At 72.5% G+C, this 55,741-nt stretch carries 52 protein-coding genes and 3 pseudogenes (2 of these 55 cut by a window edge); 26 read left to right on the top strand and 29 right to left on the bottom strand.

Annotated elements, in window-relative coordinates:
• The 3 genes from V2W30_RS38245 to V2W30_RS38235 all read right to left on the bottom strand — a co-directional run.
• Positions 1-471, bottom strand: the 5' portion of a protein-coding gene (locus V2W30_RS38245) for a hypothetical protein (protein ID WP_338703190.1). Its footprint begins 429 nt before the window's first position; the window shows 471 of its 900 coding nt (coding positions 1-471); it begins with the start codon at positions 469-471; the stop codon falls past the left edge of the window.
• Positions 468-1,478 (bottom strand): SPFH domain-containing protein, encoded by a 1,011-nt coding sequence (locus V2W30_RS38240; protein ID WP_338703189.1) that lies wholly within the window; start codon positions 1,476-1,478, stop codon positions 468-470. Before V2W30_RS38240 ends, V2W30_RS38245 begins: the two co-directional genes overlap by 4 nt.
• Before the next feature lie 106 nt (positions 1,479-1,584).
• A complete protein-coding gene (locus tag V2W30_RS38235) occupies positions 1,585-2,352 on the bottom strand; it encodes an NPP1 family protein (protein WP_338703188.1) in 768 nt (255 codons plus the stop codon).
• Between the two features lie 114 nt (positions 2,353-2,466).
• On the opposite strand from V2W30_RS38235, the gene V2W30_RS38230 reads away from it, so the two are divergent.
• A complete protein-coding gene (locus V2W30_RS38230; protein WP_338703187.1) occupies positions 2,467-3,396 on the top strand; it encodes a PhzF family phenazine biosynthesis isomerase in 930 nt (309 codons plus the stop codon).
• On the opposite strand, the gene V2W30_RS38225 is transcribed toward V2W30_RS38230, so the two are convergent.
• Together V2W30_RS38225 and V2W30_RS38220 are read right to left on the bottom strand one after the other, a co-directional pair.
• A complete protein-coding gene (locus tag V2W30_RS38225; RefSeq protein ID WP_338703921.1) occupies positions 3,369-4,511 on the bottom strand; it encodes a S1 family peptidase in 1,143 nt (380 codons plus the stop codon). The two genes, V2W30_RS38230 and V2W30_RS38225, sit on opposite strands and share 28 nt — an antisense overlap.
• Before the next feature lie 190 nt (positions 4,512-4,701).
• The gene (locus V2W30_RS38220; protein WP_338703186.1) at positions 4,702-5,163 is read right to left on the bottom strand and encodes an HIT family protein; all 462 of its coding nucleotides are present in this window, start codon (positions 5,161-5,163) and stop codon (positions 4,702-4,704) included.
• 80 nt (positions 5,164-5,243) lie between these two features.
• Here V2W30_RS38220 and V2W30_RS38215 point away from each other — a divergent pair, with 80 nt between their 5' ends.
• Positions 5,244-5,765, top strand: coding sequence for a hypothetical protein (locus tag V2W30_RS38215; protein ID WP_338703185.1), 522 nt, complete (start codon positions 5,244-5,246; stop codon positions 5,763-5,765).
• A 68-nt stretch (positions 5,766-5,833) separates the two neighbouring features.
• Here V2W30_RS38215 and V2W30_RS38210 read toward each other — a convergent pair whose 3' ends face one another.
• Together V2W30_RS38210 and V2W30_RS38205 are read right to left on the bottom strand one after the other, a co-directional pair.
• On the bottom strand, positions 5,834-6,733 hold the full coding sequence (locus tag V2W30_RS38210; protein WP_425244644.1) for a Cof-type HAD-IIB family hydrolase: 900 nt from the start codon (positions 6,731-6,733) through the stop codon (positions 5,834-5,836).
• Positions 6,730-8,088, bottom strand: coding sequence for an ROK family transcriptional regulator (locus tag V2W30_RS38205; RefSeq protein WP_338703184.1), 1,359 nt, complete (start codon positions 8,086-8,088; stop codon positions 6,730-6,732). Before V2W30_RS38205 ends, V2W30_RS38210 begins: the two co-directional genes overlap by 4 nt.
• 160 nt (positions 8,089-8,248) lie before the next feature.
• On the opposite strand from V2W30_RS38205, the pseudogene V2W30_RS38200 reads away from it, so the two are divergent.
• The 5 genes and pseudogenes from V2W30_RS38200 (at position 8,249) to V2W30_RS38180 (ending at position 12,046) form a co-directional block, all read left to right on the top strand.
• Positions 8,249-9,048: pseudogene (locus tag V2W30_RS38200) on the top strand (alpha/beta fold hydrolase).
• A gap of 8 nt (positions 9,049-9,056) precedes the next feature.
• Entirely contained in the window at positions 9,057-9,824 is a 768-nt protein-coding gene (locus tag V2W30_RS38195) for an IclR family transcriptional regulator (protein ID WP_338703183.1), read from the top strand.
• 94 nt (positions 9,825-9,918) lie between these two features.
• A complete protein-coding gene (locus V2W30_RS38190) occupies positions 9,919-10,947 on the top strand; it encodes an aromatic ring-hydroxylating dioxygenase subunit alpha (protein ID WP_338703182.1) in 1,029 nt (342 codons plus the stop codon).
• On the top strand, positions 10,944-11,135 hold the full coding sequence (locus V2W30_RS38185; protein WP_338703181.1) for a hypothetical protein: 192 nt from the start codon (positions 10,944-10,946) through the stop codon (positions 11,133-11,135). Before V2W30_RS38190 ends, V2W30_RS38185 begins: the two co-directional genes overlap by 4 nt.
• On the top strand, positions 11,132-12,046 hold the full coding sequence (locus tag V2W30_RS38180; protein WP_338703180.1) for a PDR/VanB family oxidoreductase: 915 nt from the start codon (positions 11,132-11,134) through the stop codon (positions 12,044-12,046). The genes V2W30_RS38185 and V2W30_RS38180 overlap by 4 nt, the downstream gene beginning before the upstream one ends.
• Here the strand turns inward: V2W30_RS38180 and V2W30_RS38175 are convergent.
• Positions 12,030-13,565 (bottom strand): MFS transporter, encoded by a 1,536-nt coding sequence (locus V2W30_RS38175; protein WP_338703179.1) that lies wholly within the window; start codon positions 13,563-13,565, stop codon positions 12,030-12,032. The two genes, V2W30_RS38180 and V2W30_RS38175, sit on opposite strands and share 17 nt — an antisense overlap.
• 104 nt (positions 13,566-13,669) lie before the next feature.
• On the bottom strand, positions 13,670-13,879 hold the full coding sequence (locus V2W30_RS38170; RefSeq protein WP_338703178.1) for a hypothetical protein: 210 nt from the start codon (positions 13,877-13,879) through the stop codon (positions 13,670-13,672).
• Between the two features lie 201 nt (positions 13,880-14,080).
• Here V2W30_RS38170 and V2W30_RS38165 point away from each other — a divergent pair, with 201 nt between their 5' ends.
• The gene (locus V2W30_RS38165; protein WP_338703177.1) at positions 14,081-14,557 is read left to right on the top strand and encodes a MarR family winged helix-turn-helix transcriptional regulator; all 477 of its coding nucleotides are present in this window, start codon (positions 14,081-14,083) and stop codon (positions 14,555-14,557) included.
• A gap of 80 nt (positions 14,558-14,637) precedes the next feature.
• A complete protein-coding gene (locus V2W30_RS38160; RefSeq protein WP_338703176.1) occupies positions 14,638-16,227 on the top strand; it encodes an MFS transporter in 1,590 nt (529 codons plus the stop codon).
• A gap of 29 nt (positions 16,228-16,256) precedes the next feature.
• Here V2W30_RS38160 and V2W30_RS38155 read toward each other — a convergent pair whose 3' ends face one another.
• Positions 16,257-16,649, bottom strand: coding sequence for a tautomerase family protein (locus V2W30_RS38155; RefSeq protein ID WP_338703175.1), 393 nt, complete (start codon positions 16,647-16,649; stop codon positions 16,257-16,259).
• Positions 16,650-16,821: 172 nt separating this feature from the next.
• Between V2W30_RS38155 and V2W30_RS38150 the strand changes: the two genes are divergently transcribed.
• Positions 16,822-16,983 carry a hypothetical protein gene (locus V2W30_RS38150; RefSeq protein ID WP_338703174.1) on the top strand — a complete coding sequence of 54 codons (162 nt, stop codon included), beginning with the start codon at positions 16,822-16,824 and terminating at the stop codon, positions 16,981-16,983.
• 22 nt (positions 16,984-17,005) lie between these two features.
• Here the strand turns inward: V2W30_RS38150 and V2W30_RS38145 are convergent, their stop codons facing one another.
• On the bottom strand, positions 17,006-18,301 hold the full coding sequence (locus tag V2W30_RS38145; protein ID WP_338703173.1) for a M48 family metallopeptidase: 1,296 nt from the start codon (positions 18,299-18,301) through the stop codon (positions 17,006-17,008).
• 253 nt (positions 18,302-18,554) lie between these two features.
• On the opposite strand from V2W30_RS38145, the gene V2W30_RS38140 reads away from it, so the two are divergent.
• On the top strand, positions 18,555-19,430 hold the full coding sequence (locus tag V2W30_RS38140) for an SGNH/GDSL hydrolase family protein (RefSeq protein WP_338703172.1): 876 nt from the start codon (positions 18,555-18,557) through the stop codon (positions 19,428-19,430).
• A 13-nt stretch (positions 19,431-19,443) separates the two neighbouring features.
• Here V2W30_RS38140 and V2W30_RS38135 read toward each other — a convergent pair whose 3' ends face one another.
• Positions 19,444-20,016, bottom strand: a complete 573-nt coding sequence (locus V2W30_RS38135) for a transcriptional regulator (RefSeq protein WP_338703171.1) — start codon at positions 20,014-20,016, stop codon at positions 19,444-19,446.
• 382 nt (positions 20,017-20,398) lie between these two features.
• Between V2W30_RS38135 and V2W30_RS38130 the strand changes: the two genes are divergently transcribed.
• On the top strand, positions 20,399-21,535 hold the full coding sequence (locus V2W30_RS38130; protein WP_338703170.1) for a molybdopterin-dependent oxidoreductase: 1,137 nt from the start codon (positions 20,399-20,401) through the stop codon (positions 21,533-21,535).
• Between the two features lie 498 nt (positions 21,536-22,033).
• Positions 22,034-23,677, top strand: coding sequence for a penicillin-binding transpeptidase domain-containing protein (locus V2W30_RS38125; RefSeq protein ID WP_338703169.1), 1,644 nt, complete (start codon positions 22,034-22,036; stop codon positions 23,675-23,677).
• Between the two features lie 45 nt (positions 23,678-23,722).
• Here the strand turns inward: V2W30_RS38125 and V2W30_RS38120 are convergent, their stop codons facing one another.
• Positions 23,723-23,923 carry a hypothetical protein gene (locus tag V2W30_RS38120; RefSeq protein ID WP_338703168.1) on the bottom strand — a complete coding sequence of 67 codons (201 nt, stop codon included), beginning with the start codon at positions 23,921-23,923 and terminating at the stop codon, positions 23,723-23,725.
• A gap of 293 nt (positions 23,924-24,216) precedes the next feature.
• On the opposite strand from V2W30_RS38120, the gene V2W30_RS38115 reads away from it, so the two are divergent.
• The 3 genes from V2W30_RS38115 to V2W30_RS38105 all read left to right on the top strand — a co-directional run bounded on the left by V2W30_RS38115 (position 24,217) and on the right by V2W30_RS38105 (position 27,870).
• Complete coding sequence (locus V2W30_RS38115) at positions 24,217-26,394, top strand: FUSC family protein (protein WP_338703917.1); 2,178 nt, start codon at positions 24,217-24,219, stop codon at positions 26,392-26,394.
• A 107-nt stretch (positions 26,395-26,501) separates the two neighbouring features.
• On the top strand, positions 26,502-27,113 hold the full coding sequence (locus V2W30_RS38110) for a sulfite oxidase-like oxidoreductase (protein ID WP_338703167.1): 612 nt from the start codon (positions 26,502-26,504) through the stop codon (positions 27,111-27,113).
• A gap of 13 nt (positions 27,114-27,126) precedes the next feature.
• Positions 27,127-27,870 (top strand): ferredoxin reductase, encoded by a 744-nt coding sequence (locus V2W30_RS38105; RefSeq protein ID WP_338703916.1) that lies wholly within the window; start codon positions 27,127-27,129, stop codon positions 27,868-27,870.
• 21 nt (positions 27,871-27,891) lie between these two features.
• Here V2W30_RS38105 and V2W30_RS38100 read toward each other — a convergent pair whose 3' ends face one another.
• The 3 genes and pseudogenes from V2W30_RS38100 to V2W30_RS38090 all read right to left on the bottom strand — a co-directional run.
• Complete coding sequence (locus V2W30_RS38100; RefSeq protein WP_338703166.1) at positions 27,892-29,220, bottom strand: S28 family serine protease; 1,329 nt, start codon at positions 29,218-29,220, stop codon at positions 27,892-27,894.
• Between the two features lie 173 nt (positions 29,221-29,393).
• Entirely contained in the window at positions 29,394-29,885 is a 492-nt protein-coding gene (locus V2W30_RS38095) for a peptidylprolyl isomerase (RefSeq protein ID WP_338703165.1), read from the bottom strand.
• 101 nt (positions 29,886-29,986) lie between these two features.
• A pseudogene (locus V2W30_RS38090) lies at positions 29,987-30,247 on the bottom strand (monooxygenase family protein); the annotation flags it as partial.
• A 211-nt stretch (positions 30,248-30,458) separates the two neighbouring features.
• On the opposite strand from V2W30_RS38090, the gene V2W30_RS38080 reads away from it, so the two are divergent.
• On the top strand, positions 30,459-30,737 hold the full coding sequence (locus tag V2W30_RS38080) for a zinc-ribbon domain-containing protein (protein ID WP_338703915.1): 279 nt from the start codon (positions 30,459-30,461) through the stop codon (positions 30,735-30,737).
• Here V2W30_RS38080 and V2W30_RS38075 read toward each other — a convergent pair.
• Positions 30,734-31,936, bottom strand: coding sequence for a Gfo/Idh/MocA family oxidoreductase (locus V2W30_RS38075; RefSeq protein ID WP_338703164.1), 1,203 nt, complete (start codon positions 31,934-31,936; stop codon positions 30,734-30,736). The two genes, V2W30_RS38080 and V2W30_RS38075, sit on opposite strands and share 4 nt — an antisense overlap.
• A gap of 159 nt (positions 31,937-32,095) precedes the next feature.
• Between V2W30_RS38075 and V2W30_RS38070 the strand changes: the two genes are divergently transcribed.
• The 6 genes from V2W30_RS38070 to V2W30_RS38045 all read left to right on the top strand — a co-directional run bounded on the left by V2W30_RS38070 (position 32,096) and on the right by V2W30_RS38045 (position 38,178).
• Positions 32,096-33,241, top strand: coding sequence for an ROK family transcriptional regulator (locus V2W30_RS38070; RefSeq protein WP_338703163.1), 1,146 nt, complete (start codon positions 32,096-32,098; stop codon positions 33,239-33,241).
• 727 nt (positions 33,242-33,968) lie between these two features.
• On the top strand, positions 33,969-35,510 hold the full coding sequence (locus tag V2W30_RS38065) for a sensor histidine kinase (RefSeq protein ID WP_338703162.1): 1,542 nt from the start codon (positions 33,969-33,971) through the stop codon (positions 35,508-35,510).
• 59 nt (positions 35,511-35,569) lie between these two features.
• Positions 35,570-35,989 carry a roadblock/LC7 domain-containing protein gene (locus V2W30_RS38060; protein WP_338703161.1) on the top strand — a complete coding sequence of 140 codons (420 nt, stop codon included), beginning with the start codon at positions 35,570-35,572 and terminating at the stop codon, positions 35,987-35,989.
• The gene (locus V2W30_RS38055) at positions 35,986-36,345 is read left to right on the top strand and encodes a DUF742 domain-containing protein (protein WP_338703160.1); all 360 of its coding nucleotides are present in this window, start codon (positions 35,986-35,988) and stop codon (positions 36,343-36,345) included. Before V2W30_RS38060 ends, V2W30_RS38055 begins: the two co-directional genes overlap by 4 nt.
• Positions 36,326-36,943 carry an ATP/GTP-binding protein gene (locus V2W30_RS38050; protein ID WP_338703159.1) on the top strand — a complete coding sequence of 206 codons (618 nt, stop codon included), beginning with the start codon at positions 36,326-36,328 and terminating at the stop codon, positions 36,941-36,943. The genes V2W30_RS38055 and V2W30_RS38050 overlap by 20 nt, the downstream gene beginning before the upstream one ends.
• Positions 36,940-38,178: a cytochrome P450 gene (locus V2W30_RS38045; protein WP_338703158.1), complete on the top strand. Its 1,239-nt coding sequence runs from the start codon at positions 36,940-36,942 to the stop codon at positions 38,176-38,178. Before V2W30_RS38050 ends, V2W30_RS38045 begins: the two co-directional genes overlap by 4 nt.
• Before the next feature lie 36 nt (positions 38,179-38,214).
• On the opposite strand, the gene trpS is transcribed toward V2W30_RS38045, so the two are convergent.
• The 10 genes and pseudogenes from trpS to V2W30_RS37995 form a co-directional block, all read right to left on the bottom strand.
• The gene (gene trpS, locus V2W30_RS38040; RefSeq protein ID WP_338703157.1) at positions 38,215-39,282 is read right to left on the bottom strand and encodes a tryptophan--tRNA ligase; all 1,068 of its coding nucleotides are present in this window, start codon (positions 39,280-39,282) and stop codon (positions 38,215-38,217) included.
• A gap of 190 nt (positions 39,283-39,472) precedes the next feature.
• On the bottom strand, positions 39,473-40,696 hold the full coding sequence (locus V2W30_RS38035) for a cytochrome P450 (protein WP_338703156.1): 1,224 nt from the start codon (positions 40,694-40,696) through the stop codon (positions 39,473-39,475).
• Positions 40,697-40,825: 129 nt separating this feature from the next.
• Complete coding sequence (locus V2W30_RS38030; protein ID WP_338703155.1) at positions 40,826-41,866, bottom strand: NAD(P)-dependent alcohol dehydrogenase; 1,041 nt, start codon at positions 41,864-41,866, stop codon at positions 40,826-40,828.
• A gap of 95 nt (positions 41,867-41,961) precedes the next feature.
• Positions 41,962-43,635, bottom strand: coding sequence for a helix-turn-helix domain-containing protein (locus V2W30_RS38025; protein ID WP_338703154.1), 1,674 nt, complete (start codon positions 43,633-43,635; stop codon positions 41,962-41,964).
• A gap of 118 nt (positions 43,636-43,753) precedes the next feature.
• Complete coding sequence (locus V2W30_RS38020) at positions 43,754-44,470, bottom strand: ABC transporter ATP-binding protein (RefSeq protein WP_338703153.1); 717 nt, start codon at positions 44,468-44,470, stop codon at positions 43,754-43,756.
• Positions 44,467-45,300, bottom strand: coding sequence for an ABC transporter ATP-binding protein (locus tag V2W30_RS38015; RefSeq protein WP_338703152.1), 834 nt, complete (start codon positions 45,298-45,300; stop codon positions 44,467-44,469). Before V2W30_RS38015 ends, V2W30_RS38020 begins: the two co-directional genes overlap by 4 nt.
• Positions 45,297-46,981: pseudogene (locus V2W30_RS38010) on the bottom strand (branched-chain amino acid ABC transporter permease). Before V2W30_RS38010 ends, V2W30_RS38015 begins: the two are co-directional and overlap by 4 nt.
• 5 nt (positions 46,982-46,986) lie before the next feature.
• Positions 46,987-47,892 (bottom strand): branched-chain amino acid ABC transporter permease, encoded by a 906-nt coding sequence (locus V2W30_RS38005; RefSeq protein WP_425244725.1) that lies wholly within the window; start codon positions 47,890-47,892, stop codon positions 46,987-46,989.
• Between the two features lie 50 nt (positions 47,893-47,942).
• Positions 47,943-49,223 (bottom strand): branched-chain amino acid ABC transporter substrate-binding protein, encoded by a 1,281-nt coding sequence (locus V2W30_RS38000; RefSeq protein ID WP_338703150.1) that lies wholly within the window; start codon positions 49,221-49,223, stop codon positions 47,943-47,945.
• A gap of 198 nt (positions 49,224-49,421) precedes the next feature.
• Complete coding sequence (locus V2W30_RS37995) at positions 49,422-50,870, bottom strand: PucR family transcriptional regulator (RefSeq protein ID WP_338703149.1); 1,449 nt, start codon at positions 50,868-50,870, stop codon at positions 49,422-49,424.
• Positions 50,871-51,388: 518 nt separating this feature from the next.
• Here V2W30_RS37995 and V2W30_RS37990 point away from each other — a divergent pair.
• Together V2W30_RS37990 and V2W30_RS37985 are read left to right on the top strand one after the other, a co-directional pair.
• On the top strand, positions 51,389-52,390 hold the full coding sequence (locus tag V2W30_RS37990; RefSeq protein ID WP_338703148.1) for a Dyp-type peroxidase: 1,002 nt from the start codon (positions 51,389-51,391) through the stop codon (positions 52,388-52,390).
• Positions 52,387-53,211, top strand: a complete 825-nt coding sequence (locus V2W30_RS37985) for a family 1 encapsulin nanocompartment shell protein (protein ID WP_338703147.1) — start codon at positions 52,387-52,389, stop codon at positions 53,209-53,211. The genes V2W30_RS37990 and V2W30_RS37985 overlap by 4 nt, the downstream gene beginning before the upstream one ends.
• Before the next feature lie 15 nt (positions 53,212-53,226).
• On the opposite strand, the gene V2W30_RS37980 is transcribed toward V2W30_RS37985, so the two are convergent.
• Together V2W30_RS37980 and V2W30_RS37975 are read right to left on the bottom strand one after the other, a co-directional pair.
• On the bottom strand, positions 53,227-54,099 hold the full coding sequence (locus V2W30_RS37980) for a universal stress protein (RefSeq protein ID WP_338703146.1): 873 nt from the start codon (positions 54,097-54,099) through the stop codon (positions 53,227-53,229).
• Between the two features lie 49 nt (positions 54,100-54,148).
• Complete coding sequence (locus tag V2W30_RS37975; RefSeq protein ID WP_338703145.1) at positions 54,149-55,432, bottom strand: hypothetical protein; 1,284 nt, start codon at positions 55,430-55,432, stop codon at positions 54,149-54,151.
• Between the two features lie 254 nt (positions 55,433-55,686).
• Here V2W30_RS37975 and V2W30_RS37970 point away from each other — a divergent pair, with 254 nt between their 5' ends.
• Positions 55,687-55,741, top strand: the 5' portion of a protein-coding gene (locus V2W30_RS37970) for a glycoside hydrolase domain-containing protein (RefSeq protein ID WP_338703144.1). Its footprint extends 281 nt past the window's final position; only the first 55 of its 336 coding nucleotides appear in the window; its start codon is at positions 55,687-55,689; its stop codon lies beyond the right edge, outside the window.

Here is a 55,741-nt window from a genome sequence, read left to right as displayed (position 1 = left end):
CTGGGCGTCGTCCGTGACCGCCTCGACCATGGTCAGTTCGTCGACGGCGGTGCCCGGCGCGAGCGCGGCGGGCAGCAGTCGGGGCAGATCACCGGTGCGATGCCGGACCAGGACGCCCGGGTTGCGGCCGGGGTCCGCGTCGACGCCCACGACCGGCTGGTCGCCGACGTACTTCGCGGCGTTGGCCACGAGTCCGTCCTGCCCGACCACGACGACGACGTCCTGCGCGGCGAAGAGGAAGCGGTCCAGATCCGCGCGTTCCACGTGCGCCTGCCGCCAGTTCAGCGGGATCGCGGCGGCCGCCGCGGCGAGCGCCCTGCGGGTGCGGTGGTGGCGTTCGGCGACCTCGTCGACGGAGCGGCCCCGCTCGGCGAGGAAGAAGGCGGCCTGACCGTGGGTGCCGTGCCGGGCCAGCAACTCCTCGTACTCCGTGGTGCGGTGGACGAGGACCGCGCGCGGCGCGAGGCTCATTCCGCACCGCCCCGGTCGGCGCCGAGCCGTGCGAGCAGCCCGGTCAGCACGTCCGGGGAGACGGTCACGCTCTCGATGCGCGGCAGGTTCTCGGCGAGCCGGGAGCCGGTCAGCGCGTGCAGCGTCGCCGTGTCGGTGTCGCCGTGGACGCGCAGCCAGGCCGCCTGCGCCTGGGCGCGCGCCTCGCCGACCTCGCGCGCGGCCTCCGCCTCGGCCCGCGCGATGCGAACGGTGCGCTCGGCCTCGGCGCGGGCCCTGATGGCGTCGGCGGCGGCCTGTTCGTCCGCCTCGCGGCGGGCGTTGGCGCCGCGCTGCTCGACCAACTGCTCCTCCCTGCGGGCGAGTTCGATACGGCTGGCGAGTTCGTTCTCGGCGATGGTGCGCTCGCGTTCCACGGCGACGGCCCGGCGTTCGTACGTGGCACGGTCGGCCTCCTGCTGGATGCGCTCGCGCGCCGGGGTGCGCAGGGCCCGTTCGACCTCGGGCTCGGGGCGCAGCGCCATGACCCGTACGGCGACCACGTCCAGGCCGGTGGCGGGCAGCCGGGGGTCCTCGCCGAGCCCCGCCGCGATCCGTTCCCGTACCGCGGGCACGCCGTCGGTCAGCGCCGCCGCCAGCGGGGTGTGGGCGAGGACGTCGAGGGCGTGCTGCTGGGCGGACTCGGTGAGCAGGGAGGCGAGTTGCTCCAACGGCGCGCCGCGCCACGCTCCGGTGTCGGGGTCGATCGAGAAGTCGAGGTGCGCGGCGGCGGCCGCCGGGTCGCCGATCCGGTACGTGACGGTCGCCTGCACGGCGACGTCCTGGAAGTCGGCGGTGCGGGCGTGGAACGTCATGGCCAACTCCCGGTCGTCGACCGGGACTTCGGAGATCGCGGCGGCGAGCGGCCGGAACCAGAAGCTCACCCCGGCGCCGTCGTGCGCGAGTCGCCCGGAGCGGTGGTGGCGCACGTGCGACGTCGGCGCGGAGCGCAGGTGACGCAGACCGAGACGCCTGATGATGTCGGCCATGACGGTTCCCCTCGTGAGGCACGGCTCAGCTTTCAAGTCATACTGACTCTAAGTCCGCGCCCGCATTGTCGTCAAGGAGACGACAATGCGGAAGGGGCGGGTGCGCTCAGGCCCGGGGATCGAACGGGACGCCGGAGGGCAGCGCCGCGGCGAGATGGCTCGCGAAGCTCGCGTCCTTCAGTCCGAAGGTGGCGCTGCCGAAGTCGTAGCCGCTCAACTTGTCCCGCACGCCTGCCGGATAGCCCTCCCATCCGACGAGTGCCGGGAACTGCCAGGTGCCCCGGTGGTTCTCGGGCGGCTCGTCGCCCGAGGTCGCGGGGCGGAAGCAGTGCGTGCTGATGCCGTCCTTGTGATAGACGACCTTGGGGTGGGTGCCGTCCCAGCGGATCTGGTCGCGCGGATAGACATGGAAGGCGCCGTGCGCGGAGGTGGCGACGTACCGCGCCTGGCCGTCCTTCACCCAGACCACCACGTGTTCCCAGTCGTGGCGGTGGCCGCCGAGCCCGCTGCCGGCCACGGCCTGGTCCTTCTCGAAGTAGAGGCCGTACAGCACACCGCACCAGCCGTTGTTGCACTTGGCGCGCGCGTAGCCGTTGGTGTTGGCGAGGTCCGTGGCGTCGCGGCACTGCCCGTTGAGCGCGCCGCTGGGCGCGAGACCTCCGTTGACCGTGCCGTCCGGGCCGATGGCCGGGGTCGGGTAGCAGCCGTCGGTGTCGTAGTCGTACGCGGGCTGGAACGTCCGCTCCGTCGCGTCGGCGGCGGCCGGCAGGGCCGTCGGCGGGGCCGCGACGGCGGCGCCCGCGAACGCGATCACCAGGGCGAGGGCGCCGCCCAGGGGAAGGGTCGCCCTGCGGATGAGTCTTCTCGACGTCACGATGGTCTCCTGCGTCACTGTGGGGGGTACTGCGGGGGGCCTGACATTCTTGTCATGCCCACACCTTTCATGGGTGACGCGCGAGGGCAATGCGCATGAAGGGAAGGGGAACTGATGACTCGTCAACGAACGCATCCGGTCTCGGTCGTCCACGCCTGCCTGCGGGACGGACGCGGTGGAAGCCCCACGGCCGTACTCGACGACGACCCGCGCTTCAGCGACGCCGAGCGGCAGCGGATCCCCGCACTCCTCGGCACCTCGCACGCGGTGTTCCTGGGCGTCGCACCGGGCGGAACCGGTGCGGACCTGCGCTTCTTCACCGCCACGGGCGAGCTGCCCGCGTGCGGCCACGGCACCGTCGCCGCTCTGGCGGTCCTCACACGGCGTACGGGCGGCGGCGCCTTCACCCTGCGCACGCCGGTCCAGAGCTTCGCCGGGCGGGCGACCCCGAAGCCGGACGGCGACGAGGTCGACGCGACCTTCGAGACGGGGCCGGTACGGCTGCGCGAAGCCACGGACCCGGAGCGCCACCTCACCTACCAGGCACTGCGGTTCACGCCGGACACGCGGACTCCGGAGGTCCGGGTGGCCGCGCTCGGCCGGGAGCGGATGCTCGTCCCGGTCTCCGGCCGCGCCGCGCTCGCCGCGCTGCAACCGGACCTCGACCGTCTCCGCCGGGTGTGCGACCGGTTCGGCCTCCTGGGCGTGTACGTCCATACGCCGCCGGACTCGGACGGCCGGGCGGCGGCCCGGATGTTCGCTCCGTCGATCGGGGTCCCGGAGGACGTCGCGAACGCCAACAGCACCGCCTGCCTGGCCGCCCACCTCGGCGAGCGGGGCGTCCCCCGGATCGCCGTGGACATGGGTGACCGCCTCGGGCGGCCCGCGACCGTCACCGGCGCGTCCCGGACGACCGCCTCGGGGACGGTCGTCCAGGTCGGTGGCGCGGCGCGCGTGGACCGGGTCGTCACGCTGGATCCGGCCCAGGACGCGCCGCACCGAGGCGGCCGGTCCGGTCAGGCGGTGTGCAGGGTCAATCCGTAGCGGCTCAGGATCTCGTTGATGGGCTGGTACCAGGTCTCACCGCCACCGGAGCAATTGCCCCAGCCGCCCGAGGTGACGCCCTGGGCCTGGTCACCGCTGATGAACGAGCCGCCGGAGTCGCCCGGTTCGGCGCACACGCTGGTCTTCGTCATCTGATGGACGGCGCCCTGGCTGTAGTTGACGGTCTCGTTCTTGGCGAGGACGGTGCCGCAGTGCCAGTGCGAGGTCGAGCCCGAGCGGCAGATGGACGCGCCGACCGGGGCCTCCGCCGAGCCGCGCACCAGCTGGTCCGAGACGGTGCCCCAGCCGAGCACGACCGGCACGGTCCACCAGCCGCTGCCGACGTTGACCCACGCGTAGTCGTTGTCCGGGAACGACGAGCCCTGGAAGTTCCCGATGTACGAGCCGTCCCAGCCGTTGACGCCCTGACCCGCGCCGCCGCAGTGACCGGCCGTGACGAAGCCGCCGTGGACCGAGAAGCCTATGGAGCAGCGGACGTTGCCCGTGTAGTACGGGTCGCCGCCGACCGTACCGGCGGCGCGGGTCGCGGGTGTGTGGTCCGTCGTCTCGACGGTGACCGGGGCGGCCTCGCGGGCCTGGGCGACAAACGTCTTGACATCGTTGTCGCGGAGCTCGTCGGCGAGGACCTCGACGACGACCCGGTTGCTCTTCCAGTCGACGCGCCAACTGGTCACGCCCTGGGGTGCCTTGAGGGCGTCGACCCGTCGCTTCGCGGCGTCGAGGCTCTTCGCGCTGCGGGCGACCACCTCGACCCGCGCGCCGGTGACCCGGACGGCGTCGGCCTTGCCGGGGTCGGCCACGGCGACCGTCAGCCGGTCGCGGCTCGGGGTGTACCAGGAGCCGGCGTAGGCGGTCCCGGCGGCGGCGCGCGCCTTCTTCTCCGTGACGGTGGCCTTCTCCTCGGCGGCGAGCCGGGCCTCCGCCTGCCCTCGGGTGAGTCCGAAGTCCCGCTGCATCGCGGCGAGTACGCCCTCGGAGGCGGGGGCCTCGGCGGCGGTGTCGGCCGCGGCGGTGGGCGACGGCCCGGCTGTGGCGCAGGCCGCGCCGAGCACCAGGGCGGTCAGCGTGGCGCGCAGCGTGGTGGCGCGCGACATGGTTCTCGTACGTCTCATGGTCGGCCCTTCGTTGTTCCCGTGCGTGGGGGTGGAACAGGACGTTGGGAGCGCTCCCGGCAGCTGCCGATCGGGAGCCTAGCGAGGGATCATGGACAGGTCCATGCCAATGGAGCGTCGTGTTCCGGACATGCTCGTACGGTGTCGCGCGCACCGCGCAGCGAGCGGTGGTTCAGAGTCGGGCGCGCAGGGCGTGGGCGAGGAGGTCCGCGTGCTCGGCGCTCACCTGCTCCGTCTCGGGGCGGCGCAGAAACGCGAAGACGCCCACGCCCCGTCGGGCCTCGGGCAGGTCGGCGGCGCGCGGCACGATGTGGAAGTGGACGTGCCGGAACCCGTCGGCCTCCGCGAACTGCACGACGTACGTCTTGGCGCAGCCGGTCACCTCGCGCAGGGCACGGGAGAGCGCGACCTGCCAGATGCCGAGCGCGGCCGCCTCGGCATCGGTGAGATCGTGCACGGCGGTGACATGACGGCGCGGCACCAGCACCAGCCAGCCGGGCAGCGCGGTGCCGTAGGCGTGCGCGACGCGCCAGTCGGCGTCATGGACGATGCGCTCGCGGGGCGGCAGGTCGGCGAAGCGGGACTCGGCGGCGCAGGTGCGGCAGAACTCGTCCGTGCGGTCGGGAGGCGTCATGGGTCCACGATGCGGTGCGACGGCCGAACGGCCCAGAGTGCCTGTCGCCCCGAGCGGCCGGTCCGCTCTACTGTGCGGCCATGACGGAGGGCATGTCACCGCAGGCCGTGGTCCAGGAACACGCCGACCTGTTGCGCGAGCGGCTCAAGGAACGCATCTACGCCTCGATCACCCTGCTCGCGGTCCTGGTGGGCCTCGCGCAGAGCGGGCACCCCACGCACCTGGTCGCCGCGCTGTCGGTCGCCGTGACCGCGCTGGGCCTGTGGCTGGCCACGCTGGTCGCCGACCTCCAGGCCCACCCGGTGGCCCACGGGCGGCTGCCGCGGCTGCCGGAGATCCGGCACACGCTGTTCGTCAGCAGCCCGCTGCTGACCTCGGCGGTCGGCCCGTTGCTGCTGACCGGTGTGTCGGCGCTCGGGGCGCTGCACCTCACCACGGCGCTGTGGATCTCGGTGGCCAGCGAGGTCGCGGCGCTCGCGGGCTGGGGCTTCATGGGCGGGCGGCGCGTCGGCGCGGGCCTGTTCGGCTGCCTGGTCGCCGCCGCGCTCAACGCCGTGATCGGAGCGGGTGTCGTCGCCGTGAAGCTCGTCGCCGGCCACTGAGGGCGCTGACGGTCACGTGATGCGCAGATGGTCGGCAGATGGTCACGTGACGCGCCGACAGACGGTGATCACTCCACGGGCGGCAGCCCCAGGACCTGCCGGATCGTGCGCACGACCCCGTCCTCGGTGTGCGCCGGCGCGGTGTGACGGGCGCGCCGCAGGACGTCCGGGTGGGCCCCCGCCATCGCGTACGACCACTCGGCCTCGTCCAGCATCTGGAGGTCGTTGAGGTAGTCGCCGAAGACCATCGTCTGGGCGGCGGTGACCCCGAGCGCCCGCTGGAGGCCGCGCACGGCGACGCCCTTGTTCGCGGTGGGGCTCATGATGTCGATCCAGTGCTCACTGGAGACGACCACCTGCTGCGTGTCCCTGAGCGGGGCGAGCGCGGGGGCGGTGGTGCGCTCCGCGTTGCCGAAGTCGAAGAGGGCGACCTTGACGATGTCGTCGTCCACGGCGGTGGCGTCGTCGACGATCCGGTGCAGGTGGTAGTACTTGCGCACCTCGGTCATGAACGCCTCGTCGGAGCGTTCCACGTACGCGGACTTCTTGCCGCAGACGACCGCGCCCACGTCGACGCCCTCCTCTCCCAGCTGGCGCACGGCCTTGACGATCCACGCGGCGACGGCGGGGTCGAGCGGGTCGGAGCTGATCTCCGTACCGCCGCGGACGACGTACGTCCCGTTCTCCGCGATGTAGACCATGCCACCGTCGTCCACGGCGCTGAACTGGTCGGCGAGCGTGGCGTACTGGCGTCCGCTGGCGGGGCAGAAGACGATGCCGCGCCGGTTCAGTTCGGCGAGCAGCGGCCACAGCGAATCGGGGATGCGCCCGTCGGCGTCGAGGAGCGTGCCGTCCATGTCGGTGACGACGAGACGGATGTCGGGGGTGCCGGTCGTTCCGGTCGCGGCGGCTGTGCCGGTGGTGGCGGCCGTGTCGGTCGGGGTGGGCTGGTGGTCGTGCGTGGTCACGGTATGTCCTGAGTGCGGTGGTGGGTGGCCGGAGTGAGGTCGGCGCCTACTGGCGCGTGGGTGTTCGGGCGAGGGTCAGCGCCCGCGGGCGCGTGGCTGGAGGGACGCGGGCGAGCGTGAGGGGGGTCCGCGGGTGGGTGGCCGGTGCGGTCCGTCGGGTGCGTCGAGTCGACCAGGAGGCGGCGGAGTTCCTCGATCGCCTGAGTGCGCGCTCCGGTCAGTTCGGGGTCGGCGACGCTTGCGGCGATCACCGGGACCGGACGCGGGCTCTGGGCGAGCCGCCGGGCGACGGTCTCCGCCAGGGCGGGGCCCCACGTTCCGCCGAGGACGATCAGGCGAGGATCGGCGAAGGCGACGGCCGCCTCCAGGACAGGGCCGATGGCTCGGGCCAGTGCGGTGCGCGTCTCGTCGGCGCGGGCGCGGCCGCGACCGTCACCGCGTCGCTGACAGCCCCCGTCACTTCCGCCTTTCCCTCCGCCTTCGCGGACGACGTCCCCGTCACCCGGCTCCAGGCGAGCCCGCAGCGCGCCGACGTCGACGGCCGTGGAGCCCGGCTCGCGCAGGCCGAGCACGGCGAAGACCTCCGTCAGCGGCATCGCCGTGTCGTCCGGGCCGACGGTCCATACGTGGGCGATCTCGCCGGTGAAACCGTGGTGACCGCGGCGCACCTCCCCGTCGCAGACCACCGCGCCGCCCAGCCCTTCGCCGAGGTGCACGTAGACGAAGTCGTCGGTGCCGTGGGCGCGGCCGTCGGCGTGCTCGGCGCGGGCCGCCCAGTTCACGTCGTTGTCCACCTGGACGGGTCCGCTCACGTGCGCACCGAGGGCGGCGCGCGGGTCCAGGTCGCCGATCAGGAACGGTGCGTCGGGCAGCCGCACGAGCCGGCCCGTGGTGCGCGCGACCGGGTCGGCGGCGCTGACCACGGCGAGGCGCAGACCGCCCGGCGTCCGCGCGGCGAGGCGGTCCGCGACGCCGGTGAGCGCGTCGGCGGCGGCCTCGGCCCCCGCGCCGGGACCGAGTTCGAGCTCCTCGCGGTCCCGTACGCGGCCGAGCGCGTCGACCGTCTCGGCCGTCACCCGGTGCTGGGTGAGGGCGACGACGAGCGCGGCGCCGAGGTCCGGTGCCAGCGCGTAGTACGAGCCGACGCGGCCGCGCCCCGTGGTGCGCTCCCCCGTGTCGACGAGCAGCCCCGCGGCGCTCAGGCGCCGCACGCTGTCGGAGATCGTGGGCTTGGAGATGCCGGTGCGTGCGGCGATCTCCGCGCGGGTCAGCCGGGCCTCGGCCATGAGGGCGCGCAGCACGTTCTCGTCGGTGAGCGCGCGCAGCATCTCCAGGGTGGGCTTCGGGGGGACCATGCCATGAATTCTAGTAAGGACTGTTACCCAAAGGGGCGGGCGGGCCGGAGGGAGCCCGACAGAGGCTTCACCGGGGGTCGCGGCGCCCGTATCGCACTTGATCACCGCGGCGGGTCGCGCCTACGGTGCGCCCACCGACCAACCACGTCAGGAGCGAACGATGGCCCGTTTCACGGTGGACGGCACCACGCTGCACTACGACGACCTCGGTCCGTCCGACGGGGTCGCCGTGGTCCTGGTGCACGGGCATCCGTTCGACCGGACGCTGTGGCAGCCGCAGGCGCGGGCGCTCGCGGCGGCCGGGTACCGCGCGATCACCCCCGATCTGCGCGGATACGGGGAGAGCGAGGTGACACCGGGCACGGTGCTGCTCGCCCGGTTCGCGGACGACGTGGCCGCGCTCCTCGACCACCTCGGTGTCGACCGGGCGGTCGTCGGCGGGGTGTCCATGGGCGGGCAGATCGCGATGGAGTTCCACCTGCGCCATCCGCGGCGGACCCTGGCGCTCGTGCTCAGCGACACCTCCGCGCCCGCCGAGACCGAGGACGGCAAGGTCTTCCGCAGCGCGCTCGCCGACCGGCTGCTCGCCGAGGGGATGGGCGGGTACGCCGACGAGGTCATCGACAAGATGCTCGCCGCGTACAACGTGACCGCGCTGCCGGACGTCGCCGAGCGGGTCCTCGCCATGATGCGGTCGACCGATCCGCGCGGTGCCGCAGCCGCGCTGCGGGCCGCGCCGAGCGCCCCGACTACCGCGGGAGCCTCGCCGCGGCCCGGGTCCCCGCGCTCGTCGTGGTCGGCGCGGACGACGTCTACACGCCGGTGGCGCAGGCCGAGGCGATCGCCGCGCTCGTGCCCGACGCCACGCTCCGCGTCATCGAGAAGGCGGGGCACCTGCCGGGCGCCGAACAGCCCGAGGCGTTCGACGCGGCGCTGCTCGACTTCCTGACCTCCCTGTAGCGCCGCCGGTGACCCGTTCCGCCGCCGACCGGCTCCTCGACGTACTCGGCGCCTTCGACCAGGCCCACACCGCCCTCACCCTCACCCAGCTCGCCCACCGCGCCGACCTGCCGCTGGCCACCGCGCACCGGCTCGTGGGGGCGCTGACGCGATGGGGCGCCCTGGAACGGGACGAGGCGGGCCACTACCAGGTGGGGCTGCGGCTGTGGGAGATCGCGGCGCTCGCCCCGCGCGGTCTCGGGCTGCGCCAGGTGGCACTGCCGTTCCTGGAGGACCTGTACGAGGCGACGCACGAGAACGTCCACTTCGCCGTGCGGGACGGCCTCGACGTCGTCTACATCGAGCGTCTCTCGGGCCGTTCCGCGGTCGGGGTCCACTCGCGCGTCGGGGCGCGCTGGCCGCTGCACGCGACCGGAGTGGGGCTCGTCCTGCTCGCCCACGGCGGGGCGGAGCTGCAACAGCGCTACCACGCGGCTGAGTTGGAGTCCTTCACGCCGTACACCGTCACCGACCACGACCGGCTGCGCAGGATGCTCGCCGAGGTGCGGCGCGGCGGTGTCGCGGTGAGCGACCGTCAGATCACCGACGACGCGCTGTCCGTCGCCGCTCCGGTGCGGGGGCCGCGCGGCGACGTCGTCGCGGCGGTCTCCGTCGTCGTGCCGGCCGCGGGCGCGCGGACGCCCACCCTGATACCGGCCGTCCAGGTCGCCGGTCGCGGCATCTCGCGGGCGCTGGGCTGGCTGCCGGGACCGGGATCCCCCTCGGCTTCCGCCTGACGGAAGCGGCGTTGTGGGGGTGTGGCCCAGGTCACCACTCTGTGGAGCACCGGGCGGCGACGGCGCCGCACGGTACGACAGGAGGACGCCTGCCATGCCCGACCCTTCCGCCTCTGCTGCTTCTTCGTTCGCGCGTGACCAGTGGTACGTCGCCGCCTGGTCCTCGGAGGTCGGCCGCGAGCTGCTCGGCCGGACCATCCTCGGCGAGCCGATCGCGTTCTACCGCACCGAGGCCGGCGAGCCGGTCGCCCTCGCCGACCGCTGTGTGCACCGCCGCTTCCCGCTCTCGGCGAGCGGGCTCGACGGGGACCGGGTCGTGTGCGGCTACCACGGCTTCACGTACGACACGACGGGGACCTGCGTGTACGTGCCCGGGCAGAAGCGCATCCCCCGTACGGCCAGGGTGAGTTCGTACCCGGTGGCGGAGGTCGACGGGATGGTGTGGGTGTGGGTGGGCGACCCCGAGGCGGCCGACACGGCGGCGATACCGCGGGCGCCCCACCTCGTCGAGGACGGCTGGGTGACCGTGCAGGGCATGGAGCCCATCGACGCGGACTACATGCTCCTCGTCGACAACCTGATGGACCTCTCGCACGAGACGTACCTGCACGGCGGCTACATCGGCACGCCCGAGGTCGCCGAGACGCCCATCACGACGGAGGTCGACGAGGCGGCGGGGATCGTCCGGGTCTCGCGGCACATGCTCGACGCCGAGTGCCCGCCGTTCTACGCCCGTTCGACCGGGATCGAGGGGCGCATCCAGCGGCTCCAGGACATCGAGTACCACGCGCCGTGCCTGTACCTGCTGCACAGCCGCATCAGCCCGACCGGCACCGACTCCCCCACCTTCCGTACGGAGATCACGTACGCGATCACGCCGTCGGCGCCCGGCAAGGTCTACGACTTCTGGGCGGTGTCGCGGAACTTCGCGGTCGAGGACGAGGAAGTGACCACGTTCCTGCGGGACTTCAACCACACGGTCGTCATGCAGGACGTCGACGCGCTCAATCTGTTGCAGCGCACCCTGGACACCGAGCCCGCCGGGTACCAGGAGCTCAGCATCAACATCGACACCGGTGGGCTCGCCGCGCGCCGCATCCTCGGCAAGCTGGCCGCCGGATGAGCGACCGCGCCGGCGAGGTCTTCCGTATCGACTGGCTCCCCGGGACCGACGTGCTCAGCGGCCGCTGCCACTGCGGCGCCGCGCACACCTGCGAGGACCCGGTCGCCATGTGGGAGTGGATGCTCGCCCACCCCGACCACACGACGGCGCCCGTGGGCGCCACGCCCGAAGAGGACCGCACCCCGTGACCGAGACGCTCGACCTCGTCGTCGCCGACCGCCGCCAGGAGGCGGACGGCGTCGTCTCCCTGCTGCTGCGCCGCCCGGACGGCGCGCCTCTGCCGGACTGGGAGCCCGGCGCCCACGTCGACCTGTGCCTGCGCGACGGTCTGGAACGGCAGTACTCGCTGTGCGGCGGGGACACGTCCTCCTGGCGGATCGCCGTGCTGCGCGAGCCCGCGGGGCGCGGCGGATCCGCCCTCGTCCACGACGAGTTGACCCCCGGGCGGGCCGTCCGGGCGCGCGGGCCGCGCAATCACTTCCGGCTCGAACCCGCACCGGCGTACCGGTTCGTCGCGGGCGGCATCGGCATCACGCCGATCCTGCCGATGCTGGCGTCCGCCACCGGGGACTGGTCGCTGTTCTACGGGGGCCGGTCGCGCGCCTCGATGGCGTTCGCCGCGGAGCTGGACACCCTGCACCCCGCCGAGCGGCTGCACCTGTGCGAGGGGCCGCTCGATCTCGCGGCACAACTGGCGGATCTGCGTCCGGGCGAACTCGTCTACGCGTGCGGCCCGGAGTCCCTGCTGGCGGCGGTGGAGCGACTCGTGCCGTCCGAGGCGCTGCGTACCGAGCGGTTCACGGCGACGGCAGCGGACACCGACGGGGACGAGGCGTTCGAGGTCGAACTCGCCCGTTCGGGGCGGACGGTGACCGTCCCCCGCGACCGGTCGGTCCTCGCCGCGCTCCAGGACGCGGGGGTCGAGGTCCTCTACTCCTGCACCGAGGGGACGTGCGGCACGTGCGAGACGGATGTCCTCGCGGGCGAGGTCGACCACCGCGACAGCGTGCTCACCCCGCAGGAGCGGGCCTGCGACGAGACGATGATGGTGTGCGTGTCGCGGGCGGCGAAGGGGGGACGGCTCACGCTGGATCTGTGACGAGCGCCGCCGCGACCGGCGCCGTGCGCCCCGCCCGCCACAGCAGTCCCGCCGCCACCAGGCCGCCGGTCAGCACGGCGGCCGCTCCCACGAGCTGACCGGTCTCCAGGGCCGAGCCGAACGCCCGCGAGACCGCGCGGCGTTCGGCCGCCGAGTCCGCGGCCGCGAGGGCGGCGGGCAGCGACGCCGCCGTCACCGGGACCAGCGCGGAGAAGCGGGCGCTGAGCACGGCGCCGAGGACGGCGACGCCCAGGCCGCTGCCGAACTCGGTGACCGTCCCCTCGATCCCGGCACCGGCGCCGGCCTTCTCGCGGGGGATGGCGCCGAGGACGGCGACGGCCATCGCCGGGTTGGCCAGGGCACAGCCCACGCCCATCAGGACGAGTCCGGTGAGCAGTCCCCCGTACCCGTCCACGACGCGCCCGGCCAGGGCGACGGCGGCGAGTCCGCCCGCCAGCAGGGTCATGCCGACCGCGACGGCGCCCGGGATTCCGAGCCGCACGCTCAACCGGGCCGACAGGCCGGTGAAGTTGAGCAGGACGACGGTGAGCGCGAACGGCGCGGTGCGCAGCCCCGCCTCCAACGGCCCGTATCCCAGGACGAACTGGAGCTGCTGCGTCAGCAGGAACAGGGCTCCGCCGCTGCCGAAGGTGATGAGCAGCGCCCCGAACACCGCGCCGGTGAAGGTCCGGTCGCTGAAGAAGCTCATGTCCAGCATGGGATGCGGAGTGCGGCGCTCCCAGATGACGAACGCGGCGAGGGCGAGTACTCCGACGGCGGCGCCGGCCAGGACGTACGGCGAACTCCAGCCGTGTTCGGGGCCGGAGACGACGGCGTACACGAGGGCCGTCATGGCGACGATCGAGAGCGCCGCGCCCGGCAGGTCGGGACGGTGGCTCTGTTCGGCCCTGCTCTCCGGCACGAGGAGGGTGACGGCGACCAGGCCGAGGGCGACGACCGGCAGGTTGACGAGGAAGAGGGAGCCCCACCAGAAGTGGTCGAGGAGGATGCCGCCGACGGGTGGCCCCGCGGCGAAGCCGAGGGCGTTCACGGCGGCCCAGATGCCGATGGCCCGCACGCGTTCGTCCTCGTCGAAGACCTGCACGGCGACGGCGAGCGTGGTGGTCAGCAGCAGGGCGCCCCCGATGCCCATGCCGGCGCGGGCGGCGATCAACTGGCCGGTGTCCTGCGCGAGTCCGGCGGCGAGCGAGCCCGCGCCGAAGACCGCGAGTCCGGCGAGGAGCAGCCGCCTGCGGCCGTAGCGGTCGGCGGCGGCGCCCGCCGCGAGAAGCAGTCCGGCCTGCACCAGGACGTACGCGTTGATGATCCACTGAATGTCGGCGGTGGCGGCGCCGAGGTCCGAAGTGAGCGTGGGGACGGCGACGTTGAGGATCGTGTTGTCGAGGATGACGACGAGTTGCGCGAGGCAGATCACGCCGAGGATCAACCAGCGGCGCGGATCCCGGGGCCGGTCGGACGCGAGGGCGGTCGGCGGCTCGGCGGCGGGCGTCGCCGTCATGCGGGCTCCTTCGTACGGCAGGTGAGAGGGCCGCACCGACCCTCTACTTAGGTAAGCCTAACCCAACCGTGCGGTGGCGCCGATGCCGCCCCCGACCCCCGGTGTCACGTCCCGAACGACTCGACGCTGTTCACGACCTGCCCCACGAAGTCGCTGATGGCCTGCCCGAATTCGGTCGGGGCGATCAGTACACCGAGGACGAGGACCAGCAGCAGGGTCAGGGTGGTGTCGGAGCGTTTTCTGGGCGCGGGCGGTCGCCGCCAGAGGAAGAAGACGATGACTGCCAGCAGCACCGCGACATCGACCGTGACCATTCGACGGCCCTCCCCACTCGACCGCGACCCCTCGTCCCCTTCCTTCCTGTCTAGGGGTGGCGCGGTTTCCGTGTCGCCGGTTCGGTCAGGTTTGGCGGGAATATGCCCGCCCCTCGGGAGCGAGCACGCCCACCTCTCCCGAGATACCTCTCCGGCATACCTCTTTTGACATACCTATCTCGTCAGACTTAGTCTGCCGCCATGCCCGATTCCCGCGCCTCGCAGCAGGACACCGACCGAGTGGCCACGGCCCTCGCGTCCTGCCTGCCCGCGCTGAACCGGGCTCTCGACCGTCGGGTCGGACAGGACTTCGCGCGGCCCAAGCCGCCGGAGGGCCAGATCGCCCTGCTGCGCTTCGTGTCGCAGCAGGAGGGCGCCACCGTGCGCGAGGCCGCCGACGCCCTGCTGATGCGGCCGAACAACGTCAGCGCGATCGTCTCCCAGCTCACCCGGCAGGGATTGCTGGAGCGACGCGCGGACAGCGGCGACAAGCGGATCGCCCACCTGTACCCGACCGCTCGCGCCCGGCGTGAACTGGCCGAGGTGCAGGGCCTGGAGAGCAAGCACCTCAGGCATGCCCTGCACTCCCTCACCGACGGCGAGATGGACGCACTCGGCTCGGCCCTGGGCGCGCTGGTCGCGCTGGCCGAGGCGCTGCACCCCGCCTCCGAGCAGTAGGCAGCTCCGGGGCGGCGCGGCCGCACGCAGTCGGCCGCTCCCCTCCCTTTTCGCCATCGTCAAGACAAGGCAGCACCTTCATGTCATCCACGCACGTGGATCGTTCCCCCCTGCCCTCATCCGCCACCGATCAGGCGCCCGTCGCCCGCGGTCGGCGCGCCAACCCGTGGCTCACCCTGCTGGCCGTGGCCTTCGGCCTGTTCATGGTCCAGCTCGACGCGTCCGTCGTCGCGATCGCGAACCCGGAGATCGGGCGCTCGCTGCACGCGTCGACCGCCGACCTCCAGTGGGTCACCAACGCCTATCTCCTCGCGCTGGCCGCCTCGTTGATCCTCGGCGGCAAACTCGGCGACCGCTTCGGACGGCGCACGTTCTACCTGGTCGGTGTCGCCGGCTTCGTCCTTGCGTCCGTCGCGATCGGCCTCTCGGGATCGATCGCGGGTGTCATCGCGTTCCGCGCGGTGCAGGGCTTCTTCGGCGGGCTGTTGATGCCGAACACGCTCGGGCTGCTGCGCGCGGTCTTCCCGCCGCGCAAGTTCGGCATGGCGGTCGGGATCTGGGCGATGGTGTCCGCGGTGTCGACCGCGCTCGGCCCGATCGTCGGCGGCCTGCTCGTCGAGCGGGTCAGCTGGGAGTCCGTGTTCTACATCAACGCCCCCATCGGCGTCGTCGCGCTCGCGGTGAGCGCCGCGGTGCTCCCGCAGAGCCGCAACTCCACGGGCCGGCACCGCTTCGACGTCGCCGGCGTCGTCCTGCTCGCCGCGGGTCTGCTGTGTGTCGTCTTCGGTGTGGTCAAGGGCGAGACCTGGGGCTGGACCTCGGCGGGCACGCTCGGCGTGATCGCCGTCGGCGTGCTGGTCCTGATCGGTTTCGGCGTGTACGAGACGCGGGTGGCGCACCCGCTGCTGCCGATGCGGCTGTTCCGTATCCGCGCCCTGACCGTCGGCACCGTCATCACCGCGCTCAACTTCTTCGTCCTGCTCGGTGTGATCTTCTTCGTGATGCTCTACCTCCAGAACGTGCGCGGATTCACACCGGTCGAGGCGGGCGTGCGCACGTTGCCGCTGAGCCTCGCCTCGCTCGTGGCGTCGCCGCTGGGCGCGGCGCTGACGCAGCGGTTCGGCGCGCGGCTCACGATGCCGGTCGGGATGTTCCTCCAGGCCGCCTCCGTGTTCGGCATGCTCACCTGGGACACCGGTTCGTCGTACGCGACGATGTGGCCGCCGTTCATCGCGCTCGGCCTCGGCGTCGGCATGGTCCTGGCGGCGTCGTCCGACGCGATCGTCGGGCAGGCCCCGGTGCGGGACGGTGGCGTGGCGGGCGGCCTCCAGGCCACGGCGCTCCAGATCGGCGGCGCGCTCGGCACCTCGGTGCTCGTCTCGCTCATCAGCGGCCGGGTCGGCGCCACGCTCGTCGGCGAACTGACGTCGGCGGGCGTGCCGCCCCAGGTGGCGAACGGCCTGACGGGGGCCGAGGACGCCGTGGCGATGGGCGTGGCCCCGGTGTCCGGCTCCATGGGCGCGGAGCTGAGGGCGGCTGTCGTCGAAGGCAGCGGCCGGGCCTTCATGAACGGCGTGCACACCGCGCTGACGGTGACCGGGCTGCTGTGCCTGCTGGGCGCCGCCGTCGCGGCCGTCGGCCTGCGCGGGACGGCGCCGACCCGGCACTGAGTCGGGCGGACGGGGACCGGCCGAAGCGGTCAGTCCCCGTCCGGCGCGTACTGCGCGACACCGTGGCCGAAGGACCAGTCGACCGACTCGTTCTCGGTGAGCGTGATCACGACATTGCGCGGCTCGGTCCCCGCGTACTCCTGCGCGAGTTCGGCGATCCGCCGGTACAGCGCGCGTTTGTGCGCCGCGGGGCGACCCGCGCGCAGCGTGATGCCGACGAACACGACGTCGGCATCGCGTCGCACCCCGAGATGGTCGTCGAAGCGCAGGGTGCCGCGGACCCCGTCGTGGCCGGTCAGGATCTGGAACAGGTCGTCGGGCGGGAAGCCGAGCGTCTCCACGAGGGCGTCGTGCACGGCGCGGCCGAGCGCGTTCAGGCGGGCGCTGTCTGTCGTCAGGGCGTCGATGCGGACCAGCGGCACGGGCGGGCTCCTGTCGTCGTACGTCGTCGAGAGTCCCGTACATACTAGTAGTTACAGTTTTTCGGTACACGATCGCACCCCGGGTGCTCCCCCGTCACCCGGCCCGCGTAGGGTCCCCCTTTGTCCCGAACCCCCCGGGACCTCAGAAGCCAGCAGACCAGGAGCATGTACCGTGCCCGCACCGTCCAGCGCACCGGCGCCCATCTACGACCGTCTCGTCGACGAGCAGGGCGACGTCCTGTCCGACGCCCGCGAAGCCGCGCAGCAGGCCGAGCGCACCGCGGAGGACGTCCTCGACTTCGGCCACGCCCCGGCCCCCGAGCAGTCGAACTGACGGGCCTCCGGGCGCCGGCCCCCTAGCTCCCGACGCCGTCGCGCAGCAGCTCGCGCGCGAGTCTCGCGCGGGCGGCGGAGAGTTCCCCGGACACCGCCTCGTCCCGTGCCGTGTCCACGCGGACCGCGGCCGCGAGCGGCTCGCCCGCCGTCAGGAGGCTGCGGCGCAGGTGGGTCGGCGGGTGCGTGGAGTCGACGCTGTGGCCGCGCCGGACGCCGACCCGGCGCAGGCGTTCGTACTCGCGCTCGGGCACGGACCGGGTGTGGGCGGCGAGCCGACCCCACAGGCCGTCGGCGTCCAAGGCGTGGGACGTGACCTGCCGGGCGTTCGCCTCGCGGCGCAGCATGCCCTCGGCGGACGCCGCGACGAGCAGCAGGTCCATGAGGCGTACGGCGGCGTCCGTGGAAGCCGCGCGGGCCGCCATCGTGTCGGCCAGGTACTCCGCGCGCTGAGCGGCCCGCAGGGTGAGCCCGTCGAGCAGCAGCATCACGCCGGTGACGAGCATCCGCGGCGGCAGGCGCAGCAGGTTGAGCACCGCCTCCAGCGGGGTCGGACGCGGTGCGGCGGCCACGAAGTAGCGCCAGGTGTCCAGCGAGCGCAGGGCCTGCGCGACGATCACGCCGTGCCGGGTGTCGCCGTTGCCGAAGTGGCCGAGCTCGTGCCCGAGCAGGGCGACGCGCTCCCGCGGGCCGAGCATCTCCCACAACGGGATGCCCAGGTTCAGCAGCCGACGACCGCGGATGCCGTACGTGGTGACGCTCGCGTTGACCTGGAGATCGAGGACGACAGCGTCGACGCCCCGGGTTCCGGCCACCGCGGCGACCTCGTCCACCAGGGCGAACAGCGCGGGCGCGCTCTCGCGGTACAGGACGGGCCGGTCGTCGGGCAGCTTCCTGAAGCGGGGCCGCAGGGTCCAGGCGACGGCGAGCAGGACCACGGCACCGATGAGCCGCCAGGTGTGGCCCCAGCCGGTGACCAGCATCCAGGCGCCGACCGCGGCGAACGCCAGCGTCACGGCGTGCACGGCCAGGGCCAGGGCGAGCGCGGCGACGCTCGCGGTGTCCCGGCGCGCGGCGACCGGCCGTGCCTCACGGGTCGAACTCGCGCCGCCCGCCGTCAACTCCCCGAGCAGCCGCTCGCCGTGGCGCCTGGCCAGTGTGCGGCGCGCCCGTTCCACCCGACCGGTGTGCGGGTCAGGCGCGGCCGGGTCCACGTTCCAGTCGCAGCCGGTGCACCAGGTCGTGAACCGGGCGTCCGATCTGATGGTGTCCCCGCACTGCGGGCACGGCTGAACTGTCTCCTCGACGGCGTGCGTCACCGCTGGCCCTCTCCCCACCCCTCGACCCCTCCCCAGAGGCCGCATCCTGCGTGGCGCACATCTGATCACACGCCATCCCCCGGGCGAAACCCGTGAGCCCCGCTCTCCTCTCCTCGACGTCCCAGCTCAGGACTGCGTGCACGCCTATTGACTCATTTTCAAACTCATCGGTAACTTTCAACTATCAGCGCTGAACTCACCTGTCTCATACGGAACTTGGCCATGAGCCGAGCCGGTTTCGAAGGAGCAACAGATGGCGATTCACGCTGTCCGCACCCGCCTGGTGGCCTCGGCCCTCGCCTCGGGTGCGGCGGTGCTCGGCCTGGCCGTTCCGGCGCAGGCGACCGAGCAGCCCCTTCCGTACGTCGCGCTCGGTGACAGCTACAGCGCCGCCTCCGGCGTGCTGCCGCTCGATCCGTCCGCGAGCCTGCTGTGCGCCCGGTCCACCGCCAACTACCCGCACGTGATAGCCGAACGGACCGGAGCCGCCCTCAAGGACGTGACGTGCGGCGGTGCGCAGACCAAGGACTTCGCGGGGTCGCAGTACCCGGGGGTCGCGCCGCAGCTCGACGCGCTCGGCGCCGACACCCGCCTGGTCACGCTGACCATCGGCGGCAACGACAACAGCACCTTCATCAACACGATCCTCGCCTGCGCCACGGCGGGCGTCCTGTCGGGCGGCCAGGGCAGCCCCTGCAAGACGCAGTACGGCGACAAGTTCAGCGGCGACATCGACTCCAAGACGTATCCGGCGGTCAAGGGCGCGCTGCAAGCGGTGAAGAACAAGGCGCCCAAGGCCCGCGTCGCCGTCCTCGGCTACCCGTGGATCATGCCGGCCACGGCGCGGTCGGGCTGCTTCCTGAAGATGCCGATCGCCTCCGGCGACGTACCGTACGTGCGCGACATCCAGACCCACCTCAACAGCGCGGTGCGGCGGGCGGCGTCCGAGACCGGGGCGACGTACGTGGATCTCGCGGCGGCGTCCGAGGGGCACGACGCCTGTCAGCCGATCGGCACCCGCTGGGTCGAACCCGCGCTGTTCGGCACGAACTTCGTGCCGGTGCATCCGAACGCGCGCGGTGAGGCGGCGATGGCCGACCTGACGATGGGCGCGCTGGGTCTGGGCTGAACGGTCCCGCGGCTCAGGCCGCGAAGCCCACGTTCGTGACGAACTCGTAGGCACCCCATTGGGAGCCGAGGTCGACGATCTGCTCCACCCAGGCGTCGTCGAGGGCGCGGTCGTCGGACGCGGCCCAGGCCGCGACGACGGCGTCCCAGTGCCGCACGTTCAGCGCGCGGAACTCCACCACGCGCTGGTGCGGCCTGGGCACCTGGGACTGGTTGAGGGGGTGGATCTCGACCCGGGTGCCGCGGCCCGCGCGGTTGAGGCGGGCCAGCAGATGGCGGGCCACGTTCCGGCGGCGGACCGTGCGGTAGGCCTGCTCGATGCGCGCGAGGTTCTTCACCGAGGGGCGGCGCGTGCCGTCGAGCCAGGCCTTCAGGGTGCGGTCCGTGACCGTCAGTCCCGCGGCGCGGGCAGCGGCGCGGGCGTGGTCGCTGCGGGTCAGGTAGTGCAGGCGGGCGAGGAGTCCGCGGCGTGCGGTGACGGGGGTGACGACGAAGCCGGCGAGCCGGTCGAGCTGTCGGGCGACGGCCTCGTGACCCTTGAGACCCCGCGCGCCGAGCTTGCCGAACTCGATGTTGCGCTCCGGCACCCGCGCCTCCCGATCCCGTCTGACCCCCCTTCACCACGCTGTGCGGCGTGGTGGGTCGAGGCTACCGGATCACACCGGCGGTCGCCCGTCAGGTGAAGTCGACCTCGGGGAAGCGCGTCGAGGGACCGTCGAGGAGTCCGCTGTCGCGGCCGCGCAGGTGGCGGCAGAAGAACGCGGTCGGATACGCGCGTCGGGGCGGGCAGGCGCAGGCGTACGCGGTCGGAGGGCTTCGCGCGCGTCGCGGCGAGCGCCGGTGTCGATGTCCCACACAAGCGAAGCCACCGTGGGGCGTCGCGCGGCATCCCCCTCAGGGCAGTACCGACGACGCGTCAGACTTCCGTAATGCCGCGAAAGCTGGGAAATCGGGGCGGTGGGCGGTCGGATGGGGGGCATGAACCTCCGTCTTCCCCGGCCGCCCGCCATCCGGGCGCCGCTGCACGATCCGCGCACGGCCACGGTCATCGGCCGGCTGCTCGGTGTCGCGATCCTCGTCTGCTTCGCGACCGGGCTCGTGAGCCACTACCTCCAGGAGCCGCCCGCCCGGCTCTCGGGATGGCTGCCGACGCGGCCGGTGTGGGGATACCGGGTCACGCAGGGCGCGCACGTGATCAGCGGGATCGCCGCGATCCCGCTGCTGCTCGCCAAGTTGTGGACGGTGTATCCACGGCTGCTCGTGTGGCCGCCCGTGCGGTCCGTCGCGCACGCCCTGGAGCGGCTGTCGATCGCGGTGCTCGTCGCGGCGACGCTCCTCGAGGTGTCCATGGGCCTGCTCAACACGGCGCAGTGGTACCCGTGGCCATTCTCGTTCCGTGCCGTGCACTGGGCGCTCGCCTGGGTGATCGTGGGATCCCTGTTGCTGCATCTCGCCGTCAAGGCGCCGGTGGTGGCCGGGCACTGGCGCGCTCCGAGGGAACCGTCCGTGGACGGTCCCGACCGGCGCTCGCTGCTCATCGGGATGGGGTTCGCCGTCGGTACCGTCACCGCGGTCACCGCGGGGCAGTCGGTCACGGTGCTCAAGAACCTCACGCTGCTCGCGCCCCGCCACCCCGACCACGGCCCGCAGGGGCTGCCGGTGAACCGGACGGCGCGGGCGGCCCATGTCCGCCGTGACGAACTCGCCGACTGGCGGCTGACGGTGAGCGGGCCCCGGCCGTACTCCCTCTCCCTCGCGGAGCTGCGCGCCCTGCCGCAGCACGCGGCGACCCTGCCGATCGCCTGCGTGGAGGGATGGTCGAAGACGGCGCACTGGGAAGGTGTGCGGATCCGTGACCTGCTGGCGCGGGCCGGGGTGCCGGACGGGGCACGCCTTCGGGTGGTGTCGTTGCAGCGCGGCGGGGCGTACCGGGTGACGGAGCTGGACCGGCCGTACAGCCGCGACGACCTGACGCTCCTCGCGCTGCGGCTGAACCGGGAGGTGCTCTCCCTGGACCACGGATTCCCGGCGCGGATCATCGCGCCGAACCGGCCGGGGGTCCTCCAGACGAAGTGGGTCTCCCGGCTGGAGGTGCTCGACGCATGACGAGGACTCTGCTGCTCCGCCTGGTGCTCGGGGCTGTCGGCGTGGGTGTCGCGGCGATCGGTGTGTCGGAGCTGTTCACCGGGACACGGACGGGCACGCCCGCCGAGGTCGCTCTCTGGCTGGCCGGGGCTGTGGTCGTGCACGACGGGCTGCTGGTGCCGTTCGTCATGGGGGTCGGTCTGCTGCTCGGGGGCGGCCAGGCACGCGGCGCACTGCGCGCCGGGCTGATCACGGCGGGCTGTCTGGTCCTGGTCGCGGTGCCGGTGCTGCTGCGCCCGGGGCGGCCGGGCAACCCCTCCGTCCTGCCGCTCGACTATCCGCGCGGCCTGGGCCTGCTGCTCGGCGCGGTCGCGTGCGTGACCGGCGCCTGCGCGTGGTGGCTGCGGCGGCGGTCCGCGCGGCGAGCACGCCCTGAACGGCGCACTCCCGCAGGAAGCCAGGCCGCACACCGCCCTACGGTGAGGCGTCGGTATCAGGTGCGGCAGGGCGGAGGGCCCCGTGGGCGGCGAGCAGCAGGACACCCCGAGCAGAACGTCCGGCAGGCGCCCGCTGTGGATCGCAGGGGCCGCGTCGCTCGCGCTGGTCGGGATCGGCGCCGGCGCCTGGGCCGTGTTCGGCGGGCGGGACGAGCCGCGCACCGGTCCGCTGTCCGCCGCGGAGGTCCGCTCGGCAGCCGACGGGTTCCTCGACGCGTGGACCGAGGGCGATCTGGACGGCGCGGCCCGTCGGACGTCGGACGCGTCGGCGGCCGGTGCCGCGCTGCGCGACTACCGGGAACGGGCGCACCTGTCACCGAAGCGGCTGACTCCCGCGGCGGCGCGGGGCACCCGGGTTCCGGTGGGCGTCCGCGCGGAGTTCGCGTTCGACGGGGCCCGCGCCCCGCTCGCGTACGAGACCGCGCTGACCGTGGTGCGGCGCGCCGGGGACGGGGAGCCGGTGGTGCGCTGGGAGCCGTCCGTGCTGCACCCGGAGCTGACCGCGGGCAAGCGGCTCGCGACCAGGGAGATTGGCCCCGCCCCCGTGCGCGCGGCCGACCGGACCGGGCGCGCGCTGGACACGACGTCGTTCCCCTCCTTGCACGCGGTCGTGGAGCGGCTGCGCCGGTCGTACGGGAGGACGGCGGGCGGCCGGCCCGGTCTGGAGGTGCGGGTGGTGCCCGGCGGCCGGGCGAGTTCGGACGCGGCGCCCCCGGCGGGCACGGTGCTCCTCGCCGTCCCCGAGGGCGGTCCCGGGCAGGTGCGGACCACGATCGACGCGCGGGTGCAGGAGGCGGCCGAGCGGGAGGTCGCCCGGCGCGCCGACGCGTCCCTGGTCGTGCTCAAGCCGTCGACCGGGGAGATCCTCGCGGTCGCCAACTCCCGTCCCGACGGCCCGAACACCGCGCTGGAAGGGCGGCTCGCGCCCGGCTCCACGATGAAGATGATCACGGCGTCGCTGCTTCTGGAGAAGCACATCGCCGACCCGGACAAGCCGCACCCCTGCCCGAAGACCGCTTCGTACGGCGGCTGGCGGTTCCACAACGTCGACGACTTCGACATCGCGGGCGGCACCTTCCGCACCAGCTTCGCCGCGTCCTGCAACACCGCCTTCATCACCCAGGCGGGCAAGCTCGCTGACGACGAGCTGGCGCGGCAGGCCCGCGAGGTGTTCGGCATCGGGGAGCACTGGTCGGTCGGCGTCGACGCGTTCGACGGGACGGTGCCGGTGGAGCACGCCGCGTCGAAGGCGGCCTCGATGATCGGGCAGGGCGGGGTCCGGATGAATCCGCTGACCATGGCGTCGGTGGTGTCGACGGCACGGACGGGGCGGTTCAGGCAGCCGTACCTCGTCGCGCCGTCGATCGGTCACCGCACGCTCGCGACGGCGTCGCGGACACTCGACCCGGCCGCACACCAGCAGCTCCGTGATCTGCTGCACACGACGGCGACGGCCGGTTCGGCGGCCGGCTCCATGGCGGGGCTCGCCGGGGACGTCGGGGCGAAGACCGGATCCGCCGAGGTCATCGGACAGAAGGAGCCCAACGGCTGGTTCGCGGCCTGGCACGGCGACCTGGCCGCGGCCGCCGTGATGCAGCGCGGCGGCCGGGGCGGCGAGTCGTCGGGACCGCTCGTGGCGGCGGTGCTCAGAGCTGTGGCCGACTGACCAGGGGCCGGCCGGACACAGCTCTCCGACCCGGACACGGCTCTCTCAATGGGCGACCGCGAAGACCAGGATCGCGGTCAGGCCGAGCGCCCCGCACAGCGAAGCGGCCATCGCGATGCTGACGGCCTTGGCCACGACCGCGGTCGTGTCACCCCCTTCCTGCACGCTGCGCCGCATCGTCCACGCCGCTTCGGTCAGCAGGGCCACACCGATGACTCCGCACAGGAACACCACTACATCGATCATCGGACTATCGTGCGATACCGCCCATCGAACGACGGGCGCACGCGCGCGGCGCCCCGCCGACGTGAACCGAATGGCCTCATGTCCGCGTCAGGCGGCGAGCCTCGAGCGCTCGCGACCGCGTCCCTGACGGACGAGGCCATGGTCACATCAAGACCGGGTTCACCTCCTCGTATGCTCGGGGACACGAACGCCGTATCGATCTTGGAGTGACACTGGTGGCGCGACCGCGGACGCCGACCCTGACCGCGACCTGGGACCGCTTCGTGGCCTCCGACCCGGGGCTGCTGCGCCTGATGGCCGGATTGCGCACCGTCACCGCGATCGGGCTGACGCTCGCCGTGCTCGCGCTGCTCGGCACGGGCGTGACCCTCATGGTCGCGGGCGCGATGACCGCGATGGTCGGCACGTTCGCGATCCGTGAGAAGACGGTGCGCGGGCAGGCGGTCACCCTCGCGCTCGGACTGCCGGTGGCCCTCGCGGCGGTGTCGCTCGGCGCGCTCCTGCACAGCAGGGTCGTGGCCGGGGACCTGTTCTTCATCGCGCTGATCTTCGGCGCGGTGTACAGCCGCAGATTCGGCGACCGCGGCACGGCGCTCGGCCTGATCGGTTTCCAGGTCTACTTCGTGTCGCTGTTCGTGAACGCCACGGTCGACGGGCTGCCGCCGCTGTACGGCACGTTGGCCATCGCCTTCGCCTGCGGCGCCGTGGCCCGGTTCGCGCTGGTCCCGGAGACGCCGCAGCGGGTTCTCGGCCGACTGCGGGAGGCGTTCCGGGCGCGGCTCGCGCAGTTGGTGAGCGCGCAGACCCGGCTGCTTGACGCCCCGCCGGAGGAGCTCGACGACGTCCTCGACGACCTGCGCCGGCACACCGCGCGGCTGCACGAGGCGGCGCTGATGATCCAGGGCCGCCTGGAGGACGGCACCGGCGACGAGCGGACCGCCTCACTGATCCAGCGCCGTGTCGCGGACGCCGAGGTCGCCGCCGAGCGTCTGGGCATGCTGCTCCTGACCGCCCGCAGCGCCGAGCGCGCCGACACCCTGACCCTGCACCTGCCGAACGCGCCGGTCCCGGCCACCGGGCGGCTGCTGCCCCGCGAGGACGAGGCGACCGCGACGCTCCGCCGCGACCTCGGCTCCCTGCACCTGATGGTGGCGCGCCCCGCGGACGCCAACCGGGGCACGGCCGTCGCCCAGATCCGCAACCGGCTCCTCGGCTACCGCGACGAGGAGTGCATCCCGCCGGGCACCACGCTCGCCGTGCAGGACGTGTTCCGCGGCATCGGTGAGGCGGCCCGCGCGGTCCTCGGCCTCAGGCTCGCGCTCGACGGGCCGCAGGACGAGTCCGACGACTCCCCCGCCACGACGCGTTCCCGCGAGGAGTTCGACGCGGAGGACGTGTCGGTCATCGGCGCCGAGAAGGAAGCGGCGGACACCGAGGACGACGCCGCCGGGCTGCGGCGGCCCACCACCCGGGCCGCGTTCCAGGTGGCCGTCGGCTCGGCGCTCGCCATCGTGGGCGGCGAGTTCCTCTCCAGCCAGCGCTGGTACTGGGCGGTCCTGACCTGCTGGGTCGTGTTCCTGAACACCGCGTCCACCGGCGAGATCGTCGTCAAGGGATACCGGCGTCTGCTCGGCACGGTGCTCGGCGTGGTCGCGGGAGTGGCGCTGGCCGGGGCCGTCGGCCACCACACGTGGCTCGCGTTCGTCCTGGTCCTGGTCTGCGTCTTCGCGATGTTCTTCACCGCTCCGCTGTCGTACGCGCTGATGTCGTTCTTCGTCACGGCGATGCTGGGCCTGCTGTACACCCTCCTGAACACCTACAGCTTCGACGTGCTGGTGCTGCGGATCGAGGAGACGGCGCTCGGCGCGGCGTGCGGCATCATCGCGGCGATGCTCGTGCTGCCCGTCCGCACCGACCGGCACACCGACGAGCAGCTCGCCACCGTCCTGGAGCGGCTCGGCGACGTGGTCGCGGGCGCCGTGGAGCAGCTGAGCGGCGGCCCCGCGGTCGACCTCCTCGACAAGGCCCGTGACCTGGACACCGCGCTCGACGAACTGCGGGCGTCCACCCAGCCGTTGACGCACCCGATCACGCCGCTGCGCGAGCGCCGCCAGACGGCCCGCTATCTGGTGGCGCTCCTGGAGACGTCGGCGTACCACGCCCGTTCGCTGGCGGCGACGGCCGAGCTGGTGCCGTACAGCAAGCGGGTCGGGGCCGATCCGCGCCTCGCGCGCGCCGCGCAGCGCATCGACCACAACATCGAGGTGCTCGTCGCGCACGTGAACGACGAGACGACGACGGCCGCCGTCGAGTCCGGCGCGAGCATCGCGGCGATGCTGGAGACCGACGGCCTCGGCGTGCCGGCCGCGAACACCGTGACGTTCCGTGTGCTGCGTCACCTCCAGCGGCTCGACGAGGGCGTCACGGGTCTGGCACGGCCGCTCGGCGTCCCTGTCGGGCCGCGCGGCTAGGGCTGCGACGTGCGGAAATCCGTCATGGATGGCATGGTTCTCCGTGCGCGCCCGCGCGCTCACGACGCTCGACCAGGGCGCCGCCTCTCGCTCCTGGAGAACACCGCATGACCGGCCACCCCACCCGCGGCTTCGTCGGCCGCCCTCGCGTGCACAACCCCGGGCTGCCGCCCGGCCAGTACGACGCGGGCACCGACTGGCCGGTGCTGTCCGCCGAGGTGACGCCTCGTATCGCACCGCGCGACTGGACGCTGCGGATCGACGGGCTCGTCGCCGAGGAGCGCACCTGGACCTGGGACGACGTACGGGCGCTGCCGACCTCCTCGTACGAGGGCGACATCCACTGTGTGACGAGCTGGTCGAAGTTCGGGGTGCGCTTCGGCGGGGTCTCGCTCGACGTGTTCCTGGACGCGGTGCGCCCGGATCCCGCGGCGACCCACGTCGTGGCGTACGCGCACACCGGGTACTCGACGAATCTGCCGCTCGCCGACGTGACGGGCGGCAAGGCCTGGGTCGCCTTCACGTACGAGGACGAGCCGCTGCCCGCCGAGCACGGCGGCCCGGCCCGCCTGCTGGTGCCGCACCTGTACTTCTGGAAGAGCGCCAAGTGGCTGGCGGGGCTGCGCCTGCTCGATCACGACGAGCCCGGGTTCTGGGAGCAGAACGGATACCACGCGCGGGGCAACCCGTGGGAAGAGCAGCGTTACGCCGGTGACTGAGACGAGCGAGAACATGACGGCCGCCCCCTTCACGCCGCCGACCCGGTTCGCCGTGCCCGGCCGGATCGCCGTGAGCAACCGGACCGCGACGACGTGGCAGCGGGCCGTGCTCACCGAGATCCGCCGCGAGACGCCGCAGGTGTCCACGTTCCGGTTCGCGGTGCCCGGCTGGCAGGGGCATCTGCCCGGCCAGCACCTGATGCTGCGGCTGACCGCCGAGGACGGCTACACCGCCCAGCGCCACTACTCGCTGGCCTCCGCGCCCGACGACTCCGGGCACATCGAGCTGACCCTCGACCACGTCGAGGGCGGCGAGGTGTCCGGGTATCTGCACACGGTGGCGCGGGTCGGTGACGAGGTGGAGGTACGCGGCCCGAACAGCGGCTTCTTCGCGTGGCCCGGCGACCGTCCCGCGCTGCTGATCGGCGCGGGCTCCGGCGTCGTCCCGCTGATGTCGATGCTCCGCCACCAGCGGCGTCTGCGCCTGGCCACACCCCTGCGCCTGTTCGTGTCGGCGCGCACCCGCGCGGACCTGATCTACGCCGAGGAGTACGCGGCCGAGACGACGCCGGTGCTCACCCGTGAGGGCGAGCGCCGGCGGCTGGCCGCGGACCATCTCGCGCCGTGCTTCACGGACGGCGCGCCGCGGTGGGAGGCGTACGTCTGCGGGTCCAACTCCTTCGCGGAGCACGCCTCCCAGCTGCTCGTCGGGCTCGGTCAGCCGGTCGACCGGATCCGCATCGAACGCTTCGGCTGAGCCGCGGCCGCCGGTCGTCGGCTACTGCCCGGCCCACCGCTTGATGGTCGCCGTCGCGGCGTCCTTCTCGTCGGCCGGCAGCGCGGAGATCCGGGCGCCGTGGTTGGAGTTCGGCACGACGTACTTGTACGAGTCGCGCTTGCTCGGCGTGAACTGCTCGGCGCTCCACGGGTCGTTCTGCCCGTAGACGAACAGCATCCGCTGCGATTCGGTGCGCACCCACTTGTCGACGCCCTTGATGACGGTGCCGTCGTACGTGGTGCGCATGTCGGCGGGGAGCACCGAGTTCGGCTGGTAGATCTCCGGGTAGTGGCGCACGCCCTTGAGGTTCTTGAACTTCAGGTCGGCCCAGCCGAGTTGGGCGGCGGCCTGGCGGTAGTACGGGCCGCTGCTGTTGGCGCCGAGCGTCGAGTCTTCGTAGATCGACAGGCCGTGGCCGAGCGACCAGGTGTAGAGGTCGTCGTCGGAGACGGTCGTGGCGTCCGGGACGGTCGGGCAGTCGGTGTACGTGCCGGACTGCCAGAAGTTCCACACCTGGTCGAGGACCGCGAACTCGTAGGCGCGGTCGGTGGTGCCGAGGGTGTGGGTGAAGGTGTAGCCCTCGTCCTTCGCGGTCTTCTCGAACTTGGGCAGCAGGGTGTCGCGGCGTACGAGCATCTCGCGCTGGACGGCGGCGAGCGCGTCGCGGCACTCCTTAGTGCCGACGTTCCGGAAGAAGCGCTCGTAGGTGCTGTCGTCGTTGTTGTTCGCGTCGTTCGGGGCGACGTAGGCGACGACGCCGTCGTAGTCCTTCGGGTAGAAGCGGTAGTGGTAGGTGGCCGTCATGCCGCCCTTGCTGCCGCCGGTGGCCAGCCACTTCGAGGACTTCTCGTAGAGCGGTCTGACGGCCTGCACGATGGCGTGCTCGTCGGCCGCCTCCTGCTGGACGGTCATCTTCGCCCAGGGGGTGCCGCCGGCGGGGACGGAGGGGCCGAAGAAGCGGTGCTCGATGCTGAGCTGGCCCGCGTCGAGGATCGTGGTGGGCTCCCGCGTCGAGGAGGACAGTCCGTAGCCGCCGGTGTAGACGACGACCGGCTTCGCCGTCGACTTGTGCCAGAGCGTGAACCGCTGCTGGAACGTGCCGAGTGCGGGGTCGGTGTGGTCGATGGGCTGGGTGATCGACAGCGCGTAGAGGGGGTGGCCCTCCTTGTCGCTGACGCCGGTGACGGTGACGCCGGGTATCGCGCGCAGCTGGTCCTCGAAGGACGCCTGGGCGGTGGTCGCGGCGGTGGCCGGTGCCGCGGTGGCGGCGAGGGCTCCGGCCGTGAGGGCGGCGGACAGGAGCAGCGTGGGTACGGTGCGCAGGCGCACGGGTGCCTCCCGGGTTGAGGGAACGGTGAGTTGGATCACTGGTCCGGTGACCGAGACCTTAACCCGGGGGCGGCGCGGTGGAGTTGGAGTCGGCGTACGCGGCGCACATGCAGGGAGCCGGGTCCCGCCGTGGTGGCGGGCCCGGCTCCGTGCCGTGCGTCAGATGCGTCGGATCAGAGCTGGCCGGACTCGGCGATCGTGATCTTCGCGGAGGTCGCGCCGCTGCGCGAACCGAGGGCCTCGATCTTCTTGACGAGGTCCATGCCGTCCGCGACCTCGCCGAAGACGACGTGCTTGCCGTCCAGCCAGTCGGTGACGATGGTGGTGATGAAGAACTGCGAGCCGTTGGTGTTCGGGCCGGCGTTGGCCATCGAGAGCTGACCCGGCTTGGTGTGCTTGAGCTGGAAGTTCTCGTCGGCGAACTTCTCGCCGTAGATGCTCTTGCCGCCCGTGCCGTTGCCGGCGGTGAAGTCGCCGCCCTGGAGCATGAAGTCCGGGATGACGCGGTGGAAGGAGGAGCCGGCGTAGCCGAAGCCCTTCTCACCGGTGCACAGCGCGCGGAAGTTCTCCGCGGTCTTCGGGACGACGTCGTCGAAGAGGTCGAACGTGATCCGCCCAGCGGGCTCGTCGTTGATCGTGATGTCGAAGTAGGTCTTGATTGCCATGCCGCAATCCTTTCATCACGAAGCCCCGAATGCCGATTCGGCCCGCCACAGCGACCGTCTCGCGACGCCCGGTAGCCGGACCGTTCCGGAACGTGACCGGATCAGACCTCCAGGCGGTCCTGCGCTTGCACACCGCGTTGCAACGGGCGCACCGCGTGGGCCCTGCCCAGGCCGTGCGGCGGCATGTCCTCGTAGATGGTCTCGTACGACCCCGCGGACACGATGTACGTCTCGTGCCAGAGGCCGACATGGCCGCGGCTCTCGCGGGCGTACCGGTTCATCCGGGCCCACCAGGGCCGGTGCGGCGCGTCGGGGCGGGCGGCGTACGCGAGGAGCTTCTCCTTGGACTCCCAGTACTGGACGACGTAGCACTTTCCAGGAGGACGCGGAGAAGGCCGAGGCCGCGGTGGCGTCGGCCGTCCTGTTCGAACCGGTCCTGCTGGCGCTGCGCCGGCTCGCGCAGGAGGAGCACACCACCCGCAGATACGGCCTGTGAGGGCGGCACGGCCGCTGTCTACGATGGCCACGGGCCACGTACGCTCGGCGATGGCCCTCGACCGGGAGGGACCATCGATGATCATCTTCGGTACGCGGGGTTACGTGTATCAGCTCGCGATACTCACACTCGTGTGCGGCGGCTGCGGCAATCCGGCCGCGCACACGCTGCGCAAGTACGTCACGAAGTTCACGCTGTTCTTCGTGCCGCTGTTCCCGGTCTCCACGAAGTTCCGTACGCAGTGCACCTTCTGCGGCACCGAGCAGAAGCTGCCCAGGGAGCAGGCGGACGGTCTGCTCGCGCAGGCCGCCGCGCCGCGGGGTGACGCGGCGCGGCAGCACTTCCCGCAGGGTTAGCCGGTCGGCGCGCTCCCGAAGTCGGGGATCGGGAGCCGCTCGCCGTCGCGCAGGGCCGAGCGGTGGGCGACGATGCCGGGCAGCGTGTAGCGGGCGGCGACCCAGGCGTCGACCGGCGCGGGGGTACCCGTGGTGACGGCGGTGACGAAGTCGTCGACGAGGAAGTGGTGGCTGCCCTCGTGCCCGTTCGGCAGGTGGTCGAAGACGCGGGGCAGCCGGGCCCGGTCGTGGACGGGGGCGGAGCCCGAGGTGAAGGCGGCGCGCAGCGCGGGCGCGATGTTCTCCAGGGAGGGGTCGTCGGGCGCCAGGGTGGGCCTGGGCCGCAGGAGTTCGCTGATGTCCGTGACCCCCTTCTTGTCCTGCCAGAAGCTGACCGTGGCGAGCTGTTCCATGCTGGCGTCGGTACCGAAGAAGCGGAACCTGGATTCGCGGATGTGGGACGGGTAGCCGACGCGGCGGAACTCGTTCGTGCGGAACGAGCCGCCGCCCGCGACCTCGAAGAGCGCCGTGGCGTTCGACAGGTCGTTGCCGAACCGGCTGACGTCCTTGTCGAAGACGCCGTCGCCGCGCTCGTCGGGCACCCCGATCGCGGAGACGCTGACCGCGTGGGTGTCCCAGGCGCCGAGCACACCGCCCACCGAGTGCGTGGGGTAGAGCAGCGGCGGGTAGCTGGCGGTGGCCTTCCAGTCGGCGCCACCGCTGTAGCGGTAGGCATCGTAGAAGCCGAGGTCCATGTCGTGGACGTAGTCGCCCTCGGCGTAGAAGAGGCGCCCGAAGGCGCCGGCGGCGATCTGGTCGCGGGCGTGCACGGTCGCCGGGTTGTACTGACTGGTCTCGCCCATCATGTACGTCAGTCCGGTCTCCCGTACGGCGTCGATGATCGCCGCGATCTCCTCCTCGGTGATCGCCATCGGGACGGCGGAATAGACGTGCTTGCCCGCGCGCAGGGCCCGCACGACGAGCGGGCCGTGGGTCCAGCGCTGGGTGAAGATCGCCACGGCGTCGACGTCCGGGGAGCTCAGCATGGCGTCGTACGAGTCGAAGGTCGCGGTCAGCCGTTCTGCGGCGACCAGGTCGCGGGCCCGGTCGGGGATCAGGTCGGTCGCGTAGACGACGCCGACGCCGGGGTGGGCCCGGAAGAGCTTCGCGAACTGGCCGGCGAACTGTCCTGCGCCGACGATGCCGAGGGAGAACGTCACGGGCGGATCCCTTCAGATTGGTTCCGATTGGTTCCGACCGGATTTACTTTTGGCCCGGAAGGAAGTCTCCGTCAAGAGGGCCGCACGAGAGGGCTCGCGGCCGTGAACTACCCGTTCCCCTCTTGACGTTGCTTTCGTCGCGGAACAATCCTCGTCGACATGAGCGCACGTGACGCGGCGAGTTGGCCGGCCCTGACCCCCGGTGAGCGGGCCGTGGTGATCGAGGTGCTCCGTCATGGCCCGCTGTCCCGCAGCGAGTTGGCCCGGCGGATCGGGTTGTCGGCGGGGAGTCTCACCCGGCTGACCAAGCCGTTGATCGCCGCGGGGGTGCTCGTCGAGGAGACCGCGGCGGCCGGGTCCCGGCAGGGCAGGCCGTCGCTGCCGCTCGACGTGGTCGCGGAGTCACGGCACTTCGCCGGGTTCAAGGTCACGGGTGACACGGTGTACGGGGTCGTGACGACGCTGCGCAGCGAGGTCGTGGCGCGACGGGAGGTGCCGTTGGACTCCCCCGCCCCCGAGCGCGTCGTGGAGCAACTGACTCAGCTGGTAGCGGAGTTCGGGCGGGAGTTCGCGCGGCTCGCGGGGGTCGGGGTCGGGGTGGCGGGACCGGTGCGCGAGGGCGGTGTCGTCGTCGACAACACGTTCCTGGGCTGGACCGGGGTGCCTCTGGCCGCTCTCGTGGGCGAGCGGACGGGGCTGCCGGTGGTCGTGGACAACGACGTGACGGCGCTGGCGGAAGCCGAGGCGTGGTCCGGCGCGGGCCGCGGCCTCGACCGGTTCGCGCTCCTGACGATCGGCGCGGGCATCGGCTACACGCTCGTCACCGGCGGCCGTCCGGTGCGGACGCGGGAGACCGGGGGCGGCATCGGCCGGCGCTGGATCGTGGACCCGGGCGGTCCGCTGACCCCCGAGGGTGAACGCGGCAGCGCCGCCGCCCTGTTGACCATCCCCAGCATCCTCTACCAGGTGCGGGCGGCGACCGGGCGGCCCATGACGTACGCGCAGGTCCTCACCGCGGCGGCGGAGGGCGACCCGGCGGCGTCCCGGGTGGTCGGCGAGGCGGCGCGCGCCCTCGGCCTCATGGTGGCCCAGATCGCCGACCTGGCGCTGCCGCAGAAGATCCTGCTGGCCGGTGAGGGGGTGGGCCTGATGGACGTGGCAGGGGACACGGTGCACGCGGCGGTCCGCGCGCGCCGCCACCCGGACGACGAGCCCGTCGTGCTCGACACCCTGCCCAGCGACTTCCACGCCTGGGCGCGCGGAGCGGCCGTGCTCGCGATCAGGGTCCTGGTGCTGGGGGTCTGAGCCACCGTCCCGGATCCGGGGGGGGGCAACGACAAGGCCCCGTCGCTCCACAGGGGGGGGAGAGGAAGCGACGGGGCCACAGGCTCGAGCGCCCGGGGGGGTGGGCTGCTTGAGCTGTCTCTCTCTGCTGGTGCCCGGGATCGGCGGTCGCATGCATGCGAGTTCTGAAGCAGGTGCGCGTCGGTGTTCCCGCACGGGGAACATCGGCTCACGGCGTGCGCCGCCGGTCGGCCAACGTTGGCCGAAACATGTCGCTCAGTGACGAGTCGAGCGGAGCCCGGGAGGCCGGGATCGGCGTGCCGACCGGGCTCGTACGTGCGCTTCCGCCGTGCGGACCTCGGCCTTCTGCGTTCAACCGTTCGATATCACGAGTGCTTACGGGAGCGGCGAGTTCACGACGAAGTCGCCGGTGGGGCGGTCTGCCCGGCTTGTCCGGCCGTCCCGTCGCGCGGCATGGCTAGCATGAACTCCCGTACGGTCCGGAAGATCAGCGTCCTGTTCGGCGCCCGCTGCCCGGATCCGCAGTCGGCGTGACCGGCCGGCTCATCGACCCCGCACTCAAGGACCGAGGGACCCGCGGAATGTCAGTGCCTGCTCCTCCCCGCCCGCACGCGACCGCCGGAGCGGGACGCACCGGCCTCGGCGTGGCGCTCGCCGTGCTCGTGGTGGCGGCCGCCGTCGCGGGCGGCGCCGCGGCCCTCGCCCCGAGGCCGCCCGGTCCTGGGCGGTGTGGACGGCCCTGGTCGCCTGGGGGTGCCTGGCCGCCTCCGTCGTGACCTCGTACCTGCTCCTGGGGCGCGCCCACGGTGACGCCCGGCGCTCTCGCGAGGAACTCGCCCTGCTGCGCGGCCGGTTGGCGCAGCAGAGCGCGGAGTCGTCCGAACTGGCGAACCGCACGCTGCCGGCTGTCGTCAGCCGGTTGCGGGACCCGCAGGGCAGCACGGCCCTCCCGGCCGCACCGCCGTCCGATCCTCAACTGCGCCGCGTCCTCGACGAGTTCACCGCGCTCACCGAGGAATCCCTGCGACAGGCCGCGAGCGCGGCGGCCGAACGGGACGCGGCACGGGGCGAACTGGAGCGCGCGGCCGCCGATCTGGACCGGCTGACGGCGACCACGTTCCCGCTGGCGGTGGCGCGGCTGCGCGAGGGCCTGTCCGCGGACACGGTCCTCGCCGAGCTGGAGTGGCCGGACAACCCTCTGCTGCGGCTGCCCGCCGAGACGCTGCTGCGCGAACTCGCGCTGAGCGAGCGGCGGGGCGCCGCCGCGCAGGCCGCTTCGGCGAAGGCGCTCAGCCGGGTCCAGGCGAAGTCCGTCAGCATGCTGGCCGATCTGCGCGGCATGCAGGAGCGGCACGGCGAGGAGGTCTTCGGCGACCTGCTGCGCCTGGACCACTCCACCTCTCAACTGGGCCTGATGACCGACCGGTTGGCGCTCCTGATGGGCGGCCGCTCCAGCCGCGCCTGGAACCGGCCGATCGAGATGGAGAGCGTGCTGCGCGGAGCCGTCGGCCGGATCGCCGCCTACCAGCGGGTGCGGCTGCACTGCGCGACGAACGCGGCGATCGCCGGGTTCGCGGCCGAAGGCGTGATGCATCTGCTGGCCGAGCTGATGGACAACGCGGCGAACTTCTCGCCGCCCATCGACGAGGTGCACGTCTACGTGGAGGAACGCTCGGCCGGGCTCGTCGTGACCGTCGAGGACAGCGGCCTGAAGATGGCCGACGCGGCGATGCGGCGCGCCGAGGAGGCCGTGTCAGGACAGGTCACCGACCTCGCCTCCTTGCAGGGCACCCGGCTCGGGCTGGCCGTCGTGGGCCGGCTCGCCGCCAAGTACCGCATCGACGTGAACTTCCGGCCCTCCTCCCGCGGCGGGACCGGCGTCGTCGTCCTGCTGCCGCCCCAGCTCCTCGCCCAGCAGCGCGAACCGGTGCAGTCGCCCGTCGTCGCCCCGCGCTCCGTGCCCACCGAGACGCACGAGCGCGCCCTGGCCGACGAGCCGTCCGTGCCGCGTCCGGCGCAGCCCGCCGCCGCCACGCCGAACGGGCTCCCGGTCCGCCCGCCGGGGCGCACCATGGCCGCCGCGGAGCAGGAGCGCGGCCGCCCGGCGCCCTCCCCGAACCCGAGGCGAAGCCGGCCCGTGACGCGGGCGCCCGCTTCGGCGCCTTCCATCGCGGCCGCAAGGCCAAGGACGGCGACCCGGCCGAGCAGGACGGACCGGCCGAGTAGCCCGCGCCGCCCGACGATCCTCAACCCCCGCACTACACCGTGAGATTGGAGGCACGGGCGGCGACCCGGCCCCGCCGGACCCCGTTCCCGCCCGACCCCGCCATGCAGACGACTGACACCAGCCTGACCTGGCTCCTGGAGAGCCTGCTGGAGCGCACCCCCGGGACCCGGCACGCCCTGGTCCTGTCCAGGGACGGCCTCAAGCTGTGCTGGAGCGAGCACCTGACGCTCGACCAGGCCGACCAGCTCGCGGCGATCTGCTCCGGCATCCAGGCCCTCGCCCAGGGCGCGTCGGTGGAGTTCGGCGACGGGACCGGTGGCGTACGGCACTCGATGACCGAGTTCCACGGCGGCCTGCTGTTCATCGTGGACGCGGGCGAAGGCGCTCATCTGGCGGTCGTCGCCGCCGAGGAGGCCGACCCGGGTGTCGTGGGCCACCAGATGACGGAGCTGGTCGAGCAGATCGGGGAGCATCTGCGGGCCGCGCCGCGCGAGACGGCCCCCGGGAGCGGCGCCTCGTGACGCGCCGGCCGGTCGACACCGGCGCCCCGGACCGGCTCTACACGGTCACCGGGGGCCGCAGCCGCGCCGACGACACCTCGTTCGACCTGGTGACCCTGGTGGTCGCCGAGTGCGAGCCGGTCGCGGCGATGCAGTCCGAGCACGTACGGATCCTGGAGCTGTGCCGACGTCCGACGGCGGTCGTGGAGATCGCCGCGGAGCTGAAGCTGCCGATCACCGTCGTCCGCATCCTGCTCGGCGACCTGCTGGCGACCGGCAAGGTCACCGCCCGCCATCCGCGCTCGGCCCCAGCCGTCGCCGGGCTCCCCGATTCCGCCCTTCTCAAGGAGGTGCTCCATGGGCTCCGCAACCTCTGAGCTGCCCGCGAGCCGCACGCCGCTCGGCGCCGCCGCGGACACCGGCCTGAAGATCGTCGTGGTCGGCGGATTCGGCGTCGGCAAGACCACGCTGGTCCGGTCGGTGAGCGAGATCCGGCCACTGAACACCGAAGAGGTGATGACGCAGGCCGGCGCCGGCGTCGACTCCACCGCCGGGGTCGCGGCGAAGACGACGACCACCGTCGCCTTCGACTTCGGCCGCATCAGCCTCAACGACCACATGGTGCTGTACCTGTTCGGGGCTCCGGGGCAGGAGCGGTTCTGGTTCCTGTGGGACCGGCTGTTCTCCGGGACGCTCGGGGCGGTCGTCCTCGTCGACACCCGGCGCATGGACGACTCCTGGTACGCGGTCGACCGTCTGGAGCACCACGGCACACCGTTCGTCGTCGCGGTCAACCGGTTCGACGACGAGCCGGTGCGGTACTCCCTCGACGAGATCCGCCAGGCCCTCGCGCTGCCCGCCCATGTGCCGATGGTCGACTGCGACGCGCGCGTCAGGTCGTCGGGCAAGGACGTGTTGATCACCCTCGTGGACCACCTCTACGCACAGGCCATGGCCCTGGAGACGACACCGTGACGGAACAGACCCCTTCCTGCCCGGCGCACGCGGGCGCGGTCCCGCTGAGCGGTCTGGAGTACCAGCAGACGCCGTCCCAGCTGTACCGGGCGCTGCGCTCCGAGCACGGTCCGGTGGCACCGGTGCTGCTCGACGGGGGCGTGCCCGCGTGGCTGGTGCTCGGCTACTCCGAGCTGACCTATGTGACGAGCCACGACGAGCTGTTCGCGCGGGACTCGCGGCGCTGGAACCAGTGGGAGCACATCCCCGAGGACTGGCCGCTGCTGCCGTTCGTCGGGTACCAGCCCTCCGTGCTGTTCACCGAGGGGGCGGAGCACCAGCGCCGGGCCGGGGTGATCACGCACGCCCTGGAGCAGGTCGACCAGTTCGAGCTGGCCCGCGACTGCGCGCAGATCGCCGACGGGCTCATCTCCGACTTCGCGGGCAGCGGCCGGGCCGAGCTGATGTCCTCGTACGCCCACGCGCTGGCGATGCGGGCCGCGGTCCAGATGTGCGGGATGCCGCAGCGCGGCTCCGACACGCAGGACCTGGTGGACGATCTGCGGATCTCGCTGGACGCTGCCGAGGGCGACGACCCGGTCGCCGCGTACGTACGGGTCGGGGAGCGCATCCAGCGGCTGGTCAAGGAGAAGCGGGAGCGGCCCGGCGCGGACGTGACGTCGCGGATGATCCTCGATCCGGCGGGTCTGAGCGACGAGGAGATCGTGCAGGACCTGATCTCGGTGATCGCGGCGGCGCAGCAGCCGACGGCGAACTGGATCTGCAACACGCTGCGACTGCTCCTGACCGACGAGCGGTTCGCGCTGAACGTCTCCGGCGGGCGCCTGAGCGTGGGCGAGGCCCTCAACGAGGTGCTGTGGCTGGACACGCCGACGCAGAACTTCATCGGCCGCTGGGCGGTGCGCGACACGCAGCTCGGCGGGCGCCAGATCCGCGCCGGTGACTGCCTGGTCCTCGGGCTCGCGGCGGCGAACACCGACCCGCAGATCTGGCCGGACTCGCACGTCGGCGCGGAGAACGCGGCGCATCTGTCGTTCAGCAACGGCGAGCACCGCTGCCCGTACCCCGCTCCCCTGCTGGCCGACGTCATCGCGCGTACGGCGGTGGAGACGCTGCTCGACCGGCTGCCCGACCTCGTCCTGGCCGTCGATCCGCAGGAGTTGACGTGGCGGCCGTCCATCTGGATGCGCGGCCTGATGTCGCTGCCGGTGAGTTTCACACCCGTCGTGCAGTGAGCTGCCGGGCACCCGGCACGGTGCCCGGCAGGCTCTTCAGTAGTCGGCGTTCATGGCGGCGCGGACGTCCTGGAGCGTGGCGTCGGCGAGGGCGTTCACCCGCGCGTTGCCGGCCCGCAGGACATCCCTGACGACCTGGCGGTCCCGCTCGTAGGCGGTGCGGCGGGCCCGGATCGGGGCGAGGTGCGTGTTGACGGCCTCGGTGACGCGCTTCTTGAGGACGGCGGCGCCGCCGTCACCGATCTCACCGGCGACCGTGTGCGGATCGGTGCCCTCGCAGAGCGCGGCGAGCAGGACGAGCGAGGAGACCTCGGGGCGGCCGGCCGGGTCGTAGGTGATGCGGCGTTCGGCGTCGGTCCTGGCGCCGCGGATGAGGCGCGCGGTCTCGTCGGCGGTGGCGGACAGGGCGATGGAGTTGCCGCGGCTCTTGCTCATCTTGGTGCCGTCGGTGCCGAGCAGCAGCGGGGCGTCGGAGAGCAGCGCCTCGGGCTGCGGGAAGACCTCGGTGCCGCGCCCGTAGCGGTCGTTGAAGCGGCGGGCGACGGTGCGGGTGATCTCCAGGTGCGGCAGCTGGTCCTGGCCGACGGGGACCAGGTTGGCCTTGACGGAGAGGATGTCGGCGGCCTGGTGGACCGGATAGGTGAGCATCAGTCCGCTGACGGCCGACTGGCGGGAGTGGGCGATCTCGTCCTTCACGGTGGGGTTGCGGTTCAGCTCGGCGACGGAGACGAGGCTGAGGAACGGCAGCAGGAGCTGGTTGAGCGCGGGGACGGCGCTGTGCGTGAAGATCGTGGACCGGTCCGGGTCGATCCCGATGGCCAGGTGGTCGAGGACGAGTTCGGCCACGTACTCCTGGAGGTGCTCAGCGACGTCGCGGTCGGTGAGCACCTGGTAGTCGGGGATGAGGACGAACGTCTCGACGCCGAGGTCCTGGAGTCTGACGCGGTTGTGCAGGGTGCCGAAGTAGTGGCCGAGATGGAGCCGCCCGGTGGGGCGGTCGCCGGTGAGCACCCGGAACTGTCCGGGGTCCTTGCGGATCAGCTGCTCCAGTTCGGCGCCGCGGGCCTGCGCGGCGGAGGTGCCGAGGGTGTCGGTGCTGGTCATGGTCTCTCCCGAGGGTCATGGGCGTCCTCGGGACGGCATGGCTTCCACGGGGCAGAGCGGGAAGACGAAAGGGCCGTCCGTGGACGGCCCTTGTACGTGTGTGAGTGCGGCCGCCTCTAAGTGAGGCGCCACCAGCTCAGACACGAAGAACGATGCATGCGGAAATCGTACACCCGCACCGTGCGGTGCCTCAGGAGGCGGCGGGCGTGAACCGCACCGGCAGGGACTGCGGTCCGCGGGTGAACACGCCCTGCTCGACCGGGTCGAAGCCGTCGGCGAGCCGCAGGTCGGGCATCGCGTCGAGCAGCTGGTTCACTCCCGTCTCGACCTCGGCCTTGGCGAGCAGCGCGCCCACGCAGAAGTGCCGGCCGAGGGCGAAGGCGAGGTGGTCGGCGGCGGCGGAGAACGCCGTCGTGGCGGTGAGGTCGTCGCGGAAGAGGTCGAAGCGGTCGGGGTCCTTGTAGCGCTGCTCGTCGCGGTTGGCGGCGCCGATGAGGCAGGTGACGGTCGCTCCGGCGGGGATGGTGCCGCCGCTGACCTCCACGTCGACCGCCGACTGGCGCATGATCATGTGGACGGGCGGGGTGAAGCGCAGCGTCTCGGCGAAGGCCCGCGGGATCAGCGAGCGGTCCTCGCGGACGGCCGCCAACTGCTCGGGGTGCGTCAGGAGGTTGGCGAAGATGCTGGCGATGGCCTTGTCGGTGGTCTCGCCGCCGGCCGCGAGGAGCAGGCTGCAGAAGGCCTTGATGTCCTCGTCGCTCATCCGCACGCCGTCGACCTCGGCGGCGCACAGCGTGGAGAGCAGGTCGTCGCCGAGGTTCTCGCGGCGGGCCTGGATGATCGGGATCATGTACTCGGCGAACTCGACGCGGGTCCGCTCGCCCGCCGCGGCGACCTCCGGGTCACCGGACAGGTTGCCGAGGAACGCGATGACGGCGGTGTACCAGCCGTGGAAGCGCGCGTGGTCCGCCTTGTCGAGGCCGAGCATGTCGGCGATGACATTGACCGGAAAGCGGGTGGCGTAGTCGCCGACGAGGTCGGCGCTGCCGGTGGCGCGGAACTGGTCTATCAGCTCACGGGAGTTGGACTCGATCACGGGCAGGAACTTCGCCTGGAGGTCGCTGCCGCGGAAGGCGGGCGCCACGAGAGCGCGGCGCACGGCGTGCTCCCTGCCGCTGAGCTGGAGGATCGTCTTGCCGTGCACCGGCTCGATCTGCCAGTTGTAGTTGTCGGTGGTGAACTGCGCCTCCTTGTCCTTGAAGACGCGTTCCACGTCGGCGTAGCGCGAGATGATCCAGCTCTGGGTCGGCTCGTGCCAGATGAGGGGCGCGGACTCCCGCATCGCACGGTAGGCGGGGTACGGGTTCGCAGCGAACTCCGGCGAAAGGATGTCGGGGGCCTGCGCGGTGGACATGGAACTCCCTGGATGGGGCGGACGGGCGGTCAGCCTCAGGCTATGCACCGCCCGTCGCACGGAACAGGCCACTCCGCGCCGTCAGTTGAGCGCTGGACCAATCCTGTGGCCGAAAATCACCCCTGGGAATCAGCCGTTGGGCAGGATCACCGCGCGCCCGTTGATCTTGCCGTCGTGCAGCCGCTCGTACGCCTTGGGCGCGTCGTCCAGGGAGTACGTCTCGGTGTGCACGGAGACGGCGCCGGCGCGGGCGAGATCGAGGACCTCGATGAGCTCGCCGCGGCTGCCCCAGTAGGGAGCGGTGACGTTGACCTCGAAGGCGGTCTTCCCGAAGCCGACGGGCAGCGAGCCGCCGCCGATGCCGACGATCGTGACGTCACCCTCGACCGCGGCGACCGCGCCCGCGGTCTCGACCGTGGGCTGGACGCCGACGAAGTCGAAGACCGCCTCGGCGCCGCGCCCGCCGGTGAGCTCGCGGACCTTCGCGGCGGCCTCGGCGTCGGACAGGATCGCCTCGTGGGCGCCGACGGTGCGGGCCAGGGCGAGCTTGTCCTCGGACACGTCGAGGGCGATCACGCGGGCGGCCGTCATGGCGCGCAGCAGCTGGATGGCCACGTGGCCGAGGCCGCCGGTGCCGATGACGACGGCGGTGGAGCCGGGGACCAGCTTGGGCAGCGAGCGCTTGATCGCGTGGTACGGGGTGAGGCCGGCGTCGGTGAGCGGCACGGTGGCAACGGGGTCGAGGCCGTCGATCGGCACGAGGTGGCGCGGGTCGTCGACGATCATGTACTCGGCCATGGAGCCGGGCGAGCCGAGTCCGGGCGGGTTGATGCCGAGTTCGGCGGCGCGCAGGCAGTAGTTCTCCTTGCCCTGCGCGCAGTTGGCACAGGTGCCGCAGCCCCACGGGCCGTAGACGGCGACCGGGTCGCCCTCCTTCAGGCCGGTCACACCCGCGCCCAGCGCGGCGACCGTGCCGACGCCCTCGTGACCGAGGGTGAGCGGGAGCTCGTACGGGAAGCCCTCGGCGGGCCAGCTCATCACCGCGATGTCGGAGTGGCAGACGCCGGCTGCGGTGACCTTCAGCAGGACCTGGCCCGGTCCGGGCTCCGGGTCGGGGACGGTGACGACCTCGGGTGCTGCTCCGACGGTCCGGTACTGAAGTGCCTTCATGGTTCGACTCCTTCGTCGCTCTGTCCGACCCCCCGTGCCTCCAGGGTAACTCTTACGTGTCCCAATGAGACATGAGTCCCATTGAGACTCGTGTCTCAATGGGAAAGTTCCCCCGGTCGGTCGCGGTAGAGGCGCAGCTGGAGCATCGCGGCGAGCCGGTGCTCGGCGTCGTCCAGGTCGAGGCCGGTGAGCGCGGCGGCCTTGCGGACCCGGTAGCGCAGCGTGTTGGGGTGGACGTTCAGGGTCTTCGCCACGCGGGGCACGTCGCCGAAGGCGTCGAGGTAGTGGAGCAGCGACTCGGCGAGCCGGGTGCCGTGCGCCGCGTCCCGCTCGGCCAGCTCGGTAAGGGCGGGGTGCCGGATCTCCTCGTGTCCGGCGAGCAGTTCCAGGAGGTCGCGCACCATCAGCGAGGCCGTGAGGCCGCGGTGCGTGTGCACGGCGCGCTCGGGGGTGCGGGCCATGATCTGGAGCGCGTGGTGACCGCGGAGCTTGACGGCGGGGATGTCGTCGAGCCGGGCCGCGGTCCCCGCGACGACGGCCTGTACCGGGGATCCGGTGTGCCGGCGCAGCCGCTCCACGAGATCGGTCGACCAGCGCACCAGGCCCGCCTCGTCCTGCTCGCCGCCGTCGTGGTGCGCGCCCGGCTCGGGAAGCATGGCGTAGATCTGCCCGCAGGCCTGGGCGACGAGGGTGTGCCGCCGGTACGCGGCCGCGTGCACGGCGATGATCTCGGCGGCCTCTGCGCGCCGGGCCTCCTGCCAGGCCGTCTCGCCGACGGCGGGGTCCTCGCGCAGGTCGACGGCGACCACGGACGCCGCCGTGGACGGCGGTATCCCGAGGTGGAGGGCGAGCGCGGCGGCGTCGAAGCGGCCGGTGAGCAGTCCGTGGGCGAGATCGGAGCGCGACAGCCTGCGGGCGGCCGCGTCGCCCTCGTAGTAGTGGTCGACGAGTTGCGAGGCGGCGATCCGCGCCGCGCCGCGCAGCGCCCGTTCGGCGTGCTCGGCCAGCGGGCGCGCGCCCTCCTGCACCCAGATCGAGCCGAGCGGACGCGTGCCCGCCCTGATCCCGATCACCAGGCGCCGCCGGAAGCCCTGTTCGGGCCGGGCCGCGACCTCGACGACCTCGTCCCCGGCGCGGACCCGGCGGTGGACGCCCCACTGCCGGAGCAGGGTCAGATACTCCTCGGGGCAGGCCCGGCCGAGGATCGAGCGCCGGCGCAGGTCGTCGGCCTCCTCGGACGCGCCGGCGTAGGCCATGACCTGGTGCGCGCCGTCCTCGATGGTGACGAGGCCGTGGGTGAGCGTGGCAACGGTCTGCGCCAGTGAGTACAGATCGCCGCCGCCCCTGGCGTACGGGCCGCTCGCGCGGGCACCGGCCAGGAGTCCGCGGACCACCGACTGCACATGGTCCCAGCGGACGTCCGCGGGAAGGGCGAACAGGGCGGTGCGGGTCGCGTGCGCGGCGGCCGGCAGCGGCTCGGGGACATGCTCCGCGCCGCCGTCGAGCCGGACCGCGACGGCGCTCGCGCCCGCCTTCGCCGCCGCCTCGACCAGGGCGGTGGCGTCGGTGCCGCGCGCGCCGACGGCCAGGACGAGCGCGCCCCGCGCGTCACCGAGGTCGTCCCCCGGCTCCGCGATGACGATGCCGGTGATGTCACCGATGTCCTGGTCCTCGGCCAAGTAGGCGGCCACGCCGCCCAGTTTGTCCGCGACGGCGCGCGGGGAGACAGCAGGAACGGCGGCCGAGCCGCCCGGGTCCGCCAGATGCATGGCGGGAGGATACGCGCCCACGCTGTGCGCCGATCGGCGCGGACCGCGCCCACTGCTCGGTGCCGCTCACGCCTCGGCGCCGCTCACTTCTCGGTGTCACCTCACTCCTTGGTGCCGCTCACGCCTCCCCCAGGTATGCCTTGCGCACGCTGTCGTCCGCGAGGAGCCTGCTGCCGCTGCCGGAGAGCACGATGCGGCCGGTCTCCATGACGTAGGCCTGGTCGGCGAGGGCCAGCGCGGCGCGCGCGTTCTGCTCGACGAGGAGGATGGTGGTCCCGCCCGCCTTCAGCTCGGCGACCGTCGCCATGATCTTCTTCATCATCAGCGGCGAGAGCCCCATCGACGGCTCGTCCAGCATCAACAGCCGGGGGCGGCACATCAGGGCACGTCCCATGGCGAGCATCTGCTGCTCGCCGCCCGACAGCGTGCCCGCGGCCTGGGTGCGCCGCTCACGAAGGCGCGGGAACAGGACGTAGGCGCGCTCGGTGTCGTCGGCGATGCCGTCGGCGTCCTTGCGCAGGAACGCCCCGAGCAGCAGGTTCTCCTCGACGCTCAGGCGCGGGAAGATGTGCCGGCCCTCCGGCGAGTGGGCGAGGCCGAGCGCGACGACCTTGTGCGCGGGAACGCCCGCCAGGTCCTTGCCGCCGAACCTGACCCGGCCCGCCGACGGCGCGAGGAGCCCGCTGAGGGTGTGCAGGGTGGTGGTCTTGCCCGCTCCGTTGGTGCCGATGAGAGTGACGGCCTGGCCTTCCTCGACGCGGAAGGAGATGCCCTTGACGGCCTCGACCTTCCCGTAGGCGACCCGGAGGTCCTGGACCTCGAGGAGCGCGGTCATACGGTCTTCTCCTGCTTCTCCAGATGGATCGGTGCGGCCGCGGGGTGGTCGTCCTCGTCGTCCGGGGCGCCGAGGTAGGCCTCGACGACCCGCTCGTCCGCCTGCACCTCGGCGGGCGCGCCCTCGATCAGCTTCGCGCCCTGCACCAGGACCGCGACCCGGTCGCAGAGGTTCATGATGAAGCGCATGTCGTGCTCGATGACGAGGACCGCGACGCCCCTGGCACGCACCGAGCGCACCAGTTCCTCGGTCTCCGCGGTCTCCTGGGGGTTCATCCCCGCCGTCGGCTCGTCGAGCAGGAGCAGACGGGGTTCGCTCGCCAGGGCGCGGGCGATCTCCAGGCGGCGCTGGGCGCCGTAGGACAGATTGCGGGCGAGCAGCCCCGCCTGCCCGCCGAGTCCGACGAAGTCCAGCAACTCCCGTGCCCGCTCCTGGGATTCGCGCTCCTCGCGCCGGTGGCGCGGGCCGTGCGCGAGGGCGGAGAACAGGCCGGCGCCGGTGCGGGTGTGACGGCCGACGATCACGTTCTCGCGGGCCGACATGTTGGCGAACAGGCGGATGTTCTGGAAGGTGCGGGCGACCCCGGCCCGGGTGACCCGGGCCGGGCGCGGCGGCAGCGCCGCGCCCGCGAACCGTACGGAGCCGTCCGTGGGGACGTACAGGCCGGTCAGGCAGTTGAAGAAGGTCGTCTTGCCCGCGCCGTTGGGGCCGATCAGGCCGACGATCTCGCCCTCGCCGACGGTGAGGTCGACCCCGTCGACGGCGGTGAGGCCGCCGAAACGCATGGTGACGCCGTCGGCCTGGAGCAGGGGTGATGGGGTCGTGCTCATACGGTGGCCTCCGCGGCGGCCCGGCGCGCCTCGGCGCTCGCGACCTGCTCGTCGTGGAACTCCAGTTGATGCCTGCGGTCGGGCACGAGTCCCTCGGGCCTGAACCGCATCATGAGAATCAGCGCGAGGCCGAACAGCATCATCTGGTACTGGTGGAAGAACTCGAACTTGGCGGGGATCAGGTACAGCAGCGCCGCCCCGACCAGCGGTCCGGACACGGTTCCCATGCCGCCGAGGACGACGGCGGCGAGCAGGAACGCGGAGTTGGGCGGTGCCGTGTCGGCGAACTTGTAGTTCTCGGGCACGGCGTTGGTCTGGAGGTGCGCCATGACGGTGCCCGCGAGTCCGGCGAGGGACGCGCCGAGGCCGAAGGCGAGCAGTTTGAACCGGAAGCCCTCGATGCCCATGGCGGTCGCGGCCTTCTCGTCCTCGCGCAGCGCGATCCAGGCCCGCCCGATCCGGGAGTTCCCGGCGCGTGCGTACACGAAGACGATGACGGCGATCACGCCGAGCAGCAGCAGGTAGTAGTGGGCGAACCGGCCGAAGGTGACGCCGAGGAGGGTGTGCGGCGTTCCGAAGTCGAAGCCGAACACGGAGAGGTCGGGGACGGAGTTGATGCCGTTGGGGCCGCCCGTGAGCTGGGGGCCCGAGGTGCCGTCGAGGTTGTTGACGGTGATGCGGAAGATCTCGCCGAAGCCCAGGGTGACGATGGCGAGGTAGTCGCCGTGCAGTCGCAGGGTCGGCGCGCCGATCACGAGTCCGGCCACCAGGCTGACGGCCATGCCGAGCAGGGCGGTGGCCCAGAACGGCCAGGGCTCGATGTCGAAGGTGGAGAACGTCGATCCGGAGACGAGGGCCGCCGTGTAGGCGCCGGTGCCCAGGAACGCCACGTAGCCGAGGTCGAGGAGTCCGACCAGGCCGACGACGATGTTCAGGCCGAGCGCGACGGCGGCGAACACGAGGATGTTGTCGGCGATCGCCGTGTACCGCTCCCCGGTCTGGGTGAACGGGAAGGCGAGCGCGGCGGCGAGCGACGCGACGGCGACCGCGATCCGGTTCCGGGCGGTGATCGCACTGAACCGGGCGGTGAGCCCGGCGGCGGCGAGCGCGCGCACCCCGAATCCCGCGGCGGGCAGGAAGGCGAGGAAGTCCTGCGCCGACTCGGTGGTGATGCCGAACGCCAGGACGTACATCGCGGCGAGGAACACGACGGTGATCAGGGCGATCTCGGCCGCGCGGGGCGGGCGCCCCGCCGCGGGCGGATCGGTGACCGTGTCGTCGGGCAGGGCGTGCGCGCCGGCCGCGAGGAGCAGCACGGCCACCGCCGCGAGCCAGCCGCCCGGCTCGACGTTGACCGCGCCGCCCAGGTCGACGGCGATCGCGCCGACGGTGATCCAGGTGGCGGTCAGCGCGGCGAGCGAAGCGGCGCGCAGGGCACGGACCGCGCCCGCCGGTGCGAGGCGGCGTGATCCGGGGACGCCGAGGGCGGTGGCCGCGAACACGGCGGCGAGCAGGGCGGTGACCAGCGTGAGGAGCTGGCTTCCGCCCGGGTACCCGTAGACGGTGAGGTTGCCGGGTAGAGCGCGGTCCACGTCCAGGCGAGGAACGGCGCGACGAGGGCGAGCGCCGCGCCCGCGGCGGTGAGGATCCGGGCGGCGGAGGTGCCGAGGGGGAGGTTCATGGAGGTCACGCCCTGTCCGCGATGCGTTCGCCGAGCAGTCCCTGAGGTCTGATCAGCAGGACCACGATGAGGATCACGAAGGCCCACACGTCCTTCCAGACGGAGCCGCCGAACATGTGCAGGGCGGGCAGATGGGGCAGGAGCCCGGAGGCGAGGGCCTCGGCCACGCCGAGCACGACGCCGCCGAGCATGGCGCCCTTGATGTTGCCGATCCCGCCGAGCACGGCGGCGGTGAAGCCCTTCAGGCCCGCGATGAAGCCCATGTTGTACGAGATGGTGCCGAGCCGGAGGCCCTGGGTGAGGCAGGCGACGCCGGCCAGGAGCGCGCCGATGGCGAAGGCCACGACGATGACCCGGTCCGTGTCGATGCCCATCAGCCGGGCCGTCCTCGGGTCCTGCGCGGTGGCCTGCATGGCGCGCCCGGTGCGGGTGCGGGCCACGAACCAGGACAGCACGCTCATCGCCAGTCCCGCGACGACGAGGGTGAGCAGCGCCCCGTAGGAGAGCGTGACGCCGCCCAGGCGCACCGGCCCGCCCTCCAACTGGGGGAAGGGCACGGGCGCGGTGACACCGAGCGAACCGCCGGGCAGCGGGAAGAAGTTGAACACGACCTGTTGCAGGAAGAGCGACAAACCGATCGCGGAGATCAGCGGTGCGAGGCGCGGGGCTCCGCGCAGCGGTCGGTAGGTGAACCGCTCGGCCGCCACCGCCGCGGTGACGGACACCAGGACGGCGGCGATGAGCATCACGGGCAGCGCGGCCCACAGGGGGATCGCCCGCAGCCCGGGGACCCAGGCGTAGACGAACAGGGCGCCGAACCCGCCGAGCATGTAGATCTCGCCGTGGGCGAAGTTGATGATCTGGAGGATGCCGTAGACCATCGTGTACCCGACGGCTATCAGGCCGTACATGGTGCCGAGGACGAGTCCGTCGGCGAGGAGTTGCAGGACGTCGGTCGCGCTCACTTGACCGTCACGATCTTGACGCCGTTCTTCCAGGCCCCGTCCTGTACGCAGTTGACGCTGATGACCTGGTTGACGCTGTCGCCGTACTCGTCGAAGCCGATCTTGCCGGTGACTCCGTCGAAGGCGGTCTTCTGCATGGCGTCGACGACCTTCGGACGCAGCCGGGTGATGTCGCCGACCTTTCCGTCGTTCGCCTCGACGGCCGTGCCGACCGCCTTCATGAGCGCGGTGGTCGCGTCGTAGACGTACGCGCCGAAGACGCCGTAGCCCTCGGAGTAGCCGGCCGCCTTGTAGTCGGCGACGAACGTCCTGGCGGAGTCGAGGGAGTCGACGGGGGCGCCGTCGGAGTGGGCGCAGACGCCGTCGGCGGCCTTCCCGCCGGCCAGCGGGATCAGGGCGTCGTCCTTGACCGCGTCGCCGCCGCCCATCGGGCCGTCGAATCCGGCGGACACGAGCTGCTTCTTCAGCGGGCCGGCCTGCGGGTACTCGCCGCCGTAGAACACCCCTTGCGCGCCGGAGGACTTGACGCTGTTGACGACGGCCGCGTAGTCGGACTCGTCGGGGTTGACGGACTGGTGGACGGCGACCTCGCCGCCGAGCTTCCGGTACGCCTCGGTGAAGTTCTGGACGATGCCGGTGCCGTAGGTCTTCTTGTCGTCGACCGTGGCGATCTTCTTGACCTTGAGGTCCTTGTAGAAGTACGCGGCCATGACGGGCGCGGCGACGGCGTCGGTGCTGATGGTGCGGAAGTAGTTGTCGTACTCCCGCTCGGGGTCGGTCTTGTAGCGGGCTCCCTGGGTGAGGGTCGCCGCGGTGTTGGCGCCGGAGACCTGCACCATGCCCGCGTCGTGCAGGGTGGACTGCATGGCGGCGGACACCGAGGAGTTGTAGGCGCCGACGACTCCGACGACCGTGGTGTCGGCGACGAACGCTGCCGCGTTCTGCTGGCCGATGTTCGGGGTCGCCTGGTCGTCCTTCGCGGCGAGCTTGAAGGTGACGCCGGGGACGAGCTTGTCCTTGTTGGCCTTGGTGACGGCGAGTTGGGCCGAGTTGCGCATGCCGAGTCCGACGGCGGCCAGGTCCTTGGAGAGCGGCGCGTCGAAGCCGATGGTGACGGTGGTGGTGCCCTGGGACGCGTCGTCGCCTCCGCTGCCGTCGTCACGGCTGCCGCACGCGGTCAGCACCAGACTGCCGGCGAGCAGCGGTACGGCCAGCGCCAGGGAACGTGAACGTCCGCGTGGACGGGCGTCGGGGGCATCGGCGATGAGGCGGTGCATGGGTGTTCCTCCACGGTCTGATCTGCGGCCTCGTCCTGACGTCCGCCGGTCGGCGGGGCACGGAGGGCTTCACGCAGTGGCTGAAACCTAGGCGGCGGACGGTGGCGTGGAGCTTGTCCGGCCGGCAGATCTCGGCCGGTGCCCGTTGTCCTGTCGGACAACGCCGTTCGCACGGCTGTCACAGAGGACCGGCCGCGCTCACCGCACGGCGTCGGCGGTGCGCAGATGCAGCATGGCCACGAGGCGTTGCTGCGGGTCGTCCAGGTCGATGCCGGTGAGGGCGACGGCGCGGCGGATGCGGTGGCGCAGGGTGTTGGGGTGGATGTGCAGCTGGCGCGCGACGGTCTTCACGTCGCCGAACGCGTCGAGGTAGCGCAGCAGCGACCCGCACAGGTCGGAGCCGTTGCGCCGGTCGTGCTCGGCGAGCGCCGCGAGCGCCGGGTCGTGGATGTCGGGGTGGTCGCGCAACACGTCGAGGACGCGCGCGAGCAGCACGGCGGCCCGCACGCTGTCGTACGTGGCGACCTCGCGTCCGGGGTCGTCGGCGATGACGGCGAGGATCCGGTCGGCCTCGGTGCGGGCGGCGGGGGCGTCGGCGAGCCGGGGCAGTGTCGCCGCGACGGCCGCCTGTACGGGGGTGCCGAGGTGGCGGCGCAGGGTGGTGACGAGCTCGGCGGTCCAGGCGGTGAGGGTGCGGTCGGCGACGGCGCCGGGGACGAGGACGTACAGGCGACCGTCGAGGCGGGCGCAGGCCGCGGTCCGCCGGTGGGCGGCGGCGTGCAGGGCCACCAGTTCGGCGGCGCGGCCGCCGCGCGGCCCGGTGTCCCGGCCGTCTCCGAGGTCTCGCTCGTGCGGTTCGACGGCGATCACGACGGCGCCGCTGTCGACGGGTACGCCCAGGTGCCCGGCGAGAGAGGCGGCGGGCGAACGTCCGCGGAGCAGGCCCGCGGTGAGGTCCTCGCGCAGGCCGCTCTCGGATCCCGGCCCGTCGAAGGGGCGCAGGAGTGCGACGGCGGCCAGGCGCGCGGCGCCGCGCAGCACCTGCCCGGTGTGGTCGGCGAGCGGCGCGGTCCTCTCCTGCACCCAGATCGTGCCGAGGAACCGGCCGCCCGCCGTGATGCCCGCGGCGAGGCGGCGCCGGGTGGCGAGATCGGGGCGTTCGGCGACCTCGACCTGTTCTCCGGCGCGCAGCCGCTCGTACACCCCGGCCTCGCGCAGCACCTTCAGATAGGTCTCCGGGCAGGCGTGGCCGAGGATCGACAGGCGCCGCACCTCGTCGACGTCGTCGTCGGAGCGCGAGTAGGCGAGGACGCGGTTGGCCGGGTCCTCGACGGAGACGGCGCCGCCGGTCAGCGTGGCGAGGGTTCTGGCGAGCGAGAACAGGTCGCCGTGCGTGGTGCGGCCTGCCAGGTCGGGGCCCAGGTCGAGGGCGTCGAGCGCGGCGCGGGCCACCGTCCCGATGTCGTCCCAGCGGGCCTCGTCGCGTACGCCGAACAGGGCGGTGCCGCATTCGACGGCGGCCTGTCGCAGGGCCTCGCGCTCGTCGTCGTGGTGTCCGGCGCGCAGGGCGACGGCGGTCGCGCCCGCGCGGCCCGCGGCGATCAGGGCGCGCAGGGCTTTGGTGCCGCGTGCTCCGACGAGCAGCACGAGGCGGTCCTTGTGGTCGGCGCGGGGTTCGTCGTCCGGTTCCGCGATGACGACGCCGGTCAGGGGCGGTCGAGGCCGCGGGGCGCGGCGAGCAGATCGACGCGGTGGCCGGCGAGTGCGGGGGCCAGGCGCCGCAGCGGTACGCCGGGCGGTGCGGGGGTGGGCGTCTGCGTGTCCATGGGACCTCCGGCAGCGGGGAGTCAGTGCCTGCGGAGGCTATGCACGCGCTCACGGGGTGGGTCTGTACGACCGGACAACGTCGGCGGGCCAGGACTGTCGGCGCGGCCATTGGCCGCGCCGGGCGGCTGAGAACGCAGAAGGACCCCGACCGTACGGGGGAGAACGGTCGGGGCCTTGGTTCAAAGTTTAACAGCGAACCAACCGTGCTTCGCACAGGAGGCCGATCTTGCCCGGTGAGGTCGGACACACTCCCCTCAAGCGCCGCACATGCCGCGTTCTCCCCCTGCCCATAAAGTGACAAAAGCCGTTCATTGTCATCCTCCGCGACAGGAGCACGCGTGGTCGAGCCGCAGTCCGTACTCACTCCGCCCGCGAAGGCCGCGGTCTTCCTCGTGGTCACCGTCGCGCCGGGCGGCGAGGGTGCCGTCCGCGACACGCTGGAGGACCTGTCCGCCCTCCGGCGGTCGGTCGCCTTCCGATCCCCCGACGACGGGCTCACCTGCGTCGCCGGGATCGGCTCGACCGCCTGGGACCGGCTCTTCGCCGGTCCGCGGCCGCGCGAGCTGCACCCCTTCCAGGCACTCGCGGGCCCCCGGCACCTGGCCCCGGCCACCCCCGGGGACCTCCTCTTCCACCTCCGCGCCCGTCGCATGGACCTCTGCTTCGAGCTGGCCCGGCTGATCATGGACCGGCTCGGCGCGGCCGTCACCGTCGTGGACGAGGTGCACGGCTTCAAGTACTTCGACGAACGCGATCTGCTCGGCTTCGTCGACGGCAGCGAGAACCCCGAGGGGCAGGCCGCCGCGAGCGCGGTGTACGTGGGCGACGAGGACCCGGACTTCGCCGGCTCCAGCTATGTGATCGTGCAGAAGTACGTGCACGACATGTCCGCCTGGGAGGCGCTGTCCTCCGACGAGCAGGAGCGGATCATCGGGCGGACGAAGACCGCGAACGTCGAACTGCCCGACGACATACAGCCGAGCAACTCGCACGTCGCGCTGAACACGATCGTCGACGAGGACGGCACCGAGCGGCAGATCCTGCGCGAGAACATGCCGTTCGGCAGCCTCGGACGCGGCGAGTTCGGCACGTACTTCATCGGCTACGCGCGCACCCCGGACGTCACCGAGCGGATGCTGCGCAACATGTTCCTCGGTGATCCGCCCGGCAACCACGACCGCATCCTCGACTTCTCCACGGCGGTCACGGGGTGCCTCTTCCACGTCCCCAGCGCCGACTTCCTCGACGACCTGCCCGACCCCGCACCGGCCGGCGCCGCCACCGTGATCACCGGCGGCTCGCTGGGCATCGGCAGCCTCAAAGGAGCCTCAGCACGATGAGCATCGCCCCGAACCCCACGCCGAGCACCAACCTCCACCGCGAGCTCGCACCGATCACCCCTGCGGCCTGGGCCGAGATCGAGGAGGAGGCGAGCCGCACCTTCCAGCGCCATGTCGCGGGCCGCCGCGTCGTGGACGTCACCGGACCGGACGGGCCCGAGCTCTCGGCCGTGGGCACCGGCCACCTGACCGACATCACGCCTCCGGCGCCCGGTGTCTCCGCGCGCCTGCGCGGGGTGCATCCGCTGGTCGAGCTGCGGGTGCCGTTCACGGTGAGCCGGGACGCGGTCGACGACGTGGAGCGCGGCGCCCGCGACTCGGACTGGCAGCCGGTGAAGGACGCGGCACGGGCCATGGCGTTCGCCGAGGACCAGGCGATCTTCGACGGGTACGCGGCGGCGGGCATCGACGGTCTGCGCGAGCGGACCTCGAACCCGGTCCTGAGCCTGCCGGCCGAACCGCGCGACTACCCCGACACGATCAGCCGCGCCCTGACCGCGCTGCGCCTCGCCGGGGTCGACGGCCCGTACGCGCTGCTGCTCGGCGCGGACGCGTACACGGCGGTCAGCGAGACCTCCGACCACGGCTACCCGATCGCCAACCACCTCAGCCGGATCCTGGACGGCGAGCTGATCTGGGCCCCGGCCCTGAACGGCGCGTTCGTCCTGTCCACGCGCGGCGGCGACTTCGAACTGCGCATCGGACAGGACCTGGCGATCGGCTACACGGCGCACGACGCGAGCGGCATCGAGCTGTACTTCCACCAGACGCTGACGTTCCTGCCGTACACGGACGAGGCCGTGGTCGCGCTCCAGGCCTGAGAGCCGGCCCCCGGCTCAGTCGTGCGGCACCACCGCGACCGGGCACGGCGCGTGGTGCAGCACCGCGTGCGCGACGGAGCCGATGCGGGCGCCGACGGCGGTGCGGCGGGCCCGGCGTCCGACGACCAGGAGTTGGGCCCGCGGCGCCACCGACAGCAGGACCTGTCCCGCGCTGCCGATCTCGGTGTGCTCGGTGACGGTCACGTCGGGGAACCGCTCGCGCCACGGGGCGAGGGCGGCGGCGAGGGCCTTCTTCTCGTACGGTTCCATGCCGCCCGCCTCGTCGAGGAGTTCGAGCGAGGCGGGGCTGTAGGCGAACACGGGCGGCAGGCTCCAGGCGCGCACCGCGCGTACGGTCGCGCCGCGCGCCGCGGCCGTGCGGAACGCGAACTCCAGGGCGGCGGCGCTGTCCTCGGGGTCGCCCTCCTGTCCGACGACGACCTCGCGCCCGGCGGCCTCGGTGGTCGGCTCGTCGCCCGCGCGCACGAGGACGACCGGGCGCGCTGCCGTGGCGATGACCTGCTGCCCGACCGAGCCGAGCAGGAAGCCGACGATCGGGCCGTGGCCGCGCGAGCCGAGGGCGAGCAGTTCCGCGTCCGCGGCGACGGCGGTGAGCGTACGCGCCGCGCCGTCGTCGAGGACGTCGGTGGTGACCGCGAGCCCCGGGTGCCGCTCGGCGATCTCCCGCTCGGTGTCCGCGAGCAGGTCGCCGGCCCACCGGGTCCTCGCGGACTCGTCGGCGGCGAGCGCCAGTGCCTCGGGCGCGGGCTCGCCGACGTGCACCAGGCGCAGCGGCAGACCGCGCCGCACCGCCTCGCGTGCCGCCCAGGCGGCCGCGGCCGCGCTCTCGGGTGATCCGTCCACTCCCGCGGTGATGGGCCGGGTCATGGGACTGCCTCCTCGTACTGCGCCGACATGGTCCGTCCCTGATCCTGCCTTATTCGGCCGGTTGTCCGGCGGCCGGCTTCGCTCGCCGCTCGGGCCGCAGGAAGGAGGCCCAGCCGCCCGGGGGCCGCTCTCCCACCTCCAGCCCGCGCAACAGGGCGAGGATCGCGGGGTCCTGCGCGTCGAGCCAGTCGACGAACTGCCGGAAGGAGACGAGCCGCACGTCCGGCTGGTCCGCCATCCGCTTGAGGCTCTCCTCCACGGCGTCCATGTAGATGCCGCCGTTCCACTCCTCGAAGTGGTTGCCGATGAAGAACGGGGCCCGGTTCGTCTCGTACGCGCGCCGGAAGCCCTCCAGATACGCCTGCGTGGCCTGGCGGCGCCAGCCCGGGTAGTGGTACGAGGGCGCCCGCGTGGAGTTCTTCGACTGGTTGGCGAGGATGTTGTAGTCCATCGAGAGCACTTCGAAGCGGTGGCCGGGGAACGGGATGCCCTGCAACGGCAGGTCCCACACGCCCTGCTTCTTGTCCGGCCAGCGCTGGAGGCCGCCGGGGGACGACGCGTCGTAGCGCCAGCCCAGTTCGCGGGCGACGGGCAGCAGGTTCTCCTGGCCGAGCAGACAGGGGGTGCGGCCGCCGATGAGCTCCTTGTCGTAGTCGAAGGGCAGCGACGGGTGGTCGTGCCAACCGGTGTTGCTGCGCCAGGAGGTGACGAAGGAGCGGGCCTGCTCGATCTCGCTGCGCCAGTGCCGGGCGCTCCAGTGGGCGACCGAGCCCGGGCCGCCGCAGAAGTGGCCGTTGAAGTGGGTGCCGATCTCGTGGCCGTCCATCCACGCGTCGTGGACGTAGGTCAGGGTCTGCTTGACGTGGGCGTCGGTGAGATAACCGATGTCGGAGGCGCCTACGGGGTTGTTCGGCGGGCGGTACAGGCGCTTCTTCGACTCGGGCAGCAGATAGAGGCCGGAGAGGAAGAAGGTCATGTGGGCGTTGTGCTGACGGGCCAGTTCGAGGAAGCGCGGGAAGAGGCCGTTGCCCACCTCCCCCGCGCCGTCCCAGGAGAAGATCACGAACTGCGGTGGCCGCTGGCCGACTTCGAGCGGCGCGGGCGCCTCCGGCTGACGGGGTTGCTTGCCGGTGTACGACGTCGAGCCGTCGCCGATCAGCCGCGGCGCGGCCTTCTTGCCGGGGGCGCCCTGCCGGTCCGCCCTGCGGTCGGGGCCCGCCGGGGGCCGGCTCTGTTCCGCGCCGCTTCCGCAGCCGGCGAGGGTCGCTGCCGCGGCTCCCAGGCCGGCTCCGAGACCCAGGCGTGCCGCGCCCCTGCGACTGATTCCACTCATGGACGTCCCAACCCGCGCCGTGCGCAGGCGCGTTGTGCGTCCCCCCGCTCGGACACTGACCCCCGCACCGTAGGCCCGATAAACCGACAAACTACTCATTTGGTGCGGCGTGCCGTGCAAAAGGGCCGCCAAGAGCGGTCGGCTTCACCGGCCGTTCACCGCGGGTGCAGGGCGTTCCCGGCGGCGGATCAACGATCTACGCTCGGCCGCGCCTTGATCTCATCCGTCCCGTCCACCGCGAAGGGTTCCGCGCCATGTTCGACGGCTTTCCCAGACCCGCGGCGCTGCTGCGTCGCACCGGAGCGCTCG

It is taken from the genome of Streptomyces sp. Q6 (assembly GCF_036967205.1).
In the GTDB taxonomy this organism is placed as follows: domain Bacteria; phylum Actinomycetota; class Actinomycetes; order Streptomycetales; family Streptomycetaceae; genus Streptomyces; species Streptomyces citrinus.
This window is presented reverse-complemented; position numbering and strand designations above follow the sequence as displayed.

Coding starts and splice junctions, on each gene's coding strand:
- V2W30_RS37985 (WP_338703147.1), top strand. CDS start 52,387: ATGAGCATCGCCCCGAACCCCACGCCGAGCACCAACCTCCACCGCGAG.
- V2W30_RS37975 (WP_338703145.1), bottom strand. CDS start 55,432: ATGAGTGGAATCAGTCGCAGGGGCGCGGCACGCCTGGGTCTCGGAGCC.
- V2W30_RS38140 (WP_338703172.1), top strand. CDS start 18,555: ATGGCGATTCACGCTGTCCGCACCCGCCTGGTGGCCTCGGCCCTCGCC.
- V2W30_RS38035 (WP_338703156.1), bottom strand. CDS start 40,696: ATGTCCACCGCGCAGGCCCCCGACATCCTTTCGCCGGAGTTCGCTGCG.
- V2W30_RS38005 (WP_425244725.1), bottom strand. CDS start 47,892: ATGTACGGCCTGATAGCCGTCGGGTACACGATGGTCTACGGCATCCTC.
- V2W30_RS38025 (WP_338703154.1), bottom strand. CDS start 43,635: ATGCATCTGGCGGACCCGGGCGGCTCGGCCGCCGTTCCTGCTGTCTCC.
- V2W30_RS38080 (WP_338703915.1), top strand. CDS start 30,459: ATGATCATCTTCGGTACGCGGGGTTACGTGTATCAGCTCGCGATACTC.
- V2W30_RS38000 (WP_338703150.1), bottom strand. CDS start 49,223: ATGCACCGCCTCATCGCCGATGCCCCCGACGCCCGTCCACGCGGACGT.
- V2W30_RS38230 (WP_338703187.1), top strand. CDS start 2,467: ATGACTCGTCAACGAACGCATCCGGTCTCGGTCGTCCACGCCTGCCTG.
- V2W30_RS38070 (WP_338703163.1), top strand. CDS start 32,096: ATGAGCGCACGTGACGCGGCGAGTTGGCCGGCCCTGACCCCCGGTGAG.
- V2W30_RS38205 (WP_338703184.1), bottom strand. CDS start 8,088: ATGGTCCCCCCGAAGCCCACCCTGGAGATGCTGCGCGCGCTCACCGAC.
- V2W30_RS38095 (WP_338703165.1), bottom strand. CDS start 29,885: ATGGCAATCAAGACCTACTTCGACATCACGATCAACGACGAGCCCGCT.
- V2W30_RS38175 (WP_338703179.1), bottom strand. CDS start 13,565: ATGACGGCGACGCCCGCCGCCGAGCCGCCGACCGCCCTCGCGTCCGAC.
- trpS (WP_338703157.1), bottom strand. CDS start 39,282: ATGACCAGCACCGACACCCTCGGCACCTCCGCCGCGCAGGCCCGCGGC.
- V2W30_RS38110 (WP_338703167.1), top strand. CDS start 26,502: ATGACCGGCCACCCCACCCGCGGCTTCGTCGGCCGCCCTCGCGTGCAC.
- V2W30_RS38115 (WP_338703917.1), top strand. CDS start 24,217: ATGGCCGGATTGCGCACCGTCACCGCGATCGGGCTGACGCTCGCCGTG.
- V2W30_RS38030 (WP_338703155.1), bottom strand. CDS start 41,866: ATGAAGGCACTTCAGTACCGGACCGTCGGAGCAGCACCCGAGGTCGTC.
- V2W30_RS38050 (WP_338703159.1), top strand. CDS start 36,326: ATGGGCTCCGCAACCTCTGAGCTGCCCGCGAGCCGCACGCCGCTCGGC.
- V2W30_RS38185 (WP_338703181.1), top strand. CDS start 10,944: ATGAGCGACCGCGCCGGCGAGGTCTTCCGTATCGACTGGCTCCCCGGG.
- V2W30_RS38060 (WP_338703161.1), top strand. CDS start 35,570: ATGCAGACGACTGACACCAGCCTGACCTGGCTCCTGGAGAGCCTGCTG.
- V2W30_RS38160 (WP_338703176.1), top strand. CDS start 14,638: ATGTCATCCACGCACGTGGATCGTTCCCCCCTGCCCTCATCCGCCACC.
- V2W30_RS38130 (WP_338703170.1), top strand. CDS start 20,399: ATGGGGGGCATGAACCTCCGTCTTCCCCGGCCGCCCGCCATCCGGGCG.
- V2W30_RS38215 (WP_338703185.1), top strand. CDS start 5,244: ATGACGGAGGGCATGTCACCGCAGGCCGTGGTCCAGGAACACGCCGAC.
- V2W30_RS38190 (WP_338703182.1), top strand. CDS start 9,919: ATGCCCGACCCTTCCGCCTCTGCTGCTTCTTCGTTCGCGCGTGACCAG.
- V2W30_RS38170 (WP_338703178.1), bottom strand. CDS start 13,879: ATGGTCACGGTCGATGTCGCGGTGCTGCTGGCAGTCATCGTCTTCTTC.
- V2W30_RS38015 (WP_338703152.1), bottom strand. CDS start 45,300: ATGAGCACGACCCCATCACCCCTGCTCCAGGCCGACGGCGTCACCATG.
- V2W30_RS38105 (WP_338703916.1), top strand. CDS start 27,127: ATGACGGCCGCCCCCTTCACGCCGCCGACCCGGTTCGCCGTGCCCGGC.
- V2W30_RS38220 (WP_338703186.1), bottom strand. CDS start 5,163: ATGACGCCTCCCGACCGCACGGACGAGTTCTGCCGCACCTGCGCCGCC.
- V2W30_RS38120 (WP_338703168.1), bottom strand. CDS start 23,923: ATGATCGATGTAGTGGTGTTCCTGTGCGGAGTCATCGGTGTGGCCCTG.
- V2W30_RS38225 (WP_338703921.1), bottom strand. CDS start 4,511: ATGTCGCGCGCCACCACGCTGCGCGCCACGCTGACCGCCCTGGTGCTC.
- V2W30_RS38240 (WP_338703189.1), bottom strand. CDS start 1,478: ATGGCCGACATCATCAGGCGTCTCGGTCTGCGTCACCTGCGCTCCGCG.
- V2W30_RS37980 (WP_338703146.1), bottom strand. CDS start 54,099: ATGACCCGGCCCATCACCGCGGGAGTGGACGGATCACCCGAGAGCGCG.
- V2W30_RS38020 (WP_338703153.1), bottom strand. CDS start 44,470: ATGACCGCGCTCCTCGAGGTCCAGGACCTCCGGGTCGCCTACGGGAAG.
- V2W30_RS38165 (WP_338703177.1), top strand. CDS start 14,081: ATGCCCGATTCCCGCGCCTCGCAGCAGGACACCGACCGAGTGGCCACG.